This window comes from Serratia marcescens (assembly GCF_029846115.1).
Taxonomy (GTDB): Bacteria; Pseudomonadota; Gammaproteobacteria; order Enterobacterales; family Enterobacteriaceae; genus Serratia; species Serratia marcescens_L.
The window spans coordinates 4,848,755-4,903,455 of sequence record NZ_JARVZZ010000001.1 but is presented as its reverse complement, the minus strand read 5'-3'; the positions used below and the strand labels follow the sequence as shown (position 1 = coordinate 4,903,455).

The 54,701-nt window shown below is 60.3% G+C and carries 56 protein-coding genes and 2 rRNA genes (2 of these 58 running past the window's edge); 25 read left to right on the top strand and 33 right to left on the bottom strand.

The features are described from left to right. The 3 genes from QDT79_RS23455 to QDT79_RS23445 form a co-directional block, all read left to right on the top strand. Positions 1 to 2,329 (top strand): 23S ribosomal RNA (locus tag QDT79_RS23455) (it extends 579 nt beyond the left edge of the window). A 99-nt stretch (positions 2,330 to 2,428) separates the two neighbouring features. Beyond that, positions 2,429 to 2,544, top strand: a 5S ribosomal RNA gene (rrf, locus tag QDT79_RS23450). Between the two features lie 256 nt (positions 2,545 to 2,800). Continuing rightward, on the top strand, positions 2,801 to 4,111 hold the full coding sequence (locus QDT79_RS23445) for an MFS family transporter (protein ID WP_308317136.1): 1,311 nt from the start codon (positions 2,801 to 2,803) through the stop codon (positions 4,109 to 4,111). 36 nt (positions 4,112 to 4,147) lie between these two features. On the opposite strand, the gene pssA is transcribed toward QDT79_RS23445, so the two are convergent. The 4 genes from pssA to trxC form a co-directional block, all read right to left on the bottom strand. Then, complete coding sequence (gene pssA, locus QDT79_RS23440) at positions 4,148 to 5,503, bottom strand: CDP-diacylglycerol--serine O-phosphatidyltransferase (RefSeq protein ID WP_063990646.1); 1,356 nt, start codon at positions 5,501 to 5,503, stop codon at positions 4,148 to 4,150. A 152-nt stretch (positions 5,504 to 5,655) separates the two neighbouring features. Next, on the bottom strand, positions 5,656 to 8,304 hold the full coding sequence (locus QDT79_RS23435) for a bifunctional acetate--CoA ligase family protein/GNAT family N-acetyltransferase (RefSeq protein ID WP_308317134.1): 2,649 nt from the start codon (positions 8,302 to 8,304) through the stop codon (positions 5,656 to 5,658). Between the two features lie 48 nt (positions 8,305 to 8,352). Continuing rightward, positions 8,353 to 9,042 carry a tRNA-uridine aminocarboxypropyltransferase gene (locus tag QDT79_RS23430; protein ID WP_107228086.1) on the bottom strand — a complete coding sequence of 230 codons (690 nt, stop codon included), beginning with the start codon at positions 9,040 to 9,042 and terminating at the stop codon, positions 8,353 to 8,355. A 114-nt stretch (positions 9,043 to 9,156) separates the two neighbouring features. Continuing rightward, positions 9,157 to 9,576 (bottom strand): thioredoxin TrxC, encoded by a 420-nt coding sequence (gene trxC / locus QDT79_RS23425; RefSeq protein WP_004928868.1) that lies wholly within the window; start codon positions 9,574 to 9,576, stop codon positions 9,157 to 9,159. Positions 9,577 to 9,783: 207 nt separating this feature from the next. Here trxC and QDT79_RS23420 point away from each other — a divergent pair, with 207 nt between their 5' ends. Beyond that, entirely contained in the window at positions 9,784 to 10,872 is a 1,089-nt protein-coding gene (locus QDT79_RS23420; protein ID WP_063990643.1) for a tRNA/rRNA methyltransferase, read from the top strand. A 60-nt stretch (positions 10,873 to 10,932) separates the two neighbouring features. Here the strand turns inward: QDT79_RS23420 and emrB are convergent, their stop codons facing one another. The 7 genes from emrB to QDT79_RS23385 form a co-directional block, all read right to left on the bottom strand. After that, positions 10,933 to 12,471 carry a multidrug efflux MFS transporter permease subunit EmrB gene (gene emrB / locus QDT79_RS23415; RefSeq protein ID WP_063990642.1) on the bottom strand — a complete coding sequence of 513 codons (1,539 nt, stop codon included), beginning with the start codon at positions 12,469 to 12,471 and terminating at the stop codon, positions 10,933 to 10,935. Between the two features lie 17 nt (positions 12,472 to 12,488). Beyond that, entirely contained in the window at positions 12,489 to 13,661 is a 1,173-nt protein-coding gene (gene emrA / locus QDT79_RS23410) for a multidrug efflux MFS transporter periplasmic adaptor subunit EmrA (protein WP_063990641.1), read from the bottom strand. A 23-nt stretch (positions 13,662 to 13,684) separates the two neighbouring features. Next, a complete protein-coding gene (locus QDT79_RS23405; protein ID WP_308317133.1) occupies positions 13,685 to 15,136 on the bottom strand; it encodes an efflux transporter outer membrane subunit in 1,452 nt (483 codons plus the stop codon). Positions 15,137 to 15,164: 28 nt separating this feature from the next. Beyond that, the gene (gene mprA, locus QDT79_RS23400; RefSeq protein ID WP_025160249.1) at positions 15,165 to 15,683 is read right to left on the bottom strand and encodes a transcriptional repressor MprA; all 519 of its coding nucleotides are present in this window, start codon (positions 15,681 to 15,683) and stop codon (positions 15,165 to 15,167) included. A gap of 162 nt (positions 15,684 to 15,845) precedes the next feature. Continuing rightward, positions 15,846 to 16,193 (bottom strand): L-valine transporter subunit YgaH, encoded by a 348-nt coding sequence (gene ygaH / locus QDT79_RS23395; protein ID WP_025304001.1) that lies wholly within the window; start codon positions 16,191 to 16,193, stop codon positions 15,846 to 15,848. Then, entirely contained in the window at positions 16,183 to 16,929 is a 747-nt protein-coding gene (locus QDT79_RS23390; protein ID WP_149559538.1) for an AzlC family ABC transporter permease, read from the bottom strand. Before QDT79_RS23390 ends, ygaH begins: the two co-directional genes overlap by 11 nt. A gap of 121 nt (positions 16,930 to 17,050) precedes the next feature. Beyond that, positions 17,051 to 18,250 carry an MFS transporter gene (locus QDT79_RS23385; protein WP_033632267.1) on the bottom strand — a complete coding sequence of 400 codons (1,200 nt, stop codon included), beginning with the start codon at positions 18,248 to 18,250 and terminating at the stop codon, positions 17,051 to 17,053. Between the two features lie 105 nt (positions 18,251 to 18,355). Here QDT79_RS23385 and QDT79_RS23380 point away from each other — a divergent pair, with 105 nt between their 5' ends. Then, positions 18,356 to 19,234, top strand: coding sequence for a LysR family transcriptional regulator (locus tag QDT79_RS23380; RefSeq protein ID WP_038872847.1), 879 nt, complete (start codon positions 18,356 to 18,358; stop codon positions 19,232 to 19,234). Between the two features lie 30 nt (positions 19,235 to 19,264). Here the strand turns inward: QDT79_RS23380 and proX are convergent, their stop codons facing one another. From proX to proV, 3 genes are all read right to left on the bottom strand, one after another. After that, the gene (gene proX / locus QDT79_RS23375) at positions 19,265 to 20,266 is read right to left on the bottom strand and encodes a glycine betaine/L-proline ABC transporter substrate-binding protein ProX (RefSeq protein ID WP_033635697.1); all 1,002 of its coding nucleotides are present in this window, start codon (positions 20,264 to 20,266) and stop codon (positions 19,265 to 19,267) included. Positions 20,267 to 20,335: 69 nt separating this feature from the next. Further along, the gene (proW, locus tag QDT79_RS23370; protein ID WP_063990639.1) at positions 20,336 to 21,442 is read right to left on the bottom strand and encodes a glycine betaine/L-proline ABC transporter permease ProW; all 1,107 of its coding nucleotides are present in this window, start codon (positions 21,440 to 21,442) and stop codon (positions 20,336 to 20,338) included. Continuing rightward, a complete protein-coding gene (gene proV, locus QDT79_RS23365) occupies positions 21,435 to 22,637 on the bottom strand; it encodes a glycine betaine/L-proline ABC transporter ATP-binding protein ProV (protein ID WP_063990638.1) in 1,203 nt (400 codons plus the stop codon). Before proV ends, proW begins: the two co-directional genes overlap by 8 nt. A gap of 126 nt (positions 22,638 to 22,763) precedes the next feature. Here proV and QDT79_RS23360 point away from each other — a divergent pair, with 126 nt between their 5' ends. After that, complete coding sequence (locus QDT79_RS23360) at positions 22,764 to 23,027, top strand: hypothetical protein (RefSeq protein WP_130018107.1); 264 nt, start codon at positions 22,764 to 22,766, stop codon at positions 23,025 to 23,027. A gap of 16 nt (positions 23,028 to 23,043) precedes the next feature. Here QDT79_RS23360 and QDT79_RS23355 read toward each other — a convergent pair whose 3' ends face one another. After that, entirely contained in the window at positions 23,044 to 23,730 is a 687-nt protein-coding gene (locus QDT79_RS23355; protein WP_033635694.1) for a response regulator, read from the bottom strand. 32 nt (positions 23,731 to 23,762) lie between these two features. Then, positions 23,763 to 25,355 (bottom strand): ATP-binding protein, encoded by a 1,593-nt coding sequence (locus QDT79_RS23350; protein ID WP_130018108.1) that lies wholly within the window; start codon positions 25,353 to 25,355, stop codon positions 23,763 to 23,765. Between the two features lie 326 nt (positions 25,356 to 25,681). On the opposite strand from QDT79_RS23350, the gene QDT79_RS23345 reads away from it, so the two are divergent. Beyond that, positions 25,682 to 27,037, top strand: a complete 1,356-nt coding sequence (locus QDT79_RS23345; protein WP_033635692.1) for a 2-hydroxycarboxylate transporter family protein — start codon at positions 25,682 to 25,684, stop codon at positions 27,035 to 27,037. Between the two features lie 98 nt (positions 27,038 to 27,135). Here QDT79_RS23345 and QDT79_RS23340 read toward each other — a convergent pair whose 3' ends face one another. Beyond that, positions 27,136 to 28,107: a patatin-like phospholipase family protein gene (locus QDT79_RS23340; RefSeq protein ID WP_308317132.1), complete on the bottom strand. Its 972-nt coding sequence runs from the start codon at positions 28,105 to 28,107 to the stop codon at positions 27,136 to 27,138. Positions 28,108 to 28,313: 206 nt separating this feature from the next. On the opposite strand from QDT79_RS23340, the gene QDT79_RS23335 reads away from it, so the two are divergent. Further along, positions 28,314 to 29,258: an MBL fold metallo-hydrolase gene (locus QDT79_RS23335; protein ID WP_107228091.1), complete on the top strand. Its 945-nt coding sequence runs from the start codon at positions 28,314 to 28,316 to the stop codon at positions 29,256 to 29,258. Between the two features lie 12 nt (positions 29,259 to 29,270). On the opposite strand, the gene QDT79_RS23330 is transcribed toward QDT79_RS23335, so the two are convergent. Next, positions 29,271 to 30,164, bottom strand: coding sequence for a LysR family transcriptional regulator (locus QDT79_RS23330; protein WP_063990634.1), 894 nt, complete (start codon positions 30,162 to 30,164; stop codon positions 29,271 to 29,273). 105 nt (positions 30,165 to 30,269) lie between these two features. On the opposite strand from QDT79_RS23330, the gene QDT79_RS23325 reads away from it, so the two are divergent. Next, the gene (locus tag QDT79_RS23325; protein ID WP_308317131.1) at positions 30,270 to 31,010 is read left to right on the top strand and encodes an SDR family oxidoreductase; all 741 of its coding nucleotides are present in this window, start codon (positions 30,270 to 30,272) and stop codon (positions 31,008 to 31,010) included. 64 nt (positions 31,011 to 31,074) lie between these two features. Then, entirely contained in the window at positions 31,075 to 31,278 is a 204-nt protein-coding gene (locus QDT79_RS23320; protein ID WP_063990632.1) for a DUF1289 domain-containing protein, read from the top strand. A 62-nt stretch (positions 31,279 to 31,340) separates the two neighbouring features. On the opposite strand, the gene nrdF is transcribed toward QDT79_RS23320, so the two are convergent. The 5 genes from nrdF to QDT79_RS23295 all read right to left on the bottom strand — a co-directional run bounded on the left by nrdF (position 31,341) and on the right by QDT79_RS23295 (position 35,795). Beyond that, the gene (nrdF, locus tag QDT79_RS23315) at positions 31,341 to 32,312 is read right to left on the bottom strand and encodes a class 1b ribonucleoside-diphosphate reductase subunit beta (protein ID WP_025303987.1); all 972 of its coding nucleotides are present in this window, start codon (positions 32,310 to 32,312) and stop codon (positions 31,341 to 31,343) included. A gap of 8 nt (positions 32,313 to 32,320) precedes the next feature. After that, a complete protein-coding gene (gene nrdE, locus QDT79_RS23310) occupies positions 32,321 to 34,465 on the bottom strand; it encodes a class 1b ribonucleoside-diphosphate reductase subunit alpha (protein ID WP_074181253.1) in 2,145 nt (714 codons plus the stop codon). Then, positions 34,447 to 34,851, bottom strand: a complete 405-nt coding sequence (gene nrdI, locus QDT79_RS23305) for a class Ib ribonucleoside-diphosphate reductase assembly flavoprotein NrdI (protein ID WP_004928930.1) — start codon at positions 34,849 to 34,851, stop codon at positions 34,447 to 34,449. Before nrdI ends, nrdE begins: the two co-directional genes overlap by 19 nt. Before the next feature lie 9 nt (positions 34,852 to 34,860). Beyond that, positions 34,861 to 35,091 (bottom strand): glutaredoxin-like protein NrdH, encoded by a 231-nt coding sequence (nrdH, locus tag QDT79_RS23300; protein ID WP_004928934.1) that lies wholly within the window; start codon positions 35,089 to 35,091, stop codon positions 34,861 to 34,863. 272 nt (positions 35,092 to 35,363) lie between these two features. Continuing rightward, on the bottom strand, positions 35,364 to 35,795 hold the full coding sequence (locus tag QDT79_RS23295) for a carboxymuconolactone decarboxylase family protein (protein WP_130018113.1): 432 nt from the start codon (positions 35,793 to 35,795) through the stop codon (positions 35,364 to 35,366). A gap of 95 nt (positions 35,796 to 35,890) precedes the next feature. On the opposite strand from QDT79_RS23295, the gene pdxR reads away from it, so the two are divergent. Further along, entirely contained in the window at positions 35,891 to 37,324 is a 1,434-nt protein-coding gene (gene pdxR / locus QDT79_RS23290) for a MocR-like pyridoxine biosynthesis transcription factor PdxR (protein ID WP_308317130.1), read from the top strand. A gap of 61 nt (positions 37,325 to 37,385) precedes the next feature. Here pdxR and QDT79_RS23285 read toward each other — a convergent pair whose 3' ends face one another. Further along, a complete protein-coding gene (locus tag QDT79_RS23285; RefSeq protein WP_004928950.1) occupies positions 37,386 to 37,694 on the bottom strand; it encodes an ElaB/YgaM/YqjD family protein in 309 nt (102 codons plus the stop codon). Positions 37,695 to 37,923: 229 nt separating this feature from the next. Between QDT79_RS23285 and asr the strand changes: the two genes are divergently transcribed. After that, a complete protein-coding gene (gene asr, locus QDT79_RS23280) occupies positions 37,924 to 38,274 on the top strand; it encodes an acid resistance repetitive basic protein Asr (protein ID WP_004928953.1) in 351 nt (116 codons plus the stop codon). Positions 38,275 to 38,469: 195 nt separating this feature from the next. Here the strand turns inward: asr and QDT79_RS23275 are convergent, their stop codons facing one another. Continuing rightward, positions 38,470 to 38,850, bottom strand: coding sequence for a DUF4440 domain-containing protein (locus QDT79_RS23275; RefSeq protein WP_308317129.1), 381 nt, complete (start codon positions 38,848 to 38,850; stop codon positions 38,470 to 38,472). After that, positions 38,847 to 40,229, bottom strand: coding sequence for an MFS transporter (locus QDT79_RS23270; protein WP_063990628.1), 1,383 nt, complete (start codon positions 40,227 to 40,229; stop codon positions 38,847 to 38,849). The genes QDT79_RS23275 and QDT79_RS23270 overlap by 4 nt, the downstream gene beginning before the upstream one ends. Positions 40,230 to 40,334: 105 nt before the next feature. Between QDT79_RS23270 and QDT79_RS23265 the strand changes: the two genes are divergently transcribed. After that, complete coding sequence (locus tag QDT79_RS23265) at positions 40,335 to 41,231, top strand: LysR family transcriptional regulator (RefSeq protein ID WP_308317128.1); 897 nt, start codon at positions 40,335 to 40,337, stop codon at positions 41,229 to 41,231. On the opposite strand, the gene QDT79_RS23260 is transcribed toward QDT79_RS23265, so the two are convergent. Then, the gene (locus QDT79_RS23260) at positions 41,191 to 42,231 is read right to left on the bottom strand and encodes an alpha/beta hydrolase family protein (RefSeq protein WP_308317127.1); all 1,041 of its coding nucleotides are present in this window, start codon (positions 42,229 to 42,231) and stop codon (positions 41,191 to 41,193) included. The genes QDT79_RS23265 and QDT79_RS23260 overlap by 41 nt on opposite strands. Positions 42,232 to 42,405: 174 nt before the next feature. On the opposite strand from QDT79_RS23260, the gene QDT79_RS23255 reads away from it, so the two are divergent. The 3 genes from QDT79_RS23255 (at position 42,406) to QDT79_RS23245 (ending at position 45,094) form a co-directional block, all read left to right on the top strand. Then, positions 42,406 to 43,386 carry a helix-turn-helix domain-containing protein gene (locus QDT79_RS23255; protein ID WP_308317125.1) on the top strand — a complete coding sequence of 327 codons (981 nt, stop codon included), beginning with the start codon at positions 42,406 to 42,408 and terminating at the stop codon, positions 43,384 to 43,386. A gap of 94 nt (positions 43,387 to 43,480) precedes the next feature. Continuing rightward, positions 43,481 to 44,653, top strand: coding sequence for an MFS transporter (locus tag QDT79_RS23250; protein ID WP_308317124.1), 1,173 nt, complete (start codon positions 43,481 to 43,483; stop codon positions 44,651 to 44,653). Between the two features lie 102 nt (positions 44,654 to 44,755). After that, entirely contained in the window at positions 44,756 to 45,094 is a 339-nt protein-coding gene (locus QDT79_RS23245) for a DUF2002 family protein (protein ID WP_038872785.1), read from the top strand. Positions 45,095 to 45,120: 26 nt separating this feature from the next. Here the strand turns inward: QDT79_RS23245 and QDT79_RS23240 are convergent, their stop codons facing one another. Together QDT79_RS23240 and QDT79_RS23235 are read right to left on the bottom strand one after the other, a co-directional pair. Continuing rightward, positions 45,121 to 45,567 (bottom strand): DUF1198 family protein, encoded by a 447-nt coding sequence (locus QDT79_RS23240; RefSeq protein ID WP_025303978.1) that lies wholly within the window; start codon positions 45,565 to 45,567, stop codon positions 45,121 to 45,123. A 67-nt stretch (positions 45,568 to 45,634) separates the two neighbouring features. Further along, positions 45,635 to 45,970: an MbeD/MobD family mobilization/exclusion family protein gene (locus QDT79_RS23235; RefSeq protein WP_004928976.1), complete on the bottom strand. Its 336-nt coding sequence runs from the start codon at positions 45,968 to 45,970 to the stop codon at positions 45,635 to 45,637. 184 nt (positions 45,971 to 46,154) lie between these two features. Between QDT79_RS23235 and smrA the strand changes: the two genes are divergently transcribed. Continuing rightward, on the top strand, positions 46,155 to 46,727 hold the full coding sequence (smrA, locus tag QDT79_RS23230; protein WP_060425072.1) for a DNA endonuclease SmrA: 573 nt from the start codon (positions 46,155 to 46,157) through the stop codon (positions 46,725 to 46,727). A gap of 50 nt (positions 46,728 to 46,777) precedes the next feature. Here the strand turns inward: smrA and QDT79_RS23225 are convergent, their stop codons facing one another. Then, positions 46,778 to 47,191, bottom strand: coding sequence for a DoxX family protein (locus tag QDT79_RS23225; RefSeq protein WP_016929826.1), 414 nt, complete (start codon positions 47,189 to 47,191; stop codon positions 46,778 to 46,780). A gap of 191 nt (positions 47,192 to 47,382) precedes the next feature. On the opposite strand from QDT79_RS23225, the gene QDT79_RS23220 reads away from it, so the two are divergent. Beyond that, positions 47,383 to 47,613 (top strand): (4Fe-4S)-binding protein, encoded by a 231-nt coding sequence (locus QDT79_RS23220; protein ID WP_087762386.1) that lies wholly within the window; start codon positions 47,383 to 47,385, stop codon positions 47,611 to 47,613. A gap of 1 nt (position 47,614) precedes the next feature. Beyond that, positions 47,615 to 47,893 (top strand): GNAT family N-acetyltransferase, encoded by a 279-nt coding sequence (locus QDT79_RS23215; RefSeq protein ID WP_063990620.1) that lies wholly within the window; start codon positions 47,615 to 47,617, stop codon positions 47,891 to 47,893. Between the two features lie 32 nt (positions 47,894 to 47,925). Here QDT79_RS23215 and QDT79_RS23210 read toward each other — a convergent pair whose 3' ends face one another. Continuing rightward, entirely contained in the window at positions 47,926 to 48,108 is a 183-nt protein-coding gene (locus tag QDT79_RS23210; RefSeq protein WP_025303973.1) for a GDFGVC terminal motif YodC-like protein, read from the bottom strand. A 120-nt stretch (positions 48,109 to 48,228) separates the two neighbouring features. On the opposite strand from QDT79_RS23210, the gene QDT79_RS23205 reads away from it, so the two are divergent. Then, on the top strand, positions 48,229 to 48,744 hold the full coding sequence (locus QDT79_RS23205; RefSeq protein ID WP_070913755.1) for a DUF1543 domain-containing protein: 516 nt from the start codon (positions 48,229 to 48,231) through the stop codon (positions 48,742 to 48,744). On the opposite strand, the gene QDT79_RS23200 is transcribed toward QDT79_RS23205, so the two are convergent. Then, positions 48,739 to 49,665: a LysR substrate-binding domain-containing protein gene (locus tag QDT79_RS23200; RefSeq protein ID WP_060426208.1), complete on the bottom strand. Its 927-nt coding sequence runs from the start codon at positions 49,663 to 49,665 to the stop codon at positions 48,739 to 48,741. The two genes, QDT79_RS23205 and QDT79_RS23200, sit on opposite strands and share 6 nt — an antisense overlap. Before the next feature lie 85 nt (positions 49,666 to 49,750). Between QDT79_RS23200 and QDT79_RS23195 the strand changes: the two genes are divergently transcribed. Continuing rightward, positions 49,751 to 50,248: a GNAT family N-acetyltransferase gene (locus QDT79_RS23195; protein ID WP_033649791.1), complete on the top strand. Its 498-nt coding sequence runs from the start codon at positions 49,751 to 49,753 to the stop codon at positions 50,246 to 50,248. A 62-nt stretch (positions 50,249 to 50,310) separates the two neighbouring features. Here QDT79_RS23195 and QDT79_RS23190 read toward each other — a convergent pair whose 3' ends face one another. Next, on the bottom strand, positions 50,311 to 51,045 hold the full coding sequence (locus QDT79_RS23190) for a class I SAM-dependent methyltransferase (protein WP_308317123.1): 735 nt from the start codon (positions 51,043 to 51,045) through the stop codon (positions 50,311 to 50,313). A gap of 98 nt (positions 51,046 to 51,143) precedes the next feature. On the opposite strand from QDT79_RS23190, the gene QDT79_RS23185 reads away from it, so the two are divergent. From QDT79_RS23185 to QDT79_RS23170, 4 genes are all read left to right on the top strand, one after another. Beyond that, positions 51,144 to 51,596, top strand: coding sequence for a GNAT family N-acetyltransferase (locus QDT79_RS23185; protein WP_308317122.1), 453 nt, complete (start codon positions 51,144 to 51,146; stop codon positions 51,594 to 51,596). A 112-nt stretch (positions 51,597 to 51,708) separates the two neighbouring features. Continuing rightward, positions 51,709 to 52,125 carry a DUF2946 domain-containing protein gene (locus QDT79_RS23180; protein WP_308317121.1) on the top strand — a complete coding sequence of 139 codons (417 nt, stop codon included), beginning with the start codon at positions 51,709 to 51,711 and terminating at the stop codon, positions 52,123 to 52,125. Between the two features lie 71 nt (positions 52,126 to 52,196). Next, on the top strand, positions 52,197 to 53,858 hold the full coding sequence (locus QDT79_RS23175) for a DUF2534 family protein (RefSeq protein WP_207221087.1): 1,662 nt from the start codon (positions 52,197 to 52,199) through the stop codon (positions 53,856 to 53,858). Positions 53,859 to 54,213: 355 nt separating this feature from the next. Further along, positions 54,214 to 54,701 carry the 5' portion of an Ssp6 family T6SS pore-forming effector gene (locus QDT79_RS23170; RefSeq protein WP_199200152.1) on the top strand. It continues 160 nt past the right edge of the window, so the window shows 488 of its 648 coding nt (coding positions 1-488); its start codon is at positions 54,214 to 54,216; its stop codon lies off the right edge, out of view.

Here is a 54,701-nt window from a genome sequence, read left to right as displayed (position 1 = left end):
CAGCGACTTATATTTTGTAGCAAGGTTAACCGTATAGGGGAGCCGTAGGGAAACCGAGTCTTAACTGGGCGATTAGTTGCAAGGTATAGACCCGAAACCCGGTGATCTAGCCATGGGCAGGTTGAAGGTTGGGTAACACTAACTGGAGGACCGAACCGACTAATGTTGAAAAATTAGCGGATGACTTGTGGCTGGGGGTGAAAGGCCAATCAAACCGGGAGATAGCTGGTTCTCCCCGAAAGCTATTTAGGTAGCGCCTCGTGAACTCATCTTCGGGGGTAGAGCACTGTTTCGGCTAGGGGGCCATCCCGGCTTACCAAACCGATGCAAACTCCGAATACCGAAGAATGTTATCACGGGAGACACACGGCGGGTGCTAACGTCCGTCGTGAAGAGGGAAACAACCCAGACCGCCAGCTAAGGTCCCAAAGTCATGGTTAAGTGGGAAACGATGTGGGAAGGCATAGACAGCCAGGATGTTGGCTTAGAAGCAGCCATCATTTAAAGAAAGCGTAATAGCTCACTGGTCGAGTCGGCCTGCGCGGAAGATGTAACGGGGCTAAACCATGCACCGAAGCTGCGGCAGCGACGCTTAGGCGTTGTTGGGTAGGGGAGCGTTCTGTAAGCCGTTGAAGGTGGCCTGTGAGGGTTGCTGGAGGTATCAGAAGTGCGAATGCTGACATAAGTAACGATAAAGCGGGTGAAAAGCCCGCTCGCCGGAAGACCAAGGGTTCCTGTCCAACGTTAATCGGGGCAGGGTGAGTCGACCCCTAAGGCGAGGCTGAAAAGCGTAGTCGATGGGAAACAGGTTAATATTCCTGTACTTGGTGTTACTGCGAAGGGGGGACGGAGAAGGCTAGGCTAGCCGGGCGACGGTTGTCCCGGTTTAAGCGTGTAGGGGGTGTGACCTGGTAAATCCGGTTGCATACTAACCCTGAGGCGTGATGACGATGCACTACGGTGCAGAAGTAGTTGATGCCCTGCTTCCAGGAAAAGCCTCTAAGCTCCAGGTAACATTAAATCGTACCCCAAACCGACACAGGTGGTCAGGTAGAGAATACCAAGGCGCTTGAGAGAACTCGGGTGAAGGAACTAGGCAAAATGGTGCCGTAACTTCGGGAGAAGGCACGCTGGCATGTAGGTGAAGTCCCTTGCGGATGGAGCTGAAGCCAGTCGAAGATACCAGCTGGCTGCAACTGTTTAATAAAAACACAGCACTGTGCAAACACGAAAGTGGACGTATACGGTGTGACGCCTGCCCGGTGCTGGAAGGTTAATTGATGGGGTCAGCCGCAAGGCGAAGCTCTTGATCGAAGCCCCAGTAAACGGCGGCCGTAACTATAACGGTCCTAAGGTAGCGAAATTCCTTGTCGGGTAAGTTCCGACCTGCACGAATGGCGTAATGATGGCCAGGCTGTCTCCACCCGAGACTCAGTGAAATTGAACTCGCTGTGAAGATGCAGTGTACCCGCGGCAAGACGGAAAGACCCCGTGAACCTTTACTATAGCTTGACACTGAACATTGAGCCTTGATGTGTAGGATAGGTGGGAGGCTTTGAAGCGTGGACGCCAGTCTGCGTGGAGCCATCCTTGAAATACCACCCTTTAATGTTTGATGTTCTAACTCGGCCCCGTGATCCGGGGTGAGGACAGTGTCTGGTGGGTAGTTTGACTGGGGCGGTCTCCTCCCAAAGAGTAACGGAGGAGCACGAAGGTTAGCTAATCACGGTCGGACATCGTGAGGTTAGTGCAAAGGCATAAGCTAGCTTGACTGCGAGAGTGACGGCTCGAGCAGGTACGAAAGTAGGTCTTAGTGATCCGGTGGTTCTGAATGGAAGGGCCATCGCTCAACGGATAAAAGGTACTCCGGGGATAACAGGCTGATACCGCCCAAGAGTTCATATCGACGGCGGTGTTTGGCACCTCGATGTCGGCTCATCACATCCTGGGGCTGAAGTAGGTCCCAAGGGTATGGCTGTTCGCCATTTAAAGTGGTACGCGAGCTGGGTTTAGAACGTCGTGAGACAGTTCGGTCCCTATCTGCCGTGGGCGTTGGAAGATTGAGAGGGGTTGCTCCTAGTACGAGAGGACCGGAGTGAACGCACCACTGGTGTTCGGGTTGTCATGCCAATGGCATTGCCCGGTAGCTAAGTGCGGAAAAGATAAGCGCTGAAAGCATCTAAGCGCGAAACTTGCCTCAAGATGAGTCTTCCCTGGGCCTTTAAGGTCCCTGAAGGAACGTTTAAGACTAAGACGTTGATAGGCTGGGTGTGTAAGTGCAGCGATGCATTGAGCTAACCAGTACTAATGATCCGTGAGGCTTAACCTTACAACACCGAAGGTGTTTTTAGAGAGATTTTCAGCGAAGTTCCGAGATTGGTTCTGATGGCGACACGAGAGTGAAGCGGTTGGAATGAAACAGAATTTGCCTGGCGGCAATAGCGCGGTGGTCCCACCTGACCCCATGCCGAACTCAGAAGTGAAACGCCGTAGCGCCGATGGTAGTGTGGGGTCTCCCCATGCGAGAGTAGGACACTGCCAGGTATCAAACCAAGCCGAAAGCCCTGAACTGACGTTCAGGGCTTTTTGCTATACGTAAAATGAAAAATCCCCGTTGTAATCCGCTTCAGCTTTCATCGTACGGTTTAATATTCATCACAAAATCCGCGCATTGTTCCTCCAAACGCCAGATATTCTTCGTCCGCTATTAAGTTTGGCTGTTAACTTATAAATAACAATAAAGTAACACCTGGCGTCAGGACGCCGAATTTCATCATTGCTATGGCTCGGAGAAAACATCATGACAGAAACAACCTCGGCTCTTGGGGATGAGCACGGCGTCGAACAGGGAGCGCTGGATAACAAGAAGCGCATTTTTGCCATCGTCGGGGCTTCATCAGGCAATCTGGTGGAGTGGTTTGATTTTTACGTTTACTCCTTCTGTTCCATTTACTTTGCCGCCTCGTTCTTTCCGGCGGGCAACAGCACCACGCAGCTGTTGCAAACCGCTGGGGTGTTCGCCGCCGGCTTCTTTATGCGACCTATCGGCGGTTGGTTATTCGGCTACATCGCTGACAAGCATGGCCGAAAAAACTCAATGCTGATTTCGGTCTGCATGATGTGCGCCGGGTCGCTGGTGATCGCCTGCCTGCCGACGTATGAATCGATCGGCAGCTGGGCACCGGCGCTGCTGCTGATTGCCCGCCTGTTCCAAGGGCTGTCGGTGGGAGGTGAATATGGCACCAGCGCCACCTACATGAGCGAGGTGGCAATCAAGGGGCGGCGCGGCTTTTACGCGTCGTTCCAGTACGTAACGCTGATCGGCGGGCAACTGCTGGCGCTGCTGGTCTTGGTGATCTTGCAGCAGATATTGTCCGGTGAAGAGCTAAAGGCCTGGGGATGGCGTATCCCGTTTGCGCTCGGTGCGCTGTTGGCGGTGGTGGCGCTGTACCTGCGCCGTTCGCTGAATGAAACCTCTGATGCGAAGACGCGTAACCACAAAGATGCCGGTTCGCTGACGGGGCTGTGGAAAAACCGCAAGGCGTTTGTGATGGTGCTGGGCTTTACCGCCGCCGGTTCGCTGACCTTCTACACCTTCACCACCTATATGCAGAAATATCTGGTGAACACCGCCGGTATGGACGCCAAGCTGGCCAGCGCCATCATGACCGTCGCGCTGTTCGTCTTTATGCTGCTGCAGCCGACGGTCGGCGCGTTCTCGGATAAAATCGGCCGTCGCAGCTCGATGCTGATCTTCTCGGCATTGGCCACCGTACTGACGGTGCCGATCCTGTTTGCCTTGAAAGGGGTAACCAATCCCTTTATGGCGTTCGGTCTGATCGTGCTGGCGTTGTTCGTCGTCAGCTTTTACACCGCGATCAGCGGGTTGCTTAAAGCCGAGATGTTCCCGCCAGAGGTGCGTGCGTTAGGGGTGGGCTTGTCTTATGCGGTAGCGAATGCCCTGTTCGGCGGCTCGGCGGAATATGTCGCGTTGTCGCTTAAATCGTTCGGCGTGGAAAATGCCTTCTTCTGGTATGTTTCCGGCATGTGCCTGCTGGCGCTATTGGTCTCGCTCCGGCTGCATCGTAAAGGCAAGGAGATACAGCTGTAATAAAAACCCCGGCTTTGGCCGGGGTCAGAGTAGTGTTTACAGGATACGGCTAATCAGCCGATCGATGCGGATACGCCGCAGACGGCGAATCAGCTTACGCACCTTGATCGGGTATTGCTGAATGCTTTGCAGCTCCTGATAGTGACCGACCACGGTGGTGTGAGTGCGGATGCATTCCAGCTCTTTTTGCCGCTGCTCGCGCATTTCCTGCTTGGGATCGTGGATCAGAATGGCATTTTCCAGATCCAGCCGCCAGGCGCGCGGGTTAAGGTTATTACCGGTAATCAGCTGCCACTCTTCGTCTACCCACATGCCTTTCAGGTGATAGCTGTTATCGCCATCCTTCCACAGACGCACGATCAGCTGCCCGGTGTCGATATAGCGCTGCAAGCGGCTCAGAAAGCGGCGCAGGTTGATCTCGTACAGGTAGGGCAGCGCGCCGATGATTTTGAACGGCTGGTCTTCCGGAATATAGAAGTCGTTGGCGGTCTTGTCGCCGACGATGATCTCCACCTGTTTGCCCTGGCGCAACAGATAAATGATGTTGCGCACCAGCAGCGCCGGCAGATTGAAATAGGGGGTACACAGCGTCAGTTTCTGGTCGGCGCACGACATCAGGTGGTGAATGGTTTTATTCAGCACGCTTTGCTTGCCAAGCCCAACCAGCGGCGTCACCGCCAACTCATCGTTTCCGGCCTTGCCACGGAAGTGGTAACCGGCGCGGCGCAGGGCGAAACGGAACAGACGGGTCTCGTTTTTGATCTCCGGGCTTTTCGGCCGATCGCTGCGATCGAGGCGCTGTACGGCGCCGGCGGTGAGCAGATGCTGCTTGATGTAATCGATCAGGGTATCGGCCAACACCTCGTTGGTGATCAGCTGGTAGCGATCGTAACGGTATTTCTCATGCTGATGCAGATAAACGTCATTGATGCTGGCGCCGCTGTAGATCACGGTATCGTCGACCACAAAGCCCTTCAGGTGCAGTACGCCCAGCGCTTCGCGGGTATTGACCGGCACGCCGTAGATCGGCACCGACTGCTCGGGATGTTGGCCGGCCATGGCGCAGTACCAGTCGGCATTGGTATTGGCGGCGGCGGCACCGATGCGCCCGCGCTGTGCGCGATGCCAGTCGACCAGCACGCAGATTTCCAGCTCGGGCCGCCGCTGCTTGGCCTGATACAGTGCGTTGAGGATCTCGCGCCCGGCGTCGTCATGCTCCAGATATAGAGCCACCAGATAGATGCGTTGGGTGGCGTTGGCGATGGCGTCCAGCAGCGTGGTGCGAAAATCGGACGGCGCGTACAACGTACGAACATCAGCAACCGTCTGGGGGAGTTTGGGCAGTTGTGCAAGGTGTTGTTGATGTTTGCTACGTTTAAATTTTGACAACATCACAGTGCGTTTCTTCTCTCATGATTGATGGCCGGAACGCCACAGGCTTAAAAAAAATAAACCGAATAATCGGGCGATAATACCATTAGTTGCCTCGATTGTGCGTATGTTTTGGCGTTAAGTGGTGGATTCGTAGCGCATTGCGACGCAGGTCACTGCACGTCGGCGGCCTGCAGCGGCAACGTCAGATTGACGATGCCGTCCTCAAGCTGCACCTCGATGCCAAAGCCCAGCCGCTGCGCCAGTGCGATCATGCCGCGGTTATTCGGCATGGTGATGCCGCTCAGGCGGGTCAGGCCATGAGCGCGCGCATAGGCGATCATTTTCTCCAGCAGCTGCCGGCCCAAGCCCACGCCTTTCAGATCGGAACGCACCAGCACGGCGAATTCGGCGTCGGTGTTGTCCGGATCGGACAGCGCGCGGGTCACGCCGATGATCTCGTCTGCGCGCACCGCCACAAAGGCCATTTCTCGATCGTAGTCGATCTGCGTCATGTTGGCCAAATCGTCATGGGTAAACTCGTTGATCTCGCTGAAGTAGCGATAATAGAGGTCTTCCTTGGTCACCCGGTCAATGAAATGCTTCAGCGCCGGTTCGTCTTCCGGCAGGATCGGGCGGAACAGGCACTGGCTGCCGTCTTTCAACGCGATGGTCTCTTCCAGCTCATGCGGATAGGGGCGGATCGCCAATCGCGCCTGCGGATCGCCGCTGAACGGCGCGAGCTGCATCGAAACGTCCAGCAGGGTAAATTCGCTGCCGGAGGCCAGCACCGGGTGAATATCCAGCCGGGCGATCTCCGGGCAGTCGAGGATCAGGTTGGAGACCTGCACCAGCAGGCGACTCAGCCCAGGGATATCCAAAGGCCGCAGCGCGCTGCGCCCGCGGATCTTGCCGCCTTTCACCGCCTGCAGCACCAGATAACGCGCCAGCGCCATGTTCAGCGGCGGCAGCGCGACCGCCACCTGATTTTCCTGGCGCCACTCTACGCCGCCTTCGCCCAGCATGATCAGCGGGCCGAAAATCGCATCCTGCTCTACCGCGATGCGCAGCTCCTGGGCACCGGCGCGGTTGGCCATGCTCTGCACCAACAGGCCATGGATGCGTGCCTGGGGGTAGGTGCGCTTCACGCGGTCGAGGATCGCCTCCGCCGCGCGCTGCACTTCGGTCGCGGTGCGCAGGTAGAGCATGACTCCCTGAACTTCCGATTTGTGCGGGATATCCGGCGAACGCAACTTCAGCGCCACCGGATAGCCGATCTGTTCGGCAATGTGTACCGCTTCGGCGCTGTCCTCGGCAATCCAGGTCGGCAGGGTGCTCAGATCGTAGGCCTGCAGGATGGATTGCACCTCGTGGGTATCCAACTGGGTGGCGCCTTCGGCCAGCGCCTGATGGATCAACCGGTGGGCGTCGGCGGTGTTGGCGGTCAGGCCGACCGGCAGCGCCGGCGTCTCTTTCAGTTGCTTCTGATTGCGACGGTATTCCACCATATGCATAAAGGCGGTCACCGCGCCTTCCGGCGTGCGGTAGGTGGGAATGGCGGCTTCGGTAAACAGCCTGCGCGCCTCTTGTGAAGAGTATTCGCCGCACCAGTTGGTCAGCAATGTGATGCGCTTGCCGCGCGCATGGCGATGCAGCGCGTCGATCAGCCTTTCCGCTGTGGCGGTGCCCGGCGCCGCCGCGCTCGGCGCGTGGATTAACAGCAGCGCGTCATAGTCGTGGCTGTCGAGCAGCGCTTCGATAGCCGCCAGGAAGCGCTGCGGCGTGGCGTCGTCGCGCAGATCGAGCGGGTTGCCGGCGCGAATGAAATCCGGCAGCGCGTCGCTCAATGTCGCCAGGCTCTCATCGCTCAGCGTGGCCAGCTTGCCGTTGCGTCCGAGCAGTTCATCCAGCGCCATCGCCGCCGGCGCCGCCCCGTTGCTGACGATCATCAGCCGCTCGCCGCGCAGCGGATGCATATGGCTGAGGGTTTCCACCGCCGAGAACAGCTCATGGGTATCCTGGACGCGCAGCAGGCCGGCGCGCTGGATGGCGGCGTCATAGGCGGCGTCCAGCCCCAGCTGGCTGTTGAGCAGCAGCTGCGCCTGTTGGCTGCGGCCACTTTTGATCACCAGAATGGGCTTGTTGCGAGAGGCGCTGCGCGAGGCGGAGAGAAAGCGCCGTGCGTCGCTGATGTTTTCCAGATACAGCAGGATGGCGCTGGTTTTACTGTCGCGCGCCAAAAAGTCGAGCAGGTCGTCGACGTCGATGTCCAGGCTGTCACCCAGCGCGATGAAGTAGGAGAAACCGACTTCGCGCTGCTGCGCCCAGTCGAGAATGGTGTTGGCCACGGCGGCGGACTGCGAGATAAACGCCAGTTTTCCCTTTTGGATCGGCACCGGCGAGAAGCTGGCGTTGATGCCCTGCCACGGCGCCAGCAGCCCCAGACTGTTGGGGCCTAACAGCCGCATGGCATAGCGCTGCGCGCAGGCCTTCAGCTCGGCGAACTGTTCCGGCGGCGAAGAGAGCACAATGGCGGTTTTGCAGCCGCGTTGGCCCAGCGCTTCAATCAGCGCCAGATTGCGTTTGGCGTGGGTGCAGATGATCGCCAGATCCGGCGTCAGCGGCAGGCTGCCGACGTCGGGGTAGGCCATCACGCCGCATACCGCCTTGTAGCGCGGCGTGACCGGCAAGATGGGCCCGCCGAAACCGCCGGCCAGCAGGTTGCTCATCATCAGGTTACCGGCGCGGCCGGGCTGCTGCGAAGCGCCCAGAACGGCGATCGATTTGGGACGTAGTAGCGCTTCTAACCCTCGCTGGCTCATGCACGGCTCCTTTTGGCAACGTTACGCCTGATTTTAGGCGCTTTATGGCTACATTGCTGTGACCGGTGCCTCCGGCCGGGTCGGTTTTCCTGCCAGATACTGTTGACGGAAATAGCGGAAATGCTGATTCAATCCGTCGGCGGCCGGCAGATCGCCCGCCTGTTGCAGCAGGGCGGCGGCCACTTCCGCCGTGCAGTGTTGCTCGGCGCGGCTGGCTTCGCGCAGCTGGTAGTTCGATGCGGCGTCGACGTTGAGGGAAAACACCGGGAATTGATTGAGGTACGGGCTTTTACGGAACATTTTGCGCGCTTCCGCCCAGGTGCCGTCCAGCATGATGAACAGCGGCGGTTTGCCGCCGGCGGGCAGCTCGCTGAACACCGGCCGTGCTGCGTCCGCGTAGGAGGCGGGGAACACCACGTAAGGCTGCCGCGTCGGATCGTTGATGGCCGCCAGCAGGGCGGGATCGATCTCGGTGCGCGACCAGAGGAACGCCTGGGTGTCCGGCAGGATATCGGCGATCAGGCGCCCGGTGTTGCTGGGTTTGAGCGGCTCGGCGCCGAACATGATCAGGCAGAAACGGCTGCCGGCCTGCTGCGGGCGAATGGTGTCGCACAGGCAGTTTTTATGCGGCAGCAGGCAACCCTGACAACGCGCCACCCGGCAACCGCGCGCCAGAAAAGGGCGGGTGGCGCGGTCTAAACGGAATTGGCGCAGGCGAAGTACGGCGTTGTCGGTCATAACGATCCTGGGGAAAAACCGCCATTGTAACGCAGAAAAAAGCCCGCCGGGAGGGGCGGGCTCGATCGGGGCGGGTTCGCGCGCGATGGCGGGATACGGCCTATACTTGCCGAATTACACTAACTCGTTGAGCCAGTTGTCAAACGGCGCTTTCGGCATCGCGCCGTTGAGCATGTCGACCATCTTGCCCTGACGGAACACCATGATGGTCGGGATGCTGCGGATGCGGAAACGGGCGCTCAGTTCCGGCTCGGCTTCGGTGTTTACTTTCACGAAGCGCACTTTGCCGGCGCGCTCTTCGGCCACGTCTTCAAAGATCGGCGCAAAGCTGCGGCACGGGCCGCACCACGGCGCCCAGAAATCGACCACGACCGGCAGATCGTCCTGCAGCAACTGGTCCAGCGTGGCGGCGGTGGCATTGATCACTTCACCGTCGAAGAGCTCATGGCCGCAGCGGCCGCATTTCGCGTTGTCCGCCAAACGTTCTTCCGGCACGCGGTTGGTGGCATTGCAAGCTGCACAAACTGTATTCATGTTGACCTCGGGTACAGAGAAAGCATGGTCCCCGCAACGCAGTTGCGAAGATGTTTCTTTAATGCTGACAATTATCGGCAAAACCCGGCGCATGAACAATGAGGTTTGTTCAATGGATGTGATAGTTGGGAGCTTTTAGCGCAAGTTGGTGGCTTCGTGCACCAACATCAGGTAATCTTCGCGCCCTGCGCGTTGGTGGAGAAGACAATGAACGATTCATTTAGTGGCAAGAACGGTAAAGTCAAAGTGATGTACGTCCGCAATGACGACGACAACGGCGACGACCGCAACAAGAATAAACGTCCGGCCGGCAAAGGCCGTCCGGCTGACGGTGCGCGCTCGGGCCGCACCGGTCAAGACAAGGCGCGTGGCGGCAACGATCGCCGCGGCGCCGACTCCCGCCGCAGTGAAAGCGATCGTCCTCGCCGTCCGGCGCGCTCTGAAGATCGCGGTGGCAACGAGTCGCCGTGGAGAACCGTTTCGCGCGCGCCGAATGAAGAGCCGGCGTTCGATCACGGTGGTATCAGCGGCAAAAGCTTTATCGATCCGGAACAGCTGCGCCGTCAGCGCGCGGAAGAAACCCGCGTTTACGGTGAAAACGCCTGTCAGGCGCTGTTCGCAAGCCGCCCGGAAGCGATCGTGCGCGCCTGGTTCGTGCAGTCGGTCACCCCGCGTTTCCGCGAAGCGCTGCGCTGGATGGCGGCTAACCGCAAGGCTTACCACGTGGTGGATGAAGAAGAGCTGGCCAAGGCTTCCGGCACCGAGCATCACGGCGGCGTGTGCTTCCTGATCAAAAAGCGTCAGGGCCTGGATGCGCAGACCTACCTGAAGAGTGCACCGGCGACCGACTGCGTGCTGGCGCTGGAAGAAGTGGGTAACCCGCATAACCTGGGCGCTATCGTCCGTTCGTGCGCCCACTTTGGCGTCAACGGCGTGCTGCTGCAGGATCCGGCGCTGCTGGAATCCGGCGCGGCGGTGCGTACCGCAGAAGGCGGTGCAGAGCACATCAAGGCGATCAACGCCGATGATTTCCTGTCGGTGCTGGATACCTTCCGCAAGGCGGGTTACACCATCGTTACCACCTCGAGCCATAAAGGCACCGCGCTGGCGCAGGCCAAGCTGCCGGCCAAGATGGTGCTGGTGCTGGGCCAGGAACGTGACGGTCTGAGCGACAGCGCCTGGCAGCAGGGCGACATGAGCGTCTCGATCGGCGGCACCGGTAAAGTGGAAAGCCTGAACGTTTCCGTGGCGACCGGCATTCTGCTGGCGGACTGGTGGCGTCAGAATCAGGCGTAATCTGTTCTACGTCGGATAAAAAAACGGGCGCCTCAGGGCGCCCGTTTCGTTTATTGAAGCTTAGTGGGCGCCGCCGCCCCCACCGCCGCCAGAGCTGAATGGCGGTTTCGCCACCCATACCAGCACCAGCAGCACCAGGAACACCCCGGCCGACAGCCAGAAGATCTCGTTGGCGGAGATGATCAGGCCCTGCGCGGTGATCTCGTTGGCGATATACGCCGACGCCTGCTGCTTGCTCATGCCGAGCTGCTCCAACTGCCGGTACATCTCCTGCGACTGCGGGTTGTACGGATTGACGAACTCCGTGAGTTGCGAATGGTGCTGTGATTCGCGCTGCGTCCACAGGGTGGTGGTGATCGAGGTACCGATCGAACCCGCCAGCGTTCGCGTAAAGTTCGACAGGCTCGACGCCGCCGCCATGCGTTCCGGCGGCAGGCCGGACAGCGTGATGGTGGTCAACGGCATGAAGAAGCAGGCGATGGCAAAGCCCTGGACGAACTGCGGCCAGGCCGAAGCGCCGAAGTCCATGCCTGGCTCAAACGTATAGGCGCGCCAGTAGAAGCACACGGCATACATGATGAAGCTGAAGGTCACCAGCTTGCGCATGTCGAGCCGGTTGCCGAACTTACCGATGATCGGCGACAGCAGCACCGGGATCAGCCCGACCGGCGCCGACGCCAGCCCCGCCCAGGTGGCGGTATAGCCGTATACCTCTTGCAGCAGCTGCGGCAACAGCACGATGGCGCCGAAGTACAGCATGTAGGCCAGGCTGATGCACAGGCAGCCGATGGTGAAGTTGCGTGACTTGAACAGTGACAGATCCACCACCGGGTGGTCGTCCGTCAGCTCCCAGACCACCAGGAACAGCAACGCCACGACCGCCACGACGGTCAGGGTGATGATCTCGGTCGAGTTAAACCAGTCCAGCTCCTTGCCCTGATCGAGCATCACCTGCAGCGAACCGATGCCGACGATCAGCAGCACCAAGCCAACCGTATCGATCGGTTTGATCTCGGTTTTGGTTTCTCGCCCCTTCAGCGTCGCCATCGCCGCCATAATAACAAAGGCGCCGATCGGGATGTTGATGAAGAAGATCCAACCCCAATGGTAGTTGTCGCTGATGTAACCGCCGAGGATCGGCCCGAAGATCGGCGCGACGATAACGGTCATCGACCAGAGCGCCAGGGCCATCGCTCGCTTGGCGGGCGGGTAGTTGTTCAGCAACAGGCTCTGCGAGAGCGGGATCAACGGCCCGGCCACCACGCCCTGGATCACGCGGAAGAAGATCAGCATGCCGAGGCTGTTGGAGATGCCGCACAGCCAGGAGGCGATGACGAACAGCGCGGTGGACCAGAGGAACAGCCGCACTTCGCCGATGCGCTTCGCGAGCCAGCCGGTGATCGGGATCGAGATGGCGTTCGCCACGCCGAATGAGGTGATCACCCAGGTGCCCTGCGAGTTGGAAGACCCGAGGTTACCGGCAATGGTGGGGATCGCCACGTTGGCAATGGTGGAGTCCAGCACCTGCATGAAGGTCGCCATGGCGAGCGCGACCGTCATCCAGGCGAGCTGGGCGCCTTCAAGCGGTTTCTGTGGCAAGATGGCCTCCCGCGCGCTTAGCCGGCGTTCGCATGGATCACGTCGGCGATCAGCTGGTTAACCGGCGCCAGATTCAACGCCAGCGCGTCGCTCTGATACAGCGGTTTGTCTCGCACCACGTCGGCCAGCACGCGGCCATCCAGGTTGGCGGTGTCGACGGTCACCAGCGTAGAAAGACCGATGCGCAGCGGATGGTCGGCCACCTGCTTGGCGTCGAGCTCAATACGCACCGGCAGACGTTGCACTACCTTGATCCAGTTGCCGGTCGCGTTCTGGGCCGGCAGCAGCGAGAAGGCGCTGCCGGTGCCCATGTCGATACCAGCCACTTTGCCCTGATACACCACGTCGTCGCCGTAGACGTCGCTGACCACTGTCGCCGACTGGCCGATACGCATGTTGGCGATCTGGGTTTCCTTGAAGTTGGCGTCAACCCAGATATGATCGGCCGGCACCACCGCCATCAGCGGCGAACCGGCGGCGATCTGCGCGCCGACCTGCACGCTGCGGCGCGAGACATAGCCGGTAATGGGGCTGATCACTTTGGTTCGTTGCAGCGCCAGCCAGGCATCGCGCATCTGTGCGGCGGCCTGTTGGATCGCCGGCTGCTGTTCCAACGGGGTATTCAGCACCATCGCCTGGTTGGCGTTATATTGCTGCACCGCCACTTCCAGCGCGGCCTTGGCGCTGTCGACCGCATCGCGAGCGTGTTGCAGCTCTTCGCGGCCGATGGCGTCAACGCTGCCCAGCACCACGCGGCGTTTCAGATCGTTCTCGGCCTTGCTCAGATCGGTCTTGCGCAGGGCAATGTTGGCCTGATACTGCTTGCTGTTGATGATCAACTGGTGGGTCTGGCGCACGCTGTTGGCCAGGCCGGTTTTGGCGCGTTCAAACGCCTGCTCAGCATCGGTCGGATCGAGCGTCAGCAGCACGTCGCCCTGCTTGACGTAGTCGGTGTTGTCAAAATTGACGCTGTTCACGCTGCCGGACACCTGGGCCATGATCTGCACCTGGTTGCCGGAGACGTAGGCGTCGTCGGTTTCCTGGTGATGACGCAGCACCAGGAACCAATACACTAAGTAAGCCACCCCTATAACAATGAAAATAACCGTCAGCAACAGCAGCCAAAATTTACGCTGCTTCTTTTTGCCGCTCGGCTGCTGCGGGTTTTGGATTTCCGCGCTTGCGCTCATGGTGTTCTCCAAGCCTTATATTATTATGCTTTCGAATCCGCTGCGGCCGGGGCCTGATAGCCACCGCCCAGCGCACGGATCAGTCCTATCTTCGCCTGCAGTAAGTTGCTGCTGGCATTCAACTCCGCCTGTTGCTGCTGCAATAGCTGCGTCTGGCTGGTCAACAGATCGTCGCGCCCGATAATCCCTGCCTGGTAACGGGCGTTGGCGACCTGATACACCTGTTGCATCGACTGGGCCGCGGACGCCGCCTGCAGCTGCTGTTGCGCAGAGCTCTGCTGGATGGTGATGGCGTCGGCGGTTTCCTGTACCGCATTCAGGATGGTTTGGTTGTAGGATTCCACCGCTTCGTCATACAGCGCGGATTCCTCGCCCAGCTTGCTGCGCAGCGCCCCGGCGTGGAAGATCGGCAGCGAAATCGCCGGCATCACGTTCCAGGCCTGGCTGGCCGCTTCAAACAGATTCGGGCTGGTGCCACTGGTATTGGTGGTCATCAGGCCGGCGAAGGCTGAAATGGTCAGGCTGGGGTAAAACTCTTTACGCGCGGCGCTGACGCGCTGGCTGTAAGACTCCACCAGCTGGCGTTGCGCGGCGATGTCCGGGCGTTTACCCAACAGATCCGCCGTCAGCTCGCCCTGCGGCGCCATCAGGTTGTCTGCGGGCAACGGCACCTGACGCAGCTGCTGCATGGCGTTCGGCCCCTGGCCCGCCAGCGCGGCGAGCTGGTGTCTGAGCTGTTCGATCTGCGACTGCAGCTGCAGGATCTGCTGCTTGGCAACGTCGGACTGCGCCTGGGTTTGTTGCGGCACGTCGACGCCGGTCAGGCCGGCCTGATAGCGCTGTTGACGCAGTGCGGTCAGGCGTTCATTGTTGTTCACTTCCTGTTGCAGCAGTTTCTCGAGCGCCAGATTGCTCTGCAGCTGATAGTAGGCGGACGCCACCGAACTGGTCAGCGTCAGCGCCGCCTGTTCCTGCTCGGCGCGTGCGGCGTTGACCTGCGCCTTGGCGGCGTTCACCTGGTTACGGTATTTGCCCCACCAGTCGAACTCGTACGCCAGGTTCAACCCCAGCGAATTGGAGCTTTCGTAGATCGGCTTATGCGGATACCCCAACCCCATATTGACGTTTTGCGGCACGCGTTGGCGCTGGGTGCTGGCGTTCAGATCCAGATTCGGCCCGTTGGCGGCGCTGGCTTCACCCACCACGCTCTGCGCTTCGCGCACGCGGGCGGCGGCCTGCCGCAGGGTCGGCGAGCTTTGCAGCGTCTGCGTCATCAAGGCGTCCAACTGCGGATCCTTGAGGGCGCGCCACCACTGCGGGCTGACGGCCAGCGAACTGACTTTCGGCTGAGCCAACTGCAGGCTCTGCGGATCCATCAGCGTGGATTGCGGGGCAATATTATCGGTCGAAGCACACCCGGCCAGCAGCAACACGGCGAACAGCGGGGTGAATCTCCAGTTAAATGGGGATCGCATAAGTAGGTACCTGAACAGAAATTGTGAATTAGGATAACTGTTCTGTGATTTCCATTTGATCCAGACGTGCCAGCAATTTGCGCGTCAGCTGTTCCAGCTGTTTTTGCTCATCGTCGGTCAGCGTGGACCACAGGAAATGCAGACATTGGTGCTGCGGTGGCAGCAGTTGACTGAGAAATTCTTCCCCCTGCGGCGTCAGATGCAGATGAAGGCAGCGGCGATCGTTGTCGCTTTCCCGGCGCTCGATCCAGCCGCGTTTCTCCAGCTCGTCGGCGATGCGGGTCGCATTGGTGCGCGAGGAGCCTAAGGCAGAGCTTAGCTCAGAAGGTTGGATGCTGTGACTCTCCTGCGCATCCAGGGTAATCAGCGCCATAAACAGTGTTTCGTTAATCCCCTGCGCCTTCAGCATCTTGTTGCGATTTTCCAGCAGCTTGCCTTGCATGTGCATGCACAGGCGGGTCAGCAGGATTTCCTGATACGGGAAGTCTTTCTGCCGGGTGGCGCGGAAATTCAGCATTTGTTCTATGGGGGCAAACGAGCTTTCCATAATTTAGGGCCTCATTAATTTCGTTCGAGATAGTAACGACGGTGACTAATAATGTAAATGTTCAGCCGTGCGGATAATTTAGCAATTCGTGTCATTTGTCAGAGTTTGTAAAGATGTGGCGCCTGAAAACGCCAAAGCGAAGCCAAACGATCGGGAGCGGCGTCAGCCCGGACCGAAAAGCATTAACAGCTTTAATGTGACGCCAAAGGCCGTCGCGCCGAGCAGCGTCGACAGAATGATGCTTTTGCTGCGGTAGAAGCACAGCGCCAGCGCGGCGAACCCCGCCAATGTGGGCAGCAGCTTGTCCGGTTCGCGCATCACCACCGGCGTGCTGGAGACCACCAGCAGGGCGCAGATCGAGGCGATGCCGATGCTGTCGAGCAACAGAGCGGCTTTACCGCGTTTGAGGCCGGGCTGGGCGCGTGCCGGCGCCAGCCGCAGTGGCAGATAACGGAACAGGTAATTGGCGCAGCCCACCACCAGGCCGATCACCAGCACATCAGTGTTCATGGTTGGCCTCCGCAGGGGCGGGCTGGAACAGGGCGGCGATGCAGCCGGCGCCGATGCCGGCCAAAATGGCGACCGGAATGGAGAACAGCACCACGCCGAGCAGCGCGCCGGCCAGCGCGGCGGCGATAGTCAGACTCTGCGGGCGCCGGAAGGCGGCCAGCAGGAAACTGAGAAACAGCGCCGGCAGCATGAAGGCCAGCGAGGCTTCGATCACCGGGAACTGCTCCAGCGGGCCGTTGCCGAACAGCGCGCCGAGCGCGGTGCCGGCCACCCAGGAAAGCCAGGAACAGAGCGCGATGCCCAGCATCCAGTTTTCGCTCCAGCTGCGGTTATTGCGCATCAGCCTGGCGGTAGCGGCGGCGAAGACCTCATCGGTCAGGCCAAAGGCCCATATCGCCGTTTTACCGGGCGACATGCGCGAGACGATGCGGTGACGCAGCGCCGGGCCGTACAGCAGGTGGCGCACGTCCATCGCCATCACCGTCAACGCGGAGACCCACAGCGACATTCCGGCGCTCAGCAGGGCGGTGATCACGAACTGGCTGGCGCCGGCGTAGATGATGCAGGAGAAGAAAATGCTTTCCAGCGGGGAAAAGCCCAGTTTGACGGCGCTGAGGCCGAAGGCGAACGCCACCGGGACATACCCGATGACGATCGGCAAACTGTCGACGACGCCGTTGGCGAAGGTGGCGCTGACGGCGGGCGGATTGAGGCTGTCTGCAGCTTGGCTTTGCATGGTTGTGGGTCGCAGGGTAGATAGGACTTCAATAGTTTATGCCCAGAACATTACCAGAGAGTAAGTAATGTTTATACCCTGCACCGCTAATAAATTTCTTAAGTGACTATTTGCACGATAATCAGATTGTCGCCGGCCCCTGCGGATCGTGGTGCTTGCCGAGCCACCAGGTCAGCAGGTTGAGCAGGCATAACACCCCGCCGGCGGCGGCCACGCCGTACCAGCCGGCATGCTGATAGGCCGAGGCGGAGAGCAGTGAACCGAGGGCGCCGCCGATAAAGTAGCTGGTCATGTAGCCGGCGGTCAGGCGGTTGCGTGCGTCCGGCATGATGCGGTACATCACGCTCTGGTTGGTGACGTGTACCGCCTGCACCGCCAGATCGAGGATCAGGATGCCGGCGATCAGCGCCCACAGCGATTGTTTGGCGAACGCGATAGGTATCCAGGACAGCAGCAGCAGCACCAGGCCGACGGTGGTGGTCAATCCGGCTTTGCCCTTGTCCGCCAGATGCCCGGCGCGCGAAGCGGCCAGCGCCCCGGCGGCGCCCACCAGGCCGAACAGCCCGATCACCCCCTCGGAATAGTTGAACGGCGGCGCGGCGAGCAGAAAGGCCATGGAGGTCCAGAGCACGCTGAAGTTGGCGAACGACAGGGCGCCGAGGATGGCGCGGGTGCGCAGCAGCGGCGTGCGGCAGAACAGGCTGAAGATCGAGGCCAGCAGTTGCGGGTAGTTCAGCCCGGAGTGTTGCTTATAGCGCGGCAGCGCGCGCCACAGGATCAGCGCCATCAGGATCATCAGCACGCTGGCGACCCAGTAGATGGTGCGCCAGCCGCCGAACGATGCCAGCGCGCCCGCGACGGTGCGTGCCAGCAGGATGCCGAGCAGCAGGCCGCTCATGATGATGCCGACGGTCTTGCCGCGCTTTTCCGGGTGGGCCAGCGTGGCGGCCAGCGGCACCAGAATCTGCGCCACCACCGAGAACAGCCCGGTGAGCGCGGTGCCGAGGATCATCATCGGCAGGGTGGCGGAGGTGGCGGTGATCAGCATGCCCCCGGCGGCCAGCAGCGTCATGAACACGATCAGCCCGCGGCGCTCGAACATATCGCCGAGCGGCACCAGCAGCAGCAGCCCGGTGGCGTAACCCAGCTGCGCGGCGGTAACGATAAAGCCGGCCTGATTGACCGACAGGTTGAAGCCGGTGGCGATGGTTTCCAGCAGCGGCTGCGCGTAATAGTTGCTGGCGACCGCCAGGCCGGTAGCGATGGCGATCAGCACGGTCAGCGCCGGGCTGAGGCCCGGGTGGGCGTTTTGTTGACTCATGGTTTTTTCATCACGGGAATAAGATGGCGCGCAGTATCCGGCAACGCAGGCCGGGAAACCAATGTATAATTTTCATTTTATTTATCTCATTTCAAGATAGATACCATGAACCTGAAACAGATCCGCTATGCGCTGGCGGTGGCGGAAGAGCTGAACTTTACCCGGGCGGCGCAGCGCTGCCATACGGTGCAGTCGGCGCTCAGCCACCAGATCGCCAAACTGGAAGAAGAGCTGGGCTGTACGCTGTTTGAACGCACTTCGCGTCGGGTGCGGTTGACCCCCGCCGGCCAGGCTTTTGTCGCCCCTGCGCAGCGCCTGCTGGCGGCGCAGCAGGCGCTGGTGGAGGAGGTGACGGCGGCCGATGGCGCGGTGTCCGGCACCCTGACCATCGGCACCATTTCAACGATAAACGTGATGGCTCTGACCGAAAGGCTCGACAAGTTTCACCGCCACTATCCGGCGGTCAATATCCGCCTGTACGTCGGCATGAGCGAAGCGCTGTTGGAAGATGTGCGCCAGCAAAAATGCGATATGGCGTTCGTCGGCATCTGGCCGGGCGATGCTGATCTGTTGCCGATGTCGCACCGGCAGTTGGCCGATGAGCCGCTGGTGGCGTTGGTGGCGCCGCAGCATCCGCTGGCCGGCCGCGAGCGGGTGAACCTGCAGGCGCTGGCGGAAGTGCCGCTGGTGGATTTCTACAGCGGCACCGGCGCGCGGCGCCAAACCGATCGCGCCTTTCAGGCGGCGGGCATCCGTCGGCACGTCAGTTTTGAAATCGATCATATCGAATGGCTGGAGAATTTGGTGCGACGGGGGCTGGCGGCGGGCATTGTACCGATCTCGACCGCGCAACGCTTAAGCGCGCTGGTGTCGATCCCGATAGAAGACGGGCCGCGGCGCCAGGTGTATTGCATTTGGCCGCAGCCCATGTCGACTATCGCCGAGCGCTTTTTGCATTTCAGCGGCATCGATATGGCGGGGTAGGGGCGCGGCACAGGCGGCGCCCCTGAACGGTTACGGCTTCGCCGCTTCGGCGGCGGTTTTCACCCAGCCGTCGAAGGTGGCCTGGTGCGCCTTGATCCAGCCGTTGACGTGGTTCTGGATGTCAGCTTCCGAAGCCTGGCCTTCATGCATGCGCAGGTTTTGCGCGTTGATGTCGGCGATCGGCAGCTTCATGATGGCGAACAGCTTGGCGGCCGCCGGATTGGCTTCGGCCCACTGCTTGTTGGCGGCGATACGCATGGTGTTGACCGGGAAGCCGTAGTTGGCGCCGTTAGGCAGCTTGGTGTCGACGTTCTTTTGCTCGCCCGGCAGGGAGGAGAACGGCACCTGCAGCCAGACCACGTCGCGCCCCGGCACCATCACATCGCTGACCCAGTACGGCGTCCAGGTATAATACAGCACCGGTTTGCCCTCTTTGTAGCGGGTGATGGTGTCAGCGATCATCGCCGCGTAGTTGCCCTGGTTGTGTTCGACGGTATTGCTCAGGCCGTAGGCCTTGATGTGGTGGTTAATTACCGCTTCGCAGCCCCAGCCCGGGGTGCAGCCGGTCAGATCGGCCTTGCCGTCGCCGTTGGTATCGAACAGCTTGGCGATCTTGGGATCCTTGAGCTGCTCGACGTTGGTGATGTGATATTGCTCGGCGGTTTTCTTGTCGATCAGGTAGCCCTGTGCGGCGCCGTTGACGTAGACGCCTTCGCGATAGAACTTGGCGTCGCCGCCGGCGGCCTTGTACTGATCGGCATGCAGCGGATCCCAGTTGACCGCGATGAAGGTCGCGTCGCCGGAGGCGATCGAGGTGTAGGCGACGTTGTAATCCACTTCACGCGGTTCCTTCACGTCGTAACCCAATTTTTCCAGCGCCTTGCTGACCAGCAGCGTCTGGAAGGTCTCTTCGGAAATGGTGCTTTGCACCGGCTGTACCGCGATCCCCTTGCCGGGTAAATCTGCCGCGCTCACGCTCTGTGAGCCAATCAGCGTCGTCAGGGCGAGAGCCCAGATGCCCGTAGTGCGCATAGTGTTTCCCCTTTTTTCGATGTGGTGTGTCATAGCCCGCCGGGGCCGCAGCCGCCGGCGGGAAAAGCGTCAGGCTTGTTTGATGAACGGGCGAGTCAGCAGCCCGATGGGGCCGCGGCGATACCAGCGGCCGATGCCTTTGCTGCGGCGATCGCGCCCCAACGATTGGGTGAGGCGATCGAGAATGATCGCCAGGATCACGATGCCGACGCCGCCGACGGCGGCCAGGCCCATGTCCAGCCGGCCGATGCCGCGCAGTACCATCTGCCCCAGTCCGCCGACGGCGATCATCGAGGCAATGACGACCATCGACAGCGCCAACATCAGCGTCTGGTTCACGCCGGCCATGATGGTCGGCATCGCCAGCGGCAGCTGCACCTTGAACAGCAGCTGACGCGGGCTGGCGCCGAAGGATTCGGCGGCCTCGATCAGATCCTCCGGCACCTGCTTGATGCCCAGAATGGTCAGGCGCACGATCGGCGGCAGCGCGAAGATGATGGTGACCACCACGCCCGGCACGTTGCCGATGCCGAACAGCATGACGATTGGCACCAGGTAGACGAAGGCCGGGGTGGTCTGCATGGCGTCGAGCAGCGGTCTTATCACCTTGGCGGCGTGTTTGCTGCGCGCCAGCCAGATGCCGAGCGGCAGGCCGATAAGAATGCAGAAGAACAGCGCAGTCAGCACCAGCGCCAGCGTGACCATCGCCTGCGACCAGGCGCCGATGGCGCCGATGGCGACCAGTGAGAGCAGCGTGGCGGCGCCCATGCCGAGGCCCGAGACCTGCCAGGCGAGCAGCGAGAACACCAGAATGGCGATCGGCGCCGGCATGCCCAGCAGCAATTGCTGGAAGCCGCTCAGGATCATGTCCACCGGCACGCGGATGCCCTGGAACAGCGGGCGGAAGTGCAGCACCAGCCAGTCGATGCCCTGCGTGACCCAGGTATCGAACGGCACCCAGGCTTTGTGGAACGGATCGAGCAGGCTGAAGTGTTCCGGCTGCGCCGGGGCGCTGCTGAGCCAATCGGCGCCTGACGCGGCGGCGTCATGGGCGGCCGGCGGCGGCGCGCTGGACCAGGCGTCGCCGGCGTTGGCGGCGGCATCGTTTGCGGGTGCGGCGCCGGTATCGGCCGGTGCGGTAGCCCAGGGATCTTGGGTTTGCGTAGTATCACTCATTGGCGGAGCCCTCCTTGTCCAACGCCTGCAGCAGCATGGCCTTGGAGATGATGCCGAGATAGTTATGTTCTTCGCACACCACCGGCACCGCGCACGGCGCCTGGGCGACCAGGGAAATCAGATCGCTGAGCGGCGTGTCGGCCGGCACGGCGGCGGGGGCCTCGAGCAGGGCATCGTCCAGCGTTTGATTGGCGGACAGCGCCTTTTTCAGCGACTCTATCGACACTACGCCGATAAATTTCTTTCCGCGTTCAACAACATAACCATAATCACGGTCCTCATCGCGCAGCAGCTGCAGCGCCGATCGGGGGCCAAAGCCGGGGGTTTTGCGGATCAGCGTCACCGGGCGCCGTTGGGCGATATCCTTGGCGCTGAATACATGACTGATGTCCACGCCGCGGAAGAAGGTGCGTACATAATCGTTGGCCGGGTTGTTCAGGATCTCGTCCGGCGTGCCGACCTGGATCACCTCACCGCCCTGCATGATGGCGATGCGATCGCCGATGCGCATCGCTTCGTCCAGATCGTGGGAAATAAACACGATGGTGCGCTGATGCTGGGCCTGTAATTTCACCAGCTCATCCTGCATTTCGGTACGAATTAACGGATCGAGCGCCGAGAAGGCTTCGTCCATCAATAATATATCCGGGTTATTGGCCAGGGCACGGGCTAATCCCACGCGCTGGCGCATGCCGCCGGATAATTCATCCGGATAAGACAGCGCATAATTCTCCAGCCCGACCTGACGCAGGGCATCCAGCGCTTTTTCCTGGCGCTCCTGCAGCGGTATGCCGGCTAATTCCATACCGAAGGCGGTGTTATTAATGACATTCATGTGCGGCATCAGCGCGAATGACTGAAATACCATGCTGATCTTATTTCGCCGCACGGCGCGCAGCGCGGTGTCAGATATTTTGGCGATGTCCTCACCGTCGATCAGCACCTGACCGCGAGTGGGTTCTATCAGACGATTGAGAAGGCGTACCAGGGTGGACTTGCCGGAACCGGAGAGCCCCATGATGACAAATATCTCGCCTTCTTCAATGGCCAGAGTGGCGTCTTTTACGCCGAGCGATAAGCCGGTTTTTTCAAAAAGCCGATCTTTTGTCAGACCTTTATCCAGCAGTTTGAATGCGCGTTCCGGGTGTTCGCCAAATATCTTATACAGGTTCTTTACTTCGAGTTTAATTGCCATGCAATTTGCTGTTTCCTCTGGTTTAATTAACGCGTTATGGGCTGTCCTTAGCAAAATAAAAGAGCTTTTTACCCTAACACAGTGAATATCTGAGACAACCCTCAATGTCATTTAAATGGGATATTAGTGGTTTACATCAAGGTTTTAATTAGTTATGGTAATTTGGCCCGTGACTCAAAATTGATGGCCGTTATTCACCATAATGGTTTGGTTTTCGGGGAAATAACGCGGCGTGGGGCAATGCGCTATTTCGGTTTTACGCCTGCCGTTCGGATAATAAAAAACCCGACCAGAGGCCGGGTAAAAGTCATCAGTATTTCATCAGTTTTAACGACAGGTGCCGATATCGAGGGGGATATCGTCGAGCGCTATGTTATCGCCGTAATATGACAGCCAGATGGCAGCCTCAGGCCTTGCGATACAGCCGCCGCGGATGGCCAATATTGCCGTACAACATTTCCACCCGCACGAACTGGGTGGCGACGCAGTATTCCAGATAACGGCGGGCGGTGGTCTTGCTGATGCCGACCTGCTCAACCACGTCTTCCACCGCATGCGCCACCGCCGGCTGGGCGATAAACAGCGCCTGCACCAGCTCGAGGGTATTGGTTTCGATGCCTTTGGCGCTCGGCTCGCTGGAGAACTGCTTCGACTGCAGATTGTACAGCGCATCGACGTTATCCTGATCGATGATCTTGAAGGTGCGCTGGGTCTGCACAAACTGCATGAAGCGTTCGAGCGAATTGCGCAGCCGCTTGTAGGACACCGGCTTGATGATGTAATCGAAGGCGCCGTTGCGGATCGCCTGGCTGCAGGTATGCATGTCGCTGGCGGCGGTGATGAAGATCACCGAGCAGGCGGGGTTCTTCACCGCCGGTTCTTCCATCAGCTCGATGCCCTGGCCGTCCGGCAGAAAGTTATCCAGCAGGATCAGCCGCGGCTGATGCGCATTGGCTTTGGCTCGTGCTTCGGCCAGCGTGGCGGCGTAAGCCACCACCCGCAGGTTGAAATTTTTCTCGATGAACTCCGCGTGCAGTGTCGCCAGTTGCGGCTCGTCTTCCACGATCAGAACGTCCAGTGCTTGGTGTGACATAATCGGGTGCTCAAAAAATCGGGTTATGGGTTTTATTTAGGGATAAATATAGAGAATATCGCGCCGTGCGGCTCGTTGTCCGACACTTCTATACTGCCGTGCGCCTGCGCCACGTGGCTGGCGACCAGATGCAGGCCGATGCCGTGGTCGCTTTTATCCGCTTTGGTGGTGACGCCCTGTTCAAACAGCGTATCACGAATCTCCTCGGCGATGCCGGTGCCGCGATCCGCCACTTCGATCACCAGTTCGTCGCTGCCGTCGCTGATATAAAGCTCAATCGCGTCGTGCGGGGCTGGGCAGTGCAGCGTCGCCTCCACCGCATTATCCAACAGGTTGCCGACGATCGACATCAGTTCGGTCTCATTCAGCGCCGCCGGGATCTGTCGCAGCTGGCAGGCCGGATCGAAGCGCAGCTCGATGCCTTTTTCTCTGGCGCTGGAGTATTTGCCCAGCAGCAGGCCGCACAGCGCCGCTGAACTGAAGCGCTGCGAGATGAAATCGAGGATTTCCTGCGCCCCCTCCGACTGGGCTTCCACATAGCGAATGGCCTCGTCGTAGCGCTGCATATGCAACAGCCCGGCCAGCGTGGCGGTCCAGTTCAACTGCTCGTGGCGCATGATGCGCAGATTGTCGGCATAGCGTTTCACCTGGCTGAGCTGGCTGCTCAGGGTATTGATATCGTTCTTGTCGCGGAAGCTGATCACCCAGCCTTGCAGCTCCTGCTCCTGCATGATGCGCACCCGGCTGGCGATCACCCGCACGTGGTTGAAGCGGCACACTTCGTCGTGCGTATCCTGGCCCAGCTGCGCGGCGGCGAAGAAGTTCGGCTGTGCCTGAATCACGTCGCCGATCGGCCGGCCCAGCAAGCCGGCGGCGGGCTGGTGCAGATCCAGCAACTCGCGCGCCGCATGGTTGATGGTGATGATCCGCATCTGCGGATCGATGGCGATCACCCCTTCATAGATGGCTTCCAGCAGCGCTTTTTGCTGGCGCACCAGCAGCGCGATCTCTTTCGGCTCCAGCCAGAACATCTGGCGCTTGAGGTTTTTCGACAGCAACCAGGAAAAGACGAACAGGGCGATCAGCAGCAGGACGATGGAGCCAATAATTTGCGTCAACGTCCTGGCATTTAAATTATCGATATGCGATTTCAAATAGCCGACGGAAACGATGCCGATCACGTGATTATTTTCATCCAGGATCGGCGCCTTGCTGCGTAATGAAACGCCAATGCCGCCCTTGCGAATGGAAATAATGCTTTTTCCTTCCAGCACCTCTTTATTATCACCGCCGATCATCGGCGTGCCCAGGCGGCCTTCATATTCGGAATGATAAAGATGGCGGGCGTGATTATCGCCGATGACGATATAACTGGCGTCGCTGCTGGCGCGGATTTTTTTCATCAGCGCGGCAATTCTGGCGGCGTCGTTGTTTTCCACGGCGTCGACCAGCGAAGGAATGAGGGCGATTTCCCGCGCCTGCACCTGGGCGCGGGCGCCGAGATCGCGGTGCAGCTGCGCATCCAGCTGGTAATAGGTATAGGCACCGATACAGGTCAGCAGCAGGCAGGAGAAGGCCACCAGGCAAAGAAACAGCTTGATTTGAAATGAGAGTTTGAGCCGCATGGCGGAGCTTCACCGTAAAGAGATCTTGAAGCCTTACCCTATCACGAGAAGCGGGGTCTGTAATATTGCGCCCGATCAACTTGTGATCCCTCACACGGGATTAGAGTGAACCGGACGAGAATTGTTCGTCTGCGATAAAGTTGATAAGCTTTAAAATAAAAGCGGTATTAACACCATTAAAACCACGTCGGTTTTTACATAATCTTAATTAACCCCATAGAAACCATAACCACCATTAAAAACCCTTTTTAACTTTGAACATAATCACAGCAGATAATCCGTGCGCTTCTCTATGATGGCTGAACAAACTAATAAGAGGCCAGATTATGAGCACAACAGATGATTCTTACCTCGTAGCCAAAGACAAGGCCGCCGATATTCCTCTGCGTGAGAAATGGTGGCGGATACTGGACAATTATAAAGTAGGGATTATTCCGTTACCGTTCTTTATTCTGGCCGGCGTATTGATTCTGCTCGACTGCCTGGAAGGCAAACTGCCGAGCGATATCGTGGTGATGGTGGCTACCCTGGCGTTCTTCGGCTTCGCCTGCGGCGAATTCGGCAAACGCCTGCCGCTGATCGGCAAAATGGGCGCGGCGGCGATCTGCGCCACCTTTATTCCTTCCGCGCTGGTGCACTACGGCCTGCTGCCGGACGTGGTGGTGGAGTCGACCACCAAGTTCTACAAATCGACCAACATTCTTTATCTCTACATCTGCTGCATCATCGTCGGCAGCATCATGAGCATGAACCGCCAGGTGCTGATCCAGGGCTTCCTGCGCATCTTCATTCCGATGCTGTGCGGCGAGATCGTCGGCATGCTGGTGGGGATGGGCGTCGGCATGGCGCTGGGCCTGGAGCCGTTCCAGATCTTCTTCTTCCTGATCCTGCCGATCATGGCCGGCGGCGTGGGTGAAGGGGCGATCCCGCTGTCGATGGGCTACGCGGCGATCCTGCACATGGAGCAGGGCGTGGCGTTGGGGCGCATTCTGCCGATCGTGATGCTCGGCAGCCTGACCGCCATCGTCATCGCCGGCCTGCTCAACCAGCTGGGCAAGCGTTATCCGCACCTGACCGGCGAAGGCAGCCTGATGCCGAGCAAGCAGGGCGACAGCGACATGAACGCGGTGGAAAAAATCAGCGGCAAGGTGGACGTCAGCACCATCGCCTGCGGCGCGTTGCTGGCCATCCTGCTGTATATGGTGGGCATGTTGCTGCACCGCCTGATCGGCCTGCCGGCGCCGGTGGGCATGCTGTTCGCCGCCGTGGCGGTGAAGCTGGCGCACGGGGTGTCGCCGCGCATTCAGGAAGGCTCGCAGGTGGTGTACAAATTCTTCCGCACCGCCGTGACTTATCCGATCCTGTTCGCGGTCGGCGTGGCCATCACGCCGTGGCAGGAGCTGGTGGACGCGTTCACCGTACAGAACCTGATCGTGATCGTCACGACCGTCAGCGCGCTGGTGGCGACCGGTTTCTTTGTCGGCAAGAAAATCGGCATGCACCCTATCGACGTGGCGATTGTCTCCTGCTGCCAGAGCGGGCAGGGCGGCACCGGCGACGTCGCGATCCTCACCGCCGGCAATCGCATGTCGCTGATGCCGTTCGCCCAGATCGCCACGCGGATCGGGGGGGCGATCAACGTCTCGCTGTCGCTGCTGGTGTTGGCCAAATTCTTCGTATAACTCCTAGAAATCCTTAGCGTTACTTTGCCTTTCCCCGCCCCCGCGGGGATTTTTTTGCCCGCGCGCCGGCCGCACGCGCGGGCGGGGTGGATGGGGGGTTACGCCGCCTGTTTCATGGCGGCGTCGTACCAGGCGAAGTAGCGCTCTACGCCGCGGCGGCCGGATTCGATCAGCGCGCGTTTCTTCTCCTCGCTGATGCCGAACTCCAGCGTGCCGACGTCAAGCGTGTCGACATACACGGTACGTTTCCAGTCGTCGCTGTCCAGGTGCACCTTGGTTTGGATGTCCAGCATCACGTTGGCCACCGCCAGGGTGAAATCAAACAGGTTGTTGACCGGCGTGCGCGGGCCTGCCTGCCCGGCGGCCTGGGCGATTTCGCCGGCGGAGTCCAGGCGAAGGCCCAGGGTGCGGGTGTTGATGCGCTGGCTGGAGGCGTCGATATAAGGCGGCGTGGCGGAGAAGTCATAGTCGAACAGCCGCACCGGGTAGTTGTCGATCATGCCGCCGTCGATGCACAGGTCGCCCAGGGTATTGTTCTTCGCCACGAAGGCGAACGGGAACGACATCGAAATGCGCAGGCCGTCCGCCACTTTCATGCGCGGCGTGGTGCGATGCGAATAGACCTCGCGCTGGCCGCTGTTGAGGTTGGCGCCGATAAAGTAAATCGACTTGAACCCTTTCGCCGCTTTCATCGCTTCGAACTGCTCGAAGGTAATATCCGGCTTGCCGGTATATTGCTTGATAATATCGCGCGACCATTGATAGAAATAATCGCCGGGCGCGATGCCGTATTGATTGAACAGGCGGTAGGCGTCCTGGAGCGTACCGAAAAAGCCGCCGTTATAATCGAGGAATTTTTTAAAATCCATCGCCGACAGAATTTTGGTGACGTCCGCCGAGCTGCAGCCCAGGCCGACCAGCAGCGCGGCGATGGCGCCCGCCGAGGCGCCGGAGGTTTGCTTGATCTGCGGCATGATGCCTTTGGCTTCCAGCAATTCCAGCGCGCCGCCATAGGCGATGCCTTTTACGCCGCCGCCTTCAAAGACCAGATTTTCGAATTGATAGTTCATGATATTTCCTCACTCTTGGTTTAGGGAGTAAGGAAAATAACCAAGTGGCGAGCGAGAAAATATGGATTGGGGTTGTGTGGCTCGGCAAACAAAATTATTCATAATAAATATATTATTTATATATTTATCAAAGGCATTTATTAAACAGGCGCATCGGGCTTTTTGCGTCAATACTTAGCGCTGTTCAATTCTCGCAAGGAGTCATCATGTTCTGGAAACGTTGTCTGCTGGGCGCGGCGCTGGCCGTTATGTCATTACAGGCCGGGGCCGCCGCGCCGCAAGCCAAAACCCCGACGCCGGGATTTTATCGCATCATGCTGGGCAGCTTTGAAGTGACCGCGCTGTCCGACGGCGTCATTCGCCTGCCGGCGGACAAGCTGTTGCTGAACACCACGCCGCAGCAGATCGCCGCCGGGTTGGCCGAGCGGCATCAAAGCCTGCCGGTGGTCACCTCGGTCAATGCCTATCTGATCAATACCGGCGACAAGCTGGTGATGATCGACAGCGGCGCCGGCCAGCTGCTGGGCGACGGTCTGGGCAAACTGGTGGATAACCTGCGCGCGGCGGGCTACCAGCCGGAGCAGGTGGATGAGATCTACCTGACCCATATGCACCCGGATCACCTCGGCGGCCTGACGCACGACGGCAAGGCGGTATTCCCTAATGCGGTGGTGCGCGCCGCCAGCCAGGACGCGGACTTCTGGCTGAGCGCGGACAAACTGAAACAGGCCAAAGCGCAGAACAAAGGCAATTTCGAAAAGGCCATGGCGGCGATCAAGCCGTACCAGGCGGTTGGCCACTTTAAGCCGTTCAGCGGTGACGGTGAATTGTCGCCAGGCATCGCTGCGTTCGCCGCTCACGGCCATACGCCGGGGCACAGCGTGTATCAGGTGACGAGCCAGGGCAAAAAGCTGCTGTTGCTGGGGGATCTGATCCACGTGGCGGCGGTACAGATGCCGCATCCGAAGGTGGCTATCAGCTTTGACAGCGACGCCAAGGCGGCGGTCGCTCAGCGGCTGCGGGTGTTCGGCGATAGCGCGCGGCAGAGCGAGTTGGTGGGCGGCGCACACCTGTCGTTCCCAGGGTTGGGCTACCTGAACCGCCAGGGTGAAGGGTACGGTTGGGTGCCGCTGAATTACGGCGCGCTGTAACGCACTCGGTCGCTACCGGTTCCGCTCGGCGAACACCCGGCTGAACCAATCGAGAAACACGCGCACCCGCGGCGACAGCTGGCGGTTGCGCGGATAAAGCAGCGAGACCGGCATCGGTGGAGAAGGCCAATCCGGCAGCAGCGGCAACAGGCTGCCGTCGGCCAGATCGCCGCGCAGGTGATAGCGCGGCACCTGAATGATGCCCAACCCGGCGCGGGCGGCGGCGACCAGGCTCTCCGCCGCGTTGACCGACACCGTTGCCGGCAGCGTGATGGGCTGCGCTTGCCCCGCCACCGTGAACGCCAGCGGCATCAGCGCGCCGGTCGCCGAAGAGCGAAAGCCCACCATGCGGTGATGGCGCAGATCGTCCAGGTTTTGCGGCGTGCCGAAGCGCTGCAGGTAGGCCGGGGCGGCACAGGTCACCTCTTCCAGCTCGCCCAGGCGGCGCGCCACCATGTCGCTGTCCCGCAGTTTGCCGACGCGCACCACGCAGTCGATGCCTTCCCGCAGCGCGTCCACCAGCCGATCGCCTTCGCTCATAGAGAGTTCGATATCCGGGTATTGCGCCAAGAAATCAGGCAAATCGGGCAACAAAAAATGGCGCGCCAGCGTGCCGTGCACCTCGATGCGCAGCAGCCCGCGTGGTTTGGCGCCGGCGAACGCCATCTCCGCCTCTTCGATGTCCGCCAGAATGCTCAGACAGCGCTGATAGTAGGCTTCGCCGTCCAGCGTCGGGCTGACGTGGCGGGTGGTGCGCTGTAGCAGCCTGACTTGCAGCCGGGCTTCGAGCTGTTTGATGGCGTCGGTCACGGTGGAGCGCGGCAGGTTAAGATCCTGCGCCGCTTGGGTAAAGCTACGCTGTTCCACCACGCGGGTGAACAGGCGCATGGCATCGATCCTGTCCATGATAATTGTTCGCTTATTTCGGATTGTGATGTCGAAGAATAGGGGATTATTCGACACAGCGAAAGGTGCATGATGACGGTACATTAACCCGATGAGGAGATATTCATGAATCACGCTACTCAACGCGTCGCCATCGTCACCGGCGCATCGCGCGGCATCGGCGCCGCCATCGCCGAGCGTCTGGCCGCCGACGGTTTTACCGTCATCATTAACTATTCAGGCAACCCGGCGCCGGCCGATGAGCTGGTGCGCAAGATAGAACAGGCGGGCGGCCGCGCGCTCGGCGCCAAAGCCGACGTCAGCGATGCGGCTGCGGTTTCCCGATTGTTCGACAGCGCCGAACAGGCGTTTGGCGGCGTCGACGTGCTGATCAACAACGCCGGGGTGATCGCGCTGGCGCCGGTGGCGGACATGCGTGATGAAGATGCGGATCGTCTGATCGACATCAACCTGAAAGGCAGCTTCAACACGATGCGTGAAGCGGCGAAACGCCTGCGGGATAACGGCCGCATCATCAACTTCTCCTCCAGCGTAGTCGGGCTGCTGCAGCCGGGGTACGGCATGTACGCCGCCAGCAAGGCGGCGATAGAAGCGTTGACCAGCGTGCTGGCAAAAGAGCTGCGCGGCCGCAATATCACGGTGAACGCCGTCGCGCCGGGGCCGACCGCCACCGGGCTGTTCCTCGATGGCAAAACGCCGGAGCTGATCGAGCGGCTGGCGAAGATGGCGCCGCTGGAGCGGCTGGGCATGCCGGACGATATCGCTGCGGCGGTGGCCTTCCTCGCCGGGGCCGACGGCGGCTGGATCAACGGCCAAACCCTGCGCGCCAACGGCGGCATCATCTGATTGACGACGCGCCGCCGCCGGATCGGGTATCCTGTGGCGGCACACATTACATCAAGGGCGGTTTATGGCGGGTGACAATCAGCAATTCCAGCACGGCGTGAGATCGCCCTGCGTCAGCCTGTGCCGCATCGACGACGAAACCCAGCAGTGCCGGGGATGCCGGCGCACGCGGGCGGAGATCGCTGCCTGGCCGACCGCCGGCGACGCGGAGAAACGCGCTATTTGGCGGCGGCTTGAGCTGCGTGCGGCCTTCAAGCAAAACACATAGTCGCGGGAGCACGACACGTCGCACTCCCGCGAAAGCCTTTTCCTGATACGGCCAGCCAGCCCTCAGAAATCCCAGTCCTCATCCTCGGTGTTGACCGCCTTGCCGATAACGTAAGATGAACCTGAACCGGAGAAGAAGTCGTGGTTTTCATCGGCGTTCGGCGACAATGCCGACAGGATCGCCGGGTTGACCTCCGCCATTGCCGGTGGGAACAGCGCCTCATACCCCAGATTCATCAGCGCCTTGTTGGCGTTGTAGTGCAGGAAGGTCTTCACGTCTTCCGTCCAGCCGACGCCGTCGTACAGCTCCTCGGTGTAACGCACCTCGTTATCGTACAGATCCTGCATCAGATCGAAGGCAAAGTTTTTCACCTGCTGGCGCCGTGCGGCGTCCACTTTCTCCAGCCCTTTCTGGAATTTATAGCCGATATAGTAGCCATGCACCGCCTCGTCGCGGATGATCAGGCGGATCAGATCGGCGGTGTTGGTCAGCTTGGCGCGGCTCGACCAGTACATCGGCAGATAAAAGCCCGAATAGAACAGGAACGACTCGAGGAACACGCTGGCGACCTTCTTCAGCAGCGGATCGTCGCTGCGGTAGTGCGCCAGAATGATGCCGGCTTTCTTTTGCAGTGCACGGTTTTCCTCGCTCCAGCGGTAGGCGTCGTCCACGTCCGGCGTTTGGCACAGGGTGGAGAAAATTGAGCTGTACGAACGGGCGTGCACCGCCTCCATAAAGCTGATGTTGGAGTACACCGCCTCTTCGTGCGGCGTCAGCGCATCGGCTATCAGGGCCGGCGCACCGACGGTGTTCTGGATGGTGTCCAGCAGCGTCAGCCCGGTAAACACCCGAATGGTCAGCTGCTGTTCCTTTGGCGTCAGCGTGGCCCAAGAGGGGATATCGTTGGACAGCGGCACCTTCTCCGGCAGCCAGAAGTTGGAGGTCAGGCGGTTCCACACCTCCAGATCCTTGTCGTCTTCGATGATGTTCCAGTTGATGGCGCGCACCAGCGGCGCCGATGTTAGGGTCGTCATAAGTTGCCTCACAGCGCGCAGGACACGCAGCCCTGCACCTCGGTGCCTTCCAGCGCCATTTGGCGCAGGCGGATGTAGTAGATAGTCTTGATGCCTTTGCGCCAGGCGTAGATCTGCGCGCGGTTGATGTCGCGGGTGGTGGCGGTATCGCGGAAGAACAGCGTCAGCGACAGCCCTTGATCGACGTGTTGCGTAGCGGCGGCGTAGGTATCGATGATCTTTTCCGGACCAATCTCGTAGGCATCCTGGTAATACGCCAGGTTGTCGTTGGTCATGTAGGGCGCCGGATAGTAAACGCGGCCGATCTTGCCTTCCTTGCGGATCTCGATGCGCGAGACGATCGGATGGATGCTGGAGGTGGCGTTGTTGATGTACGAGATGGAACCGGTCGGCGGCACCGCCTGCAGGTTCTGATTGTACAGCCCGTGCATCATCACCGACTGGCGCAGCGCGCGCCACTCGTCGCGGCCCGGAATGGCGATGCCGGCGGCGGCGAACAGCTCGCGCACCCGCTCGGTCTGCGGCAGCCAGTCGCGTTCGGTGTACTTGTCGAAGTACTCGCCGCTGGCATAGCGGGAGTGCTCAAAGCCGTCGAAGGCGCCGCCACGTTCTATCGCCAGCCGGTTCGAGGCGCGGAGGGCGTGATAGGCCACGGTATAGAAATAGAGGTTGGTGAAGTCGATGCCTTCTTCCGAGCCGTAGAAAATGCGCTCGCGCGCCAGGTAACCGTGCAGGTTCATCTGGCCCAGGCCAATGGCGCGGGCGCTGCGGTTGCCCTCGGCTATTGACGGCACCGAGCGGATATCGCTCATGTCGGCCACCGCGGTCAGCGCGCGGATCGCGGTTTCAATCGCCTTGCCGAAGTCCGGCGCGTCCATGGTTTTGGCGATGTTCAGCGAGCCGAGGTTGCAGGAGATGTCCTTGCCGATGCGATCGTAGCTCAGATCCTCGTGATACGTGCTGGCGCGGTTAACCTGCAGGATCTCCGAACACAGGTTGCTCATGTTGATCCGCCCGGCGATCGGGTTCTCCCGGTTGACCGTGTCCTCAAACATCACGTAGGGGTAGCCGGATTCGAACTGGATCTCCGCCAGCACCTGGAAGAACTCGCGCGCGTTGATGCGCGATTTGCGGATGCGCTTGTCGTCCACCATCTCGCGATATTTCTCGCTAACGGCAATCTCCGAAAACGGCACGCCGTACACCCGTTCGACGTCGTAGGGCGAAAACAGGTACATCTCTTCGTTGTTCTTCGCCAGCTCGAAGGTGATATCCGGGATCACCACCCCCAGCGACAGCGTTTTGATGCGGATCTTCTCGTCGGCGTTTTCCCGCTTGGTGTCGAGGAAACGCAGAATGTCCGGGTGGTGGGCGTTGAGATACACCGCGCCGGCCCCCTGGCGCGCGCCGAGCTGGTTGGCGTAGGAGAAGGCGTCTTCGAGCATTTTCATGATCGGAATGACGCCGGAGGACTGGTTCTCGATGCGCTTTATCGGCGCGCCCACCTCGCGAATATTGCTCAGCAGGAAGGCCACGCCGCCGCCGCGTTTCGACAGCTGCAGCGCGGAGTTCACCGCCCGGCCGATCGATTCCATATTGTCTTCGATGCGCAGCAGGAAGCAGGAGACCAGCTCACCGCGCTGGCGTTTGCCGCAGTTGAGGAAAGTCGGCGTGGCCGGCTGGAAGCGGCCCGAAATCATCTCCTCCACCAGATCCTGCGCCAGCCCGGTGTCGCCCGCCGCCAGCGTCAGCGCCACCATGCATACCCGATCTTCGTAGCGCTCCAGATAGCGTTTGCCGTCGAAGGTTTTCAGCGTATAGCTGGTGTAGTACTTGAAGGCGCCGAGGAAGGTCTCGAAGCGGAATTTTTTGGCATAGGCCTGCTGGAACAGCTGCTTGATAAACGGGAATTCGTACTGCGCCAGCACCTGCGGCTCGTAGTAGCCTTCCTCCACCAGATAGCGCAGCTTTTCCTCCAGGTTATGGAAGAACACGGTGTTTTGGTTGACGTGCTGCAGGAAGTAGTGCCGCGCCGCCAGCCGATCTTTATCGAACTGGATCCGACCTTCCGCATCGTAAAGATTGAGCATCGCGTTGAGCGAATGGTAATCCAGCGCGCCCGTCTCGGGCCTGGTCAATTCTGTCGTTGCCAAAATGCGGTTACTCCCTGTCTAACGTTTTCAACGTCTTGCGTCGTGCCGAGCAGCTCGAAGCGGTACAAAAAAGGCACCTGGCATTTTTTGGCGATGATGTCGCCGGCGATGCCGTACGCTGCGCCGAAGTTGGTGTTCCCGGCGGCGATGACGCCGCGCAGGTATGAACGGTTTTGCGGAACGTTGAGAAAGCGGATCACCTGGATCGGCACCGCGCCGACGGCGCTGCCGCCGCCATAGCTGGGTACGATCAAGATATAGGGTTGTTCCATCAGCAATTTGCTGCGGGCGCCGGCGATCGGAATGCGGATCGCCGGCAGGCCCAGTTTCTCAACGAACCGATGGGTGTTCTCCGAGCTGCTGGAGAAATAGACCAGCGGATTCATCGGCGGGCCTCAGCAGGTGAGTGCCAGCGCGCCGATCTTGTCCGGCCGGAAACCGGACCAGTGATCGTCACCGGCGATAATCACCGGAACCTGCTGATAACCTAAGGATTTTACGTGGTTCAGCGCCTGCTGATCCTGGGTGAGATCGATCACCTGATAATCAATCCCCTGTTTATCAAATGCGCGATAGGTGGCGTTGCACTGGACACAGTCCGGTTTGCTGTAAATAATAATGCTCATGATTCGCATTTACCTTTAGGCTGAAGGAAAGGCGGACAAGTCAGATAACGGAGCATCGTTCCTGGCGTTTCTGACGGCGTTATCAACCGAACGACATTCCCTGCGGCTGACCCATAAAATACTATATGTTGATATTTGTTTTATCAACCACGCTATATATGGTGTTTTGTGGGGGTGGGGGCGCAGGCCGCGTCGGGGCTGGAAAAGGCGAGGGAAAAAATTTTTGCGGGTGTGGAATTCCCCCTCTCAGTCAAGAGGGGGAGGCGAGCGTATTACTGGCGCATGCTGACGGCCAGCCGGTTGAAGGCGTTCATGATGCTGATGGCGAAGGTCAGATCGGCGATCTCGACGTCGCTGAAGTGCGCCTTCAGCGCCTCGAAAGCGCTGTCCGGCGCGCCGGTGGCGGCGATCAGCGTCACCGACTCGGCCCATTCCAGCGCGGCGCGTTCGCGCTCGCTGAATTCATGGCTGACGCGCCAGCCCGCCAGCGTATCCAGCTTGGCATGGCTGAAGCCGCTTTCGCGCAGCGCTTTGCCGTGCATATCCAGGCAGTAGGCGCAGCCGTTGATCTGCGAAACGCGCATAAACATCAATTCGATGGTCGCCTTGTCCAGGGCGCCTTTCTCCAGCGCCATCAGCGCGCTCACCATATTTTTGTACGGGGCGGGCGCCAGCTCGGCATAGTTCAAACGTTGCTTAATCATGGTCAACCTCAATCGGTAGTAACGAAATTATGGCGCTACTTTAGCGGCCTTATGGTCTATGCTATAGGGCCATAAAATGATTATTTAACCGGGCCATGATGCCATCTTTCCTGACCTCGCTGCGGCTGGACAGCCGGCTCGCCGAGCCGCTGTACCGGCAGATTTACCAGCGGATTAAAGACGCCATTACCCAGGGCAGCCTGGCGGCGGGCAGCCGGTTGCCCTCAGTGCGCGGGTTGGCGAGCGATCTGGGCGTGGCGCGCGCCACGGTGGAAAGCGCCTACGCGCAACTTATCGCCGAAGGTTTTTTGCAGAGTCGCGGGCAGGCGGGCACCTATGTCTCGCCACAGTTGCCGCACATGCCGTCGGGCGCGGTATCCGCTGCGCCACTGCTGGCGGCGATGGCGCCCGATCCGCTGCAACCGCAGGGTATGCTGCAGCCTTTCCAACTGGGGCTACCGGCGCTGGATGCGTTTCCACGGGCGTTATGGCAGCGCATTGTCGCCCGTCAGCTGCGCGGTTCCACGGTGGCCTCTCTGGCGCTGCCGCCGGCCGGCGGCCTGCCTGAGCTGCGTGAGGCGATCGCCCATTATCTGCATTTGTCGCGCGGCATCAGCTGCCGGCCGGAGCAGGTTTTCCTCTGTGCCGGTTATCCGGCGCTGTTGGACTGGGTGGTGGAGACGCTGTTGCACGCCGGCGATGCGGTATGGATCGAAGATCCCGGCTATCCGGTTACGCGCCCGCTGCTGCGGGCCGCCGGCGTCAGGCCGGTCGCTGTGCCGGTGGATGAACAGGGCATGGACGTGGCCGCCGGTATGCTGACGGCGCCTGAGGCGCGGCTGGCGGTGGTGACGCCGACCCATCAAAGCCCGCTCGGCGTCTCGCTCAGCCTGACGCGGCGCATGGCGCTGCTCGACTGGGCGCAGCAGCGCGGGGCCTGGATCCTCGAGGATGACTACGACAGCGAGTTTCGCTACCACGGGCGGCCACTGCCGCCGCTGAAAAGCCTCGATGTTCAGGGGCGGGTGCTGTACGCCGGCACCTTCAGCAAAACGCTGTTCCCGGCGCTGCGCATGGCTTATCTGGTGGTGCCCGTCGGTCTGACGGAGGCATTCGCGCGCAGCAGTCGGCTGCGCGGCTGCGGGTGCCCGCCGCTGCTGCAGGCCGGCGTGGCGGATTTTATCCGACAAGGGCATTTCTACCGCCACCTGAAACGCATGCGGCCGCTGTACCGTCAGCGGCGCGAGTGGTTGACGCAGGCGCTGGAACGGCAACTGGGGGCGTGGCTGACGACGGTGCCGCAACAGGGCGGCATTCAGCTGTTGGCCCGGCTGCGCGACGGCGTGGCGGATGCGCCGTTGGCGGCGCAAGCCTGGCAGCAGGGGCTGGCGGCGCAGGCGTTGTCGGACTGGCGAATCGACCATCCGGTGGGGCAAGGGTTACTGCTGGGGTTCGCCAATTTCAGCCGGCGAGAGGAGACGGAGCGGGCGGTGCAGGGGCTGGCGCAGCTGTTCAAACGCCTAAATTAAACGGCCCGCGATTTCCGCGGGCCAGACGCACATCTGTTTTATCTTTATGACTGCAGGGGTGTTAACGCCGGGCCAGCAGCACGCCGAGCACGATGCCGACGGCGGCACCGATCCCTACGCCCTGCCAAGGTTTGTCACGCACGTAGCTGTCGGCTTGATCGACCGCGTCGCGCGCATGCTGTGTCAGACTGGTGGAGCCATTGAACCGCGCCCGAGCGTCGCGCAGCACGCCTTTCGCCTTGCTGTGCAGCTCTTTCAGTTCCTCTTTGGTCTTGTCACCGGACTCGCGCAACACTTCATCCAGCGTATCGGCCAACAGAGTGACGTCCTGATCGATATCGCGTTCTGTTCTTTCCGCTTTCTTAAACATTCAGCTCTCCATTTCGACACATGTCTTTTAAGTGTAGACCATGTCGAGAATTGTGTGGCCGATCACGGAAAAAAACCGCCGTCACGCAGGTGTTTGCCGGCGTCTGGGCTTTGTACATTTGGTTACTCGGCGAAACCAATCACTCACGGAAGCGGCAGTTTGATTCCACTAGTATCTGTTTCAACGGCTCCACCGGAGCTTACCGAAACAACACTCTGAGGATTTAAAGATGAAAAAAGTATTAGCGCTGATCGTTGCTGCCACTATGGGTCTGTCTTCTGTTGCTTTCGCTGCTGATACTGCAGCTACTGCTCCGGCTACCACCACCGCGCCAGCTGCGACCACCACTACCGCTGCGCCAGCGGCTGCTGCTGAAAAAGCGCCAGCTAAAGCAACGCACCACAAGAAAGCTAAGCACCACAAAAAAGCGCCAGCCCAGAAAGCTCAGGCCGCTAAAAAGCACCACAAAAAAGCGCCAGCTCAGAAAGCCCAGGCTGCTAAAAAACACCACAAAAAAGCGCCAGTGCAGAAAGCTCAGGCCGCTAAAAAACACCACAAAAAAGCCGGTAAAAAAGCTTAATTAAGTGATGGTTGCGGAACCGAAAGGTTCCGCACTCTCCAGCCCGTACTCCAGACACCCGGTTCTTCCGGGTGTCTTCTTTTGAGGCGACGAACGATGATCAATCGCTATCTGTTTGAAGTCATTTTCAGTGCGGTAACCCTGTGCGGAGCGATCGTCGGTTGGGAACTGTTTTTGGCCGGCAGCTTTCTGTAATTATTGCACCGCGGCAGTTTCGTGCAAATGCCGCCAGCCGAGCGCGTTGGGCAGACGTTCAAAGACCACCGTGGAATAGCGCAGCGTGGCGCTTTGCCCCGGCAGGCTCTGTTTTTCCCGGTAGCTGACTACCGCGCCCGTCGGCCATTCGGCCACCAGCCTCATCTCTTCTATCACGATTTCCAATCCCGGTTTGGCGGCGCGATGCGCGCGGAAAAAGGCGCACAGCGTGGCGAAATCCAGCGGAGCGCCGTTCAGCGCGATCATACTGAAATCCGGCGTAAAGCGCGCCAGCAACGCCTGCTCTTCTCCGGCCCCTTTGCCCAGCCAGCGTTCAATGGCGATGTGGGCGTCGATCACTTCGGTAAAATACGGGTTCATAAAGCATCCTGTTGAGCGTTGAGTTGGCGCACGATGGCGCGGTTAGCGAGGCGCAGGCACAGCAACAGCGGGATAAATACGCTGGCGCCCGCCAGAATGAAGCAGGTTCGGTAGGCCGCTGCGGGCGGCAACACGGTCAGCAGCAGATTCAGCAACAGGCTGAGCAGCGCCACGCCGAGGCAAAAACTGAGTTGGCGGTTGATGTTCCACAGCGCACTGGCGTCCGCCAGCTGAGCGTCGGGGATCTGCAGGAACGCGCTGCTCTGCGCGGTGCTGCTGCACAGGCTGCCGCCAAACCCCATCAGGGCGAAGGCGGCGATCTGCAACGCGTACTGCCCGGCCTGATCGATCTGCGCCAGCGTCAGCATGCCGGCACCTTGCAACAGGCAGCCGGCAATCAGCAGCGGCTGCGGGCCGAGGCGGTTAAAGGTTTTGCCGGTCAGCGTGATGGCCAGGAACGACGCCAGCGCCCAGGGCAGCATCAGGCCGCCGACCTGTGCGGCGGGCATCCCCAGTTGGTTTTGCAGATACAGCATCGCCACCAGGCTGACGCCGATGAACAGGCCGGGAATGCACAAATAAACCGCCATGGCGTTGCGCAGCAGCGGATCGCCGACCAGCCGCAGGTTCAACAGCGGCTGTGGGGCGCGCAGGCTATGACGCAGATAGTACGCCAGCACCAGCAAGCCGGCGGCCAGCAGCGCCGCGCCGGAAGCCTGATGACCGGCCTCGCTCAGCCGGGTCAGGCCGAGCAGCAGCAGCGTCAACGCCGCGCAGGCGCTCAGCAGCCCTTTGCCGTCGAGCGGTTTACGCACCGCCGTCGACGTTTCCGCGCGCAGCCACAGGGCCGCCAGCGCCAGGGCCAGGGCCGCCAGCGGCAGGTTGGCGAAAAACACCCAGCGCCAGTCCAGCCGATCGACGAGCCAGCCGCCCAGCGCCGGTGACAGCGCCGGCGCCAGCAGCCCCACCAGCATGATGGCCGCCGATAGCCCGGCGCGTTCATGGCTGCGGTACAGCTGGTAGGTCAGCGTTTGGCCGATGGGGATCAGCAAGCCGCCGCCCATGCCCTGCAGGGTACGCCAGCCGATCAGCGCACCGATGCTGTCGGCGTTGCCTGCGCCGAGGGTGGCCAGCATGAACAGCGTCAGCGACAGCAGAAAGACCCGCCGCCCACCGATGCGCTGCGCCAGCCAAGCGCTGAGCGGGATCACCAGCGTCAGGCCGAGAATATAGCCGTTGCTGACCCACGCCAGTTGGCTGACCGATGCCCGCATCGCCTGGCCGATGGCGGGGTAGGCGACGTTGGCGATAAACATATTGATCAGATCGACGAAAAAGCCGAGCAGATAGACGATTGCCACTTTGCTGCGATAAGACATGGTGCCTCCGGTTGAAGGCGAGCAGTGTATCGGGGGGAAAAGTGCGGATAAATCGGCGACAGGCGATTACACTGTCAAAATCATTTTGACAATAAGGGCGGAGAAATGCTGAATTTGCAGCGCCTGGCGATCTTTGCGGCGGTGGTGGAAGCGGGCAGCTTTACCGCGGCGGCGGCGGCGCTGGGGCAAACCAAGGCGGTGGTGAGTTTTAACGTCAAACAGCTGGAGAACGAGCTGGGGGTGTCACTGCTGGCGCGCAGCACCCGGCGGCTGTCGCTGACCGACGCCGGCGAACGCTTTTACCAGCGCAGCCTGCAGCTGCTGCAGGAGGCGGAAAACGTGCTGGACGACGTGCGCCGCGATCATCACGGGCTGAGCGGCGTGCTGCGCATCACCAGTACACCGGAGTACGGCGCGCAGGTGGTGGTGCCGGCGCTGGCGGCATTTTCGCGACAGCACCCGCGGCTGCGCATCCAGCATGTGTCTTCTTCTTATCACGCCGATCTGATCTCGGAGCGCTTTGACGTGGCGATCCGCCTGGGCCAGCTGGCGGATTCCAGCCACCGCGCGGCGCTGATCGACAGCTTCGCCATTTTTCCGGTGGCGTCGCCGGGTTATCTGGCCGACCGACCGATTCATTCGCTGACGGATCTGGCGCAGGCGCAGTGGATCGCCCACAGCCGGCTCAGTTCACCGCTCAGCTGGCAGGTGGCCACGCCGCAGCGCGAAGCGGTGCTGTTCAAGGTCGCGGACGCTGCCACGCTCACCGGCGACAGCGCCGCGGCATTGCTGGCGTTCGCCCTGCATGGCGCCGGGGTGGCGCTGCTGCCGGCGTGGCTGGCGCAGCCCGAAATCGACGCCGGCCGGCTGCTGCGGTTGCTGCCGGATCACCGTTTCCCCGAGCAGAGCATCTATGCGCTTTACCCGAACACCCGCCATGTGCCGGAAAAGGTGCGGGCGTTTATCGATTTTCTGCGCGCGCGGGTAGCCAGGGGCGAATGAACGGCAATATTGCCGCCACCGTTTGCTGATGTACCCATGCACGTTGGGCAGGCGTGGTTGCGCATAGTACCTCTGCTTCCTGTTCTTCAGAGGCCAAAATTTTTCGGCCGTTGGGTTGGCAAATGGGTAAGAAATCGAAATGATTGCCGCGGGTTAATCGCTGTGCGCGGATAGGCTGTTCAGCGCCGTTAGCTGCCAGCGATGCCCCACCCAAACGCGAGCCTTTCTCGCTTGGCAGATAGTTTTGCGATTCGATAATCAACAAGGGTGCGTTTAGGTGACGCAAACTCTCCGGCCGCAGATAGGGCACCATGCCGGGATCGAGGGCGACGGCAAAGCGGATGCGCGGGTCGGTATAATCGGCATCGAACCGATCGGCGGCGACCTGCGTCAGGTCAACCCTGGCCTGGGTATAGAACCGGCAATTGGGTGACTGCGGCCGTTGCCGACAACCGGCGATGAAATCTGCCAGTCTGACTCTGCCGCCGATGGCCGCGATGGCGCTGTAACCGCCCTTGGAGTGGCCGACAACGCCGATGGCGTGAGGGTTGACGAGAGCAGCCCAGCGAGGGGAGGCGCCGATCGCGTCAATCAGCGCGGAGATATCTTCGGTTTGCCGCCAAAGATTGATGGACTGCGCCGGGACTGAGTCGCCGGTGGTACTGCCGGGTGAGTTGGCGGCAATCACCACCACGCCCTGGCTAACTAGCGCTGCCGCCAGCCAGGCCTGGCTGGTATTGTTCCCTCCGCTGCCGTGACTGAACACCACCAAGGGAAAGGCGCCCTTGGCCGGTGGTGCGTCAATTTGGCCGGCAATACCGGTGAATACCGGATTGGCACCGACGTTTTGTCGTGGGCCTTCGGCCTCGGTGGGATAATAAATACGGCTGGCGAGCGTGCGCGAACCCCGGGAAAACGCTTCATCATGAATGGCGATCTGATAAGGCGATGCGCTGGCCGTCGTGCACAGCAGCAGCCACAGAGACAGTAACTTTTTCATCCTCACATCCTCATTACGACAAAAGCGCAAAGGTGACATCGGCTGTGCCTCTCGGCGACCTCGATCGCGATCAAGGTCGTTAAATTATTGTTTTAACAGACTTCACGCCATACACTTTTCCGCGTCGTCTCTTTGGATAAGGCGTAATGAATGCCGCTCATTCCCGTTACCTTTTTGTTCAGCCTGCTGTGCTGCGGGCTGTTGCTTCGCCTTGGCCGGCCCAGCGCCCGGCGTTGGGTTTTCCAGCTGTTACTGCTGCTGTGCGCATGGCAAAGCCTGCTGGTGGGGTTGCGTTACGGTTACGACTTAACGCAGTTCAACCGGTTGCAGCCGATTGGCGCCGTCATGATCCCGGTGCTGGTCTGGCTGGCCTTCCGGGTGAGCACGCAGGGGCGATTGCGGCTTACCGATGTCTGGCATTTTGCGCCCTTATGCCTGACGCTGTTGGCCAGCGGGTATGCGCCAGTTTGGTTGGATGCGTTGATTATTGCCGCCGATGCGGCTTACGGCGTGGCCTTGTGGTATGCACTGCGCGGCGGTGAGAATAGTTTGAAGCAGGTGGCGTTGGCGGAAAGCTGGCTCTGCTGCCGTCTGTGGCGTGGGTTAGCCATTTTATTGTTCACCGTCGCGATAGCGGAGCTGATCATTGCCCTCGATTTTGCCTGGTTTGGCGGGCGACATGCCGGCCTGTTGGTGACGGTCGACACTCTGCTGCTTACGTTGGGCGTGTACCTGGTCTTGTCCCGCACCCGGCCGGTGGAGCAACCGGTCGAGGAAACGCCGGAGCCTGTTAAAGTCGTCGCAGTGAATGATGACCAGATCCACCACTGGTTTGTTCAGGTGCAACAGCGATTGCTGAAAGACGATCTTTATTTGCAACCGGAGCTGAATTTGGCGCTGTTGGCGCGCAAAAGTGGATTGCCGGCGCGCCGGGTGTCGCAGGCCATCAATCAGCATGCCGGGATGAATGTCTCGCAATACGTGAACCAATTGCGCATCGGTGAGGCGGCGCGAAGGCTGCTTGTCGGCGACCGCCCGATAACCGAAATCATGCATGAGTCGGGATTTACCACCAAGTCGAATTTTAACCGCGAATTCTTGCGCGTATATGGTGCCAATCCCAGCGAATGGCGCAGACAGCAAAGACTTAGTTAAATAATAATTCGTTATAAATCTCTCATTTATCATCAGATCCCATCGGGGTATGCTGGCAATCTCTGTCTACCCCGTTCGATGCGAGCCACCTTCGATGACCGCAGAAAATAACCTCCAGCTGAACCGACGCATTCTGTCCGTGGTGATGTTCACCTTCGTCTGCTACCTGACCATCGGCCTGCCGCTGGCGGTGCTGCCGGGATTTGTGCATGACCACCTGGGCTACAACTCGGTGCTGGCGGGCCTTATCATCAGCGCGCAGTACTTCGCCACGCTGTTCAGCCGCCCGCACGCCGGGCGCTATGCCGATCAGCTGGGGCCGAAGAAGGTGGTGCTGTTCGGCCTGGCGTGCTGCGGTGCCAGCGGCCTGTTTTACGCGCTGGCGTTCGGCATTGACGATTACCCGTGGCTCAGCCTGCTGTTGCTGTGCGTGGGGAGGGTGTTTCTCGGCGTCGGCGAAAGCTTCGCCAGCACCGGTTCCACGCTGTGGGGCATCGGCCGGGTCGGAGCGATGCACACCGCGCGGGTGATTTCCTGGAACGGCGTCGCCACCTACGGGGCGATGGCGGCCGGGGCGCCGCTCGGCGTGTACCTGAATCAGCAGTGGGGATTGGCCGGGGTGGCGGCGCTGATCGTGCTGGCGGTCGCGGTGGCGCTGCTGTTGGCGAGCGGCAAGCCGGACGTCTCGATCGCCGCCGGGCAACGCATCGCCTTCCGCGCGGTGTTCGGCCGCATCTGGGCCTATGGCCTCGGGCTGGCGATGGGCACCGTCGGCTTCGGCGTGATCGCCACGTTCATCACCCTTTACTACGCCGACAAAGGTTGGAGCGGCGCGGCGTTTTCGCTGACGCTGTTCAGCTGCGCCTTCGTCGGCATCCGCCTGATCTTCAGCAACGTCATCAACCGCCACGGCGGTCTGAAGGTGACGCTGGCGTCGTTTCTGGTCGAGATCGTCGGGCTGCTGTTGATCTGGCTGGCCGGTGAGCCCTGGATGGTGCAAACCGGCGCGTTGCTGGCCGGCGCCGGTTTCTCGCTGGTGTTCCCGGCGCTGGGCGTCGAGGCGGTGAAACAGGTGCCGCCGCAGAATCAGGGCACGGCGCTCGGCACCTATTCGGCGTTCCTCGACCTGGCGCTGGGCATCACCGGCCCGCTGGCCGGGCTGCTGATTGGGCAAGCGGGCGTGCCGTCGATCTATCTGGCGGCGGCGCTGCTGGTGGCGCTCGGGGTGTTGCTCACTCTGCGCCTGCTGCAGCGCAGCCGGAGCTGATTCAGGAATAGTCCGAAACCCGGATTCCTCCCCAGAAAATCATTGTTTCGGTGAATGATTACGGTAAGGTCGCTCAGCGGTCCAGAATGAGAGGAGGAATCGATGTATTTACGGCCGGATGAAGTGGCTAAAGTGTTGGAGAATACCGGCTTTGAGCGTGATTATGTCACCGATCAGGCCTATGGCTACCGCAAGGGTGCACACTACGTGTATGTGAATCGCGAAGCGCGGATGGGCAGAACCGCGTTGGTGATCCACCCGGCGTTGAAAGAGAGAAGCGTGCATTTCGCCACGCCAACCTCCCCGGTGCGCACCAGCGAGCAGTATCTGGAGTTTCCCCTGGATTTAAGCGGCGACGCCCCGAACCTGCGTTACGGCATCGCACACGGCTTCAGCTCGCGCGAAGCGCTGTCGCGCTACCTCTTCAGCATGTTCCTGTAATCGGTCCCCCGCCTTGGGGGACGCGATCAGCCGTGGGCCAACGCTTCGCGGTTGAAACGCTCGTTGTAGGCGCGACGGAACTGCGCCAGTTCAAACGCATCGATATCCAGTTCGGCGAAGTAAAACAGCGCCGCTTCGGTGTGCTCGGCGTGCAGCTCCGGCGATAGCCCGGCGCGCAGCAGCACGTCGCGCCACAGGGCAATCTGTTCGTCGTCCGCTTGTTTGATGAACGTCAGGTAGATGAACAGCAGATAAGCCGCCTGGTGCATCTCTTCGGTGTAGCCGTTGTTCAGCATGCGGATAAAGGTCTGGCTTTGGCGGCCGCCCATTTCCTGGATCATCGATTCGATCAGCATCGGTTTGACCCTCAGCAGATGGGCCAGCGAATCGATGGCTTTGCGGGTGTCGGACGTCAGGATGCGGTAACCGATAATGAATACGACGATCAGGGCGGCGAGGATGATCCAGGTCATTTAGGCTTTATTACACTCTCAATACGCCAGAAGAGGGGCGGGAGGCGCTGTGCGACAGCGCCCGCTATCAATGCTGTTCGCCGCTGAAATTACCGACCGCGCTCTGTTGGCGCAGGTGGTGATTGAAGGTGGCCGCGTCTTTGGCCAGCGCGTCCAGATGAGCGCCGAGCATTTTGATCTGCTTCACCAGCGCATGCTGTTCCGGTACCGAACTGGCGGTGCTCAGCTTGCGCGCCAGTTGTTCATTCTGCGCCCGCAGTGCGGCTTCGCGCTGTTTGGCCTCTTCCAGCAGTTGCTGCAGCGCCTGGTAGCTCTGCTGCCATTCGCGGTGTTGCCGTTCGAAGCTGCTCTGCAACTCATTCATCGCATTTTGAAACTGGATTTCCAGCTCGCGCATTGTCATGGGCTCGATCCTTTGCGGCACTCAATGATGGCTTAGCAGTATAGCGAAAACTGTTCGCAAGCTCACCCGTTGACGACAAATGAGACAAATGCCGCTGACAATTCCCGGCTTGCAACCGCGCCAAGGCGTCTTACAATCGACCCCATTCCCGGCCGTAAAGGCTGCCGTTCAAGAGAGGTGGAAGATGAGCGAGCAGGAAAAAGACTTTTTTGAACAGGCGATGGCGGACGTGGTGCCGCTGGCGAGCGGACGGCAGACGCTGTACCTCAAGCCGCAGGAGGCGATGGACAAAAGCGCGCGGCGCGAAGCGCAGCGGCTGATGCAGGAAAACTTCCTCAGTACCGATTTTCTCGAGGTGATCCCCTGCGAACAGCCGCTGGAGTTCAAAGGGGAAGGCATTCAACAGGGCGTGCTGGACAAGCTGCGCAACGGGCGTTATCCGCCGCAGGCGTCGCTGAACCTGCTGCGTCAGTCGGTCGAAGCCAGCCGGCAGGCGCTGTTTCGCTTCATCGTGCAGGCGGAGGCGCAAAACCTGCGTTCGCTGCTGATCGTGCACGGCCGCGGGCGGCAGAACGAAAGCCATCCGAATATCGTGCGCAGTTACGTCGCCAAATGGCTGGCGCAGTTTGAACAGGTACAGGCGTTTTGCCGCGCCTTACCGCGCGACGGCGGCGAGGGCGCCTGCTATGTCACGCTGCGTAAATCGGCGCAGGCCAAGGCGGAAAACTTTGAGCGCCACGCCAAGCGCAGCCGTTGAAGGGATAGCCGAAATAAAATGGCCGGCGATATTCGCCGGCCATCGATGAATTATTTATTAAATATTTTATAGTCCAGCGAATAACGGCCGGCGCCGGTTACCGCCAGCAACAGCAAGCCGCCAATGATGCTGATGTTTTTAAAGAAGTTGATTTCATTGCCCATCATTTCCATGCCGGTCATTTTCCAGAACGGATGGCCGATAAACGCGGTGCCCAACACATACAGGGCGAAAATGACCGCGATAGGGCGAGTAAACAGACCGAGAATAAGCGCGATGCCGAAAATAAACTCCACCACTACGGCAACGATCGCCGCTAAATAAGGCATCGGCGTGCCGTAGCCTTCCATCGCCGTGACGGTCGCACCGAAGTTGACCAGTTTCATCCAGCCGAAAATGATAAACAGAACCATCAGTAATATGCGGGACAGCAGAATTACGCCGTCTTTTGAGCTATCACCCATTTCGAACTCCTTAGCCACTGTCGGAATGATGTTGTCTTACTGAATAAAGATTAGAACAATTTACGTTTTTTTCTAGCGGCGGCGGGCGGTTGCGCCACTTTTTCGGTGAGCGAGACGCGTGGTGAAGCCGGCGGCATTGCCTATACTTGAGCCTGGAGCAAAAACAATAAAACAGGCAATGTGAGGCCAAAATGGACGAGGAATTGACCGCCGCCGGTTACCGCCGTTATTCCGGCGACAAGATTGACGTTTATTTTAACAGCGCGACATGCCGCCATTCCGCCAACTGTGTGCGTGGCAACGCGGCTATTTTTACCCTGAACCGCCGCCCGTGGATTATGCCGGACAATGCCGACGCGGCGGAGGTGAAACGCGTTATCGACACCTGCCCCAGCGGCGCACTTAAATATAGGGAGAAATAATATGGAACATAAAATACTGGCAGACGACAAGCGTTTTTATATCAATGACGAGCAGGGCAAGCTGATCGCCGAGATCTCTTTCGTGCCGAGCGGTGACAAGCTGACCATTATCGATCACACCTGGGTGGATGAGTCATTGAAGGGGCAGGGCGTCGGCAAAAAGCTGGTGGCGCTGGTGGTGGAGAAGATGCGCGCGGAGCGGCGTAAAATCATTCCGCTCTGCCCGTTCGCCAAGCATGAGTTTGATACCACGCCGGCCTATCAGGACATTCGCGCCTGAGGCGATAACGGGGCGCGGTGCGCCCCGGTCATTCAGCAGACGCCGAAATCGCCATCTTCGTGGTACAGCGCCACGTCGCTGGCCTGCACCTCCGTGCGCTGCTCTTTGCCCAGTTCATTCCAGCTGCAAACCAGGGTTTCACCGTCGATCGCCACCACGGTCATCTTTGGGCCGCCGGTGGTGCGTTGAACAAAATCACCGATATTGAATGCCATGCGTTCCTCCACAACAGATTAAACCTCACCTATTGATAACACAGAATGGCGCTGCCGTTGGCACGAGTTTCGTTATGTATTATTTTATATAGCGATTATCACCAAGGAGAGCAGAATAACATGCCGGGATTATTGATGTTTTATGTGGGCGGTACGGCGCCGGGCGCCAATATTGAGCTGCACGACGTGCAGTTCGCGGCGGCGGATCGGCCGGAAGAGGCGTATCCGCTGCTGCGTGAAAAGTGGTTCGGCGATAAGCGCAAGGTGCATGTCGACGGCTATGCGCGCATCGACTGGGCGGACGGTTACGACGTGAGCCTGGAGCCTGCGCCGTTCGCCGGTGAAGAGAAGCTGTTTTTCGTCAACGTGGGCGGCTACCGCAGCGATGAGCTGGCGGAATTGCACCAGTTCGGCCTGTTTGTGGCGCGTTCCGTCGACGAGGCGAAGGACAAAGCCAAACGGGTGCTGCTGACGGACAGCGCGCAGCAGCACAAGGATGACCTGGCCGAGGTGGACGACTGCCTGCTGCTGCAGGCGCTGCAAGGCTACCACGTGCATCTGCGGGCCAATCCGCACGGTAAACCGGCCCGGCCGCTGTGGCAGGGGTATCTGCCGATCGGCGAACCCGCGTTATAACGCCGCCAACGCCTGCAGCTGTTGCCGCAACCAGCGGCAGGCCTCAGGCCGGCCGTTCTTGCGGTGCAGGTAGATTTTGATCTGATACGGCGGCACCGGAAACGGCAGGGGGTGGATATCCAGCGCCGCCGCCTGCCGCAATTTTTGCGCGGCGTAGCGCGGCATGCTCATCACCAGTTCGCTGTCGGCGACGATGAACGGCGCTCCCAGCAGCGAAGGCGTGCGGATGGCGATATCGCGCTGCAGCCCCAGTTTGTCGAGCTGGTAGTCAATGACGCCGCGCTGTTCGTTCCACGGCGTCACCACCAGATGGCGCGCTCGCAGGTAGTTTTCCCGCGTTAGCTCGCCGTATTTTGCGCTGAAGGCGGGCGAACAGATCGCCACATACTCATCCTCCAACCAGCTCACCTCGTCGATCTCCGGATAGCTTTCGCCGTCGGTTTCGGTAAAGCCCAGCGCGAAGTCGATACGCCCCGCCAGCAGATCGTTCAGCGCCACCTTGCGCTCGGAATAGCGCAGCTGAAACGACAGCCCCGGTGCCAGGCGCTGCATCTGCGCCATCAGCGCGGGAAACACCGCGAAGGCGGTGTAATCGGTAATGGCGAAGGTGAAGCTCTCCCGGCTTTCGGCGGGAACGAAGCGCGGGCGCGGATGCAGCCCTTTGGCCAGCAGCGCCAGACTTTCGCTGACGGTCGGGGCCAGGCTGTCGGCATACACCGTCGGGTGCATGTCGTTGCCGACCCGGTAGAACAGCTCGTCCGCCAGCGCCTTGCGCAGCCGGATCAGCGCGTGGCTCAGCGCCGACGCACTGAGGGCCAGCTCCGCCGCGGCGCGCGTCACCGATCGCAGCCGATAGACCGCTTCGAACACCAGCAGCAGGTTGAGATCGAGACGCTTCAAATCCAGATGCATGATATTCATTACCTGTTGATGAAAATGCAGTTCATACAGTATTTGAGGCGCGATATGCTGGCAAGCACAGTTATCAACACACTCAGGATTTGCCATGACCATTGAGATTTACCCGGCGCAAAAAAGCGACGCCAAACTGATTCTGGATATGATTATCGAGCTGGCGGTGTACGAAAAGGCGCGCGAGCAGGTGCTGGCCAGCGTGGAAGATATCGAACGCAGCCTGTTTGGGCCGGGCGCCTGTTCCGAAGCGCTGATTTGTACGGTAAACGGCGAGCCGGCGGGTTATGCGGTGTTCTTTATGAGTTACTCCACCTGGCTGGGTAAAAACGGCATCTATCTGGAAGACCTGTACGTGGCGCCGAAGCATCGCGGCGCGGGCGCCGGTAAAAAGCTGCTGCGGCACATCGCCCAACTGGCGTGCGAACGGCAGTGCGGCCGCCTGGAGTGGAGCGTGCTGGACTGGAACCAACCGGCCATCGATTTCTACCTCAGCATCGGCGCGCAGCCGCAGGGCGAGTGGGTGCGCTATCGTATGGAGGGCGAGGCGCTGACGCACTTCGCGGCGCACGGGGCGGCGCTGCCGGCATAATAGCCGTTGGGGGGAGGCGGCCTCCCCAACTGTAGTGATGTGAACGGTTTACTGCGGATTAATCAGGCGGGTTTGCGGGCGGCGAGAATGAAGATCATCGGGCGCTCCTGCTCTTCGTCCAGCGCCGGATTAGCGGCGATTTGCTGCGTGCTGGGGCCCCATTCGTTCAAATGCTGGATGATAAAGCCTTGCTGCGCCAGCGGGTTGATATAGTCGCCGAGCGTGCGGTGCTGCTTGATGACACCTTCCGCCAGCCAGTTGGAAACGCGCTGGCCTTCTCGCTGGTAGCCGTTCACCGGCCAGGATTTCTGCCCGTTGCCGTCGGTCAGCCAGCCCTGCTGCGCCGGGGCGGTGTAGATCGGGTGCTCGGCGGTGAAGATGAACTGCCCGCCGGGTTTCAGCGCGGCGTAAACCGTGGCGAACAGGGCGGCCAGATCCTCGAGGTAGTGCAGCGTCAGCGAGCTGTAGACCAGATCGTAACTTTCCGGCGGCAGCTGCAGCTGCGCCAAATCCTGCCGACGGTACTCGATGCCCGCGTCGGCGGTCATCTCTCGCGCCTTGGCCAGCATTTTTTCCGAGACGTCCAGCCCCAGCACGTCGGCGGCGCCCTGTTCGCGCGCGCTGCGGCAAAACCAGCCGTAGCCGCAGCCGAGATCGACCACGCTTTTGCCCTGCAAATCCGGCAGGATGCGGCGGATGGCGGGCCATTCCGGCGCGCCGTCCAGGCCGTGCCGCGAGCGGCTGAGCTGCGCGTAGCCGTCGAAGAAGGCCTGATTGTCATAGATGTTTTGCGTCATGAAGACTCCTTAGTGAATGACGGCGGCGGAATGCCGCTGCCATACCGTGCATATTGCTGCATAATTCTACGCTGACAACATGAATAACGGGAATGACGATGGACATGATTTCGGTGCGACAAGCGCCCGAGCTGGCGCCGCGCGCCATTGCGTATTTTCAGCGGCACTGGGCCACGCCAGAAACGCTGATGATGTATGAAGACGCCATCAACCGCAGCCTTGGCGCCGCCAACCCGCTGCCGCAGTGGTACCTGCTGATGGAAAATGACCAGGTCCTCGGCTGCGCGGGGCTCATCACCAATGACTTTATCAGCCGTGGGGAACTGTATCCCTGGCTGTGTGCGCTCTACGTAGAGGAAACGCAGCGCGGCCAGGGCTGCGGCGCCAAACTGATTGAGCATGTGGCGGCGGAAACCTGCCGGTTGGGCTTCCCGCAGCTGCACCTGTGCACCGATCTGGAAGGCTACTACGAGCGCAGCGGCTTCGTTTACAACGGGCTCGGGTATCACCCCTGGGGCGAGGCCTCGCGGGTCTATTCGCGGGTGCTGTGATCGCCGCCGCCGGGGACGATTAAGACAAATCTGACTTTTCTTTCACCTCATCGCGCATCGCGGGTTACACTGGCCGCTTGTTCGCCACCGACCGGGTTAATTCGCCGCCGCGATGAGAGTGCCACGCCAGCTACAGCAACGCTTTACCGCCTGCATCGCCATTATGGCGGTGCTGTTGCTGTTTGTGGCGCCGGTGGTGTCGAAATCGCTGATGCACCACCCGATGATGGGCGGCATGGCGCAACCGGACGTCGCTATGCCGCACGACATGCACGCGATGGCGATGCCCGCCGCCGAGCATGCCGGCCACCACGGCATGGATCCTGCGGCGATGATTTTCTGCGGCTATTGCGAGCTGCTGATCCACGTGCCGCTGCTACTGTGGACATTCGTCCCGCTGCTGTGGCTGATGACGCGCATCGCGCGCCTGCCTTGCGCGCCGCGCATCGTTTCTCCGCCCATTCGGCGCCTGACTCTGCGGCCGAGCCCGCGCGGGCCACCCGGCCAACCGTTTTTCCCTATTGCTTGATCATGGGTAACGCCGTCCGTATCGCTGCGGACGGTTTGCCTGCGCGCACAGTTTGAAAAACGAGAAAGGCCATGTCTTCAATAACCAAAACTCCACCTGCCGCATCGCCGCGTGGCGCAATGCTGAACCTGATCAGACGGCTGCATTTTTATATCGGCCTGCTGGTCGCTCCTTTTATTCTGGTCGCTGCATTGACCGGCACGCTGTATGTGTTGACCCCGCAGCTTGAAGAGGCGCTGTATCACGATGCGCTTTTCACCGAACCGCACGGGCAGGCGAGATCGCTGGCTGACCAGATCGCCGCCGCCCGCCGCGCGGCGGGTGACGAGGCGCGTATTTACGCCGTGCGCCCGGCACCCGGCGCAATGGACACCACGCGCGTACAGTTCGCGGGCGCCGATCTGGGCGCTTCCGAGTCGCGCGCGCTGTTTGTCGATCCTTATACCCTGGCGATCAAGGGCGATATGACGGTGTACGGCACCTCCGGCGTGCTGCCGCTGCGCACCTGGCTGGACAAGCTGCACAGCAGCCTGCTGCTTGGCGATCTGGGGCGCAACTACAGCGAGCTGGCGGCCTCCTGGCTGTGGGTGGCCGCGCTGGGCGGCGTGGCGCTGTGGCTGGCGACGCGGCCGAAGCGCAAGCTGAAAAGGGCGAAAGGGGGCTTCGCCGCCAGCCGCCATTGGCATATCACGCTGGGCGTGGCGCTGCTGGCCGGGCTGCTGTTCTTCTCGGCTACTGGGCTGACCTGGTCGCAGTGGGCCGGCGGCAACATCGACGCGCTGCGGGCCAACCTGGGCTGGCTGACGCCGCAGGTCAACACCAGCCTGCAGGCCGATGCGCCGCAGACGCCGGCCGATCCGCACGCCGAGCACCGCGGGATGATGCCGGGCATGAAGATGGGCCCTGCCGCGCAGGCCAATGCGTTGAACGGTGATTGGGATCGGGCGCTGCACGCCGCGCGCGCCGCCGGAATAGATGCCGCCAAGGTCGAGCTGCGCCAGCCGAAAGGCGAGGGCAAAGCCTGGACGGTGACCGAAGTGGATCGCAGCTGGCCGACACAGGTGGACGCGGTTGCCATCGCGCCGCAAAGCTTCGCCGTCGTCGACCAGGTGCGGTTCGACACCTTCCCGCTCATCGCCAAACTGACCCGCTGGGGCATCGACGCCCACATGGGCATTCTGTTCGGCTTGCCGAATCAGCTGCTGCTGGCGGCGTTCGGCCTTGGGCTGTGCTTGATGATCGCGTTGGGTTACCGCATGTGGTGGATCCGCCGCCCGGCGGCGGGGGCGCAGCATCCGGTGCATACGCTGATTGCCGCCTGGCTGGCGCTTTCCCTGCCGGCGCGAACCGTCACGCTGCTGGTGGCTTCCGCACTGGGGTATTGCCTGCCGGTGATGGGCGTGAGCCTCGCGGCGTTGCTGCTGGTGGACGTGTGGCGTTGGCGCGGCCAACGGCAGGGCCACCGGGACGAAACGCCGGAAGCGGCCGCCCGCCGCGCCGAAGTGCGCAAGTTCCGCGCGGCGGTGGCGACGGTGGCGGTGGCGGTTGGCTGCGTGATGGGCCGAGCGATCCTCGGCGGCACCGTCGAGCAATTCCAGCTGCCGATCGGCGCCTGGAGCGCCCAGATGGTGATCATGCAGAGCCTGATGGTGCTGCTGTATACGCTGGTGTTCACCCTGCTGCTTTCCATTCCGCTGTGGTATTTCTTCCTGGGGGAGAAAGAGGGGCGGTGAGGGGCGTCCGGCATGCCTGCGGGCATGCCGGATATTTGGGAATGGGGCTTAAGCACGTATTATCTCACTGGATAGGCAATTTCCACTGAAAGTAAGCGAACGATGACGTTTGAATAAGCTTGAAATAAAAATATATAAATCAATGTATTGGTTGATATTTCAGTACTGTATCCTATCCATTTGCGCAATTTTGTTCAGAAAGTTTTTTCAGTTCTGCTCTTCTATAAAATACCCCATCGGGCCGTGCCAAGCCTGGGACTTTGGCGTACTCCCAAACTGAAAAATGCGTGAATTCGTAATCGCGTTCTGGTTTGGTTATTCTCTGAGCTGGGCACATTTTGCTCAAGGAAAGTGAATGGACGCAAAGCAAATTGCACATGGAATTTTGGATGGAATTTCGACTATACCCAGCGGGATGTATCATGGCGTCGTTCGCACTTGGCAAGGAGCTGGATTGGCTGGTAGCAACCTCAAAACTAGAAACCAAGAAGAAACAGAACGTTTCGCCCGTATGGTTAAGTCGATGGGTAACAGTGAAGAACCCTTACGACGCCTGATTACTATTGTGATCACTGATTTCTATCAGAAACTAGACGCTAGCGGCAAAGAGTCCATCAATAATAAACTAGCCTATGGTGTCGGTCGTCTTGGTGGACGAACTGGAGGCCAATTTGCATTGGCGCAATTTGCGGCTCACATGATGCTAAGGAAAGCGACCTCTGCATTAGCGTATAAACAATTTGTACGCTTTGGCGCTTCGTTCACTCTCAACCTTGTAATGTTACAGGGACTTATCGAAGAGGCAGCCCAAGCATCCCGACGAATGCAAGTTAAGTTTCCTCA

Excerpts from the sequence above, each read along its gene's own strand:
- nrdI (WP_004928930.1), bottom strand. The coding sequence starts at position 34,851 with ATGAATCCGCTGGTCTATTTCTCCAGCAGCTCGGAGAACACCCATCGG.
- nrdF (WP_025303987.1), bottom strand. The coding sequence starts at position 32,312 with ATGACGACCCTAACATCGGCGCCGCTGGTGCGCGCCATCAACTGGAAC.
- QDT79_RS23200 (WP_060426208.1), bottom strand. The coding sequence starts at position 49,665 with ATGAATATCATGCATCTGGATTTGAAGCGTCTCGATCTCAACCTGCTG.
- QDT79_RS23220 (WP_087762386.1), top strand. The coding sequence starts at position 47,383 with ATGGACGAGGAATTGACCGCCGCCGGTTACCGCCGTTATTCCGGCGAC.
- QDT79_RS23350 (WP_130018108.1), bottom strand. The coding sequence starts at position 25,355 with ATGCGGCTCAAACTCTCATTTCAAATCAAGCTGTTTCTTTGCCTGGTG.
- QDT79_RS23270 (WP_063990628.1), bottom strand. The coding sequence starts at position 40,229 with ATGTCTTATCGCAGCAAAGTGGCAATCGTCTATCTGCTCGGCTTTTTC.
- QDT79_RS23215 (WP_063990620.1), top strand. The coding sequence starts at position 47,615 with ATGGAACATAAAATACTGGCAGACGACAAGCGTTTTTATATCAATGAC.
- nrdH (WP_004928934.1), bottom strand. The coding sequence starts at position 35,091 with ATGAGCATTATTATTTACAGCAAACCGGACTGTGTCCAGTGCAACGCC.
- mprA (WP_025160249.1), bottom strand. The coding sequence starts at position 15,683 with ATGGAAAGCTCGTTTGCCCCCATAGAACAAATGCTGAATTTCCGCGCC.
- QDT79_RS23345 (WP_033635692.1), top strand. The coding sequence starts at position 25,682 with ATGAGCACAACAGATGATTCTTACCTCGTAGCCAAAGACAAGGCCGCC.
- QDT79_RS23330 (WP_063990634.1), bottom strand. The coding sequence starts at position 30,164 with ATGGACAGGATCGATGCCATGCGCCTGTTCACCCGCGTGGTGGAACAG.
- QDT79_RS23445 (WP_308317136.1), top strand. The coding sequence starts at position 2,801 with ATGACAGAAACAACCTCGGCTCTTGGGGATGAGCACGGCGTCGAACAG.
- proV (WP_063990638.1), bottom strand. The coding sequence starts at position 22,637 with ATGGCAATTAAACTCGAAGTAAAGAACCTGTATAAGATATTTGGCGAA.
- QDT79_RS23435 (WP_308317134.1), bottom strand. The coding sequence starts at position 8,304 with ATGAGCCAGCGAGGGTTAGAAGCGCTACTACGTCCCAAATCGATCGCC.
- QDT79_RS23295 (WP_130018113.1), bottom strand. The coding sequence starts at position 35,795 with ATGATTAAGCAACGTTTGAACTATGCCGAGCTGGCGCCCGCCCCGTAC.
- QDT79_RS23195 (WP_033649791.1), top strand. The coding sequence starts at position 49,751 with ATGACCATTGAGATTTACCCGGCGCAAAAAAGCGACGCCAAACTGATT.
- QDT79_RS23190 (WP_308317123.1), bottom strand. The coding sequence starts at position 51,045 with ATGACGCAAAACATCTATGACAATCAGGCCTTCTTCGACGGCTACGCG.
- QDT79_RS23380 (WP_038872847.1), top strand. The coding sequence starts at position 18,356 with ATGAACCTGAAACAGATCCGCTATGCGCTGGCGGTGGCGGAAGAGCTG.
- emrA (WP_063990641.1), bottom strand. The coding sequence starts at position 13,661 with ATGAGCGCAAGCGCGGAAATCCAAAACCCGCAGCAGCCGAGCGGCAAA.
- asr (WP_004928953.1), top strand. The coding sequence starts at position 37,924 with ATGAAAAAAGTATTAGCGCTGATCGTTGCTGCCACTATGGGTCTGTCT.
- QDT79_RS23235 (WP_004928976.1), bottom strand. The coding sequence starts at position 45,970 with ATGACAATGCGCGAGCTGGAAATCCAGTTTCAAAATGCGATGAATGAG.
- QDT79_RS23260 (WP_308317127.1), bottom strand. The coding sequence starts at position 42,231 with ATGAAAAAGTTACTGTCTCTGTGGCTGCTGCTGTGCACGACGGCCAGC.
- QDT79_RS23265 (WP_308317128.1), top strand. The coding sequence starts at position 40,335 with ATGCTGAATTTGCAGCGCCTGGCGATCTTTGCGGCGGTGGTGGAAGCG.
- pssA (WP_063990646.1), bottom strand. The coding sequence starts at position 5,503 with ATGTTGTCAAAATTTAAACGTAGCAAACATCAACAACACCTTGCACAA.
- smrA (WP_060425072.1), top strand. The coding sequence starts at position 46,155 with ATGAGCGAGCAGGAAAAAGACTTTTTTGAACAGGCGATGGCGGACGTG.
- proX (WP_033635697.1), bottom strand. The coding sequence starts at position 20,266 with ATGCGCACTACGGGCATCTGGGCTCTCGCCCTGACGACGCTGATTGGC.
- QDT79_RS23175 (WP_207221087.1), top strand. The coding sequence starts at position 52,197 with ATGTCTTCAATAACCAAAACTCCACCTGCCGCATCGCCGCGTGGCGCA.
- QDT79_RS23390 (WP_149559538.1), bottom strand. The coding sequence starts at position 16,929 with ATGCAAAGCCAAGCTGCAGACAGCCTCAATCCGCCCGCCGTCAGCGCC.
- QDT79_RS23430 (WP_107228086.1), bottom strand. The coding sequence starts at position 9,042 with ATGACCGACAACGCCGTACTTCGCCTGCGCCAATTCCGTTTAGACCGC.
- QDT79_RS23420 (WP_063990643.1), top strand. The coding sequence starts at position 9,784 with ATGAACGATTCATTTAGTGGCAAGAACGGTAAAGTCAAAGTGATGTAC.
- QDT79_RS23320 (WP_063990632.1), top strand. The coding sequence starts at position 31,075 with ATGGCGGGTGACAATCAGCAATTCCAGCACGGCGTGAGATCGCCCTGC.
- proW (WP_063990639.1), bottom strand. The coding sequence starts at position 21,442 with ATGAGTGATACTACGCAAACCCAAGATCCCTGGGCTACCGCACCGGCC.
- QDT79_RS23225 (WP_016929826.1), bottom strand. The coding sequence starts at position 47,191 with ATGGGTGATAGCTCAAAAGACGGCGTAATTCTGCTGTCCCGCATATTA.
- ygaH (WP_025304001.1), bottom strand. The coding sequence starts at position 16,193 with ATGAACACTGATGTGCTGGTGATCGGCCTGGTGGTGGGCTGCGCCAAT.
- QDT79_RS23250 (WP_308317124.1), top strand. The coding sequence starts at position 43,481 with ATGACCGCAGAAAATAACCTCCAGCTGAACCGACGCATTCTGTCCGTG.
- QDT79_RS23335 (WP_107228091.1), top strand. The coding sequence starts at position 28,314 with ATGTTCTGGAAACGTTGTCTGCTGGGCGCGGCGCTGGCCGTTATGTCA.
- QDT79_RS23180 (WP_308317121.1), top strand. The coding sequence starts at position 51,709 with ATGAGAGTGCCACGCCAGCTACAGCAACGCTTTACCGCCTGCATCGCC.
- QDT79_RS23405 (WP_308317133.1), bottom strand. The coding sequence starts at position 15,136 with ATGCGATCCCCATTTAACTGGAGATTCACCCCGCTGTTCGCCGTGTTG.
- QDT79_RS23185 (WP_308317122.1), top strand. The coding sequence starts at position 51,144 with ATGGACATGATTTCGGTGCGACAAGCGCCCGAGCTGGCGCCGCGCGCC.
- trxC (WP_004928868.1), bottom strand. The coding sequence starts at position 9,576 with ATGAATACAGTTTGTGCAGCTTGCAATGCCACCAACCGCGTGCCGGAA.
- QDT79_RS23245 (WP_038872785.1), top strand. The coding sequence starts at position 44,756 with ATGTATTTACGGCCGGATGAAGTGGCTAAAGTGTTGGAGAATACCGGC.
- QDT79_RS23210 (WP_025303973.1), bottom strand. The coding sequence starts at position 48,108 with ATGGCATTCAATATCGGTGATTTTGTTCAACGCACCACCGGCGGCCCA.
- pdxR (WP_308317130.1), top strand. The coding sequence starts at position 35,891 with ATGATGCCATCTTTCCTGACCTCGCTGCGGCTGGACAGCCGGCTCGCC.
- QDT79_RS23385 (WP_033632267.1), bottom strand. The coding sequence starts at position 18,250 with ATGAGTCAACAAAACGCCCACCCGGGCCTCAGCCCGGCGCTGACCGTG.
- QDT79_RS23340 (WP_308317132.1), bottom strand. The coding sequence starts at position 28,107 with ATGAACTATCAATTCGAAAATCTGGTCTTTGAAGGCGGCGGCGTAAAA.
- QDT79_RS23285 (WP_004928950.1), bottom strand. The coding sequence starts at position 37,694 with ATGTTTAAGAAAGCGGAAAGAACAGAACGCGATATCGATCAGGACGTC.
- QDT79_RS23240 (WP_025303978.1), bottom strand. The coding sequence starts at position 45,567 with ATGACCTGGATCATCCTCGCCGCCCTGATCGTCGTATTCATTATCGGT.
- QDT79_RS23205 (WP_070913755.1), top strand. The coding sequence starts at position 48,229 with ATGCCGGGATTATTGATGTTTTATGTGGGCGGTACGGCGCCGGGCGCC.
- QDT79_RS23275 (WP_308317129.1), bottom strand. The coding sequence starts at position 38,850 with ATGAACCCGTATTTTACCGAAGTGATCGACGCCCACATCGCCATTGAA.
- QDT79_RS23355 (WP_033635694.1), bottom strand. The coding sequence starts at position 23,730 with ATGTCACACCAAGCACTGGACGTTCTGATCGTGGAAGACGAGCCGCAA.
- QDT79_RS23325 (WP_308317131.1), top strand. The coding sequence starts at position 30,270 with ATGAATCACGCTACTCAACGCGTCGCCATCGTCACCGGCGCATCGCGC.